The sequence below is a fragment of the Kribbella endophytica genome, assembly GCF_054781295.1.
The window spans coordinates 168,545-222,621 of the sequence record NZ_BAAGUR010000007.1 but is presented as its reverse complement, the minus strand read 5'-3'; the positions used below and the strand labels follow the sequence as shown (position 1 = coordinate 222,621).

57 protein-coding genes (2 of these 57 running past the window's edge) are annotated in these 54,077 nt (G+C 69.3%); 33 read left to right on the top strand and 24 right to left on the bottom strand.

Features of this window, described 5'->3' with window-relative positions; genetic code table 11:
• From leuD to ACYVIO_RS40805, 6 genes are all read left to right on the top strand, one after another.
• Nucleotides 1-190 carry the 3' end of a 3-isopropylmalate dehydratase small subunit gene (leuD, locus tag ACYVIO_RS40830; RefSeq protein WP_460656384.1) on the top strand. It extends 410 nt beyond the left edge of the window, so the window shows 190 of its 600 coding nt (coding positions 411-600); its start codon lies beyond the left edge, outside the window; it ends in the stop codon at nucleotides 188-190.
• Between the two features lie 592 nt (nucleotides 191-782).
• A complete protein-coding gene (locus ACYVIO_RS40825; protein WP_460656383.1) occupies nucleotides 783-1,334 on the top strand; it encodes an NUDIX hydrolase in 552 nt (183 codons plus the stop codon).
• Nucleotides 1,335-1,890: 556 nt separating this feature from the next.
• Nucleotides 1,891-3,063 (top strand): magnesium/cobalt transporter CorA, encoded by a 1,173-nt coding sequence (corA, locus tag ACYVIO_RS40820; RefSeq protein WP_460656382.1) that lies wholly within the window; start codon nucleotides 1,891-1,893, stop codon nucleotides 3,061-3,063.
• A gap of 64 nt (nucleotides 3,064-3,127) precedes the next feature.
• Nucleotides 3,128-3,313 (top strand): hypothetical protein, encoded by a 186-nt coding sequence (locus ACYVIO_RS40815; RefSeq protein ID WP_460656381.1) that lies wholly within the window; start codon nucleotides 3,128-3,130, stop codon nucleotides 3,311-3,313.
• Between the two features lie 224 nt (nucleotides 3,314-3,537).
• Complete coding sequence (locus tag ACYVIO_RS40810; protein ID WP_425840741.1) at nucleotides 3,538-4,128, top strand: HU family DNA-binding protein; 591 nt, start codon at nucleotides 3,538-3,540, stop codon at nucleotides 4,126-4,128.
• Nucleotides 4,129-4,308: 180 nt separating this feature from the next.
• Nucleotides 4,309-4,515, top strand: coding sequence for a hypothetical protein (locus tag ACYVIO_RS40805; RefSeq protein ID WP_344183556.1), 207 nt, complete (start codon nucleotides 4,309-4,311; stop codon nucleotides 4,513-4,515).
• 16 nt (nucleotides 4,516-4,531) lie between these two features.
• On the opposite strand, the gene cofC is transcribed toward ACYVIO_RS40805, so the two are convergent.
• Nucleotides 4,532-5,200 carry a 2-phospho-L-lactate guanylyltransferase gene (gene cofC, locus ACYVIO_RS40800; protein WP_460656380.1) on the bottom strand — a complete coding sequence of 223 codons (669 nt, stop codon included), beginning with the start codon at nucleotides 5,198-5,200 and terminating at the stop codon, nucleotides 4,532-4,534.
• Between the two features lie 16 nt (nucleotides 5,201-5,216).
• On the opposite strand from cofC, the gene ACYVIO_RS40795 reads away from it, so the two are divergent.
• Genes ACYVIO_RS40795 through ACYVIO_RS40785 form a run of 3 tightly spaced genes read left to right on the top strand, consistent with a single transcriptional unit; the run spans nucleotide 5,217 to nucleotide 7,911 of the window.
• Complete coding sequence (locus ACYVIO_RS40795) at nucleotides 5,217-6,002, top strand: lysophospholipid acyltransferase family protein (RefSeq protein WP_460656379.1); 786 nt, start codon at nucleotides 5,217-5,219, stop codon at nucleotides 6,000-6,002.
• The gene (locus ACYVIO_RS40790) at nucleotides 5,999-7,003 is read left to right on the top strand and encodes an NAD(P)H-dependent glycerol-3-phosphate dehydrogenase (protein WP_460656378.1); all 1,005 of its coding nucleotides are present in this window, start codon (nucleotides 5,999-6,001) and stop codon (nucleotides 7,001-7,003) included. The genes ACYVIO_RS40795 and ACYVIO_RS40790 overlap by 4 nt, the downstream gene beginning before the upstream one ends.
• Nucleotides 7,000-7,911 (top strand): aminoglycoside phosphotransferase family protein, encoded by a 912-nt coding sequence (locus ACYVIO_RS40785; protein WP_460656377.1) that lies wholly within the window; start codon nucleotides 7,000-7,002, stop codon nucleotides 7,909-7,911. Before ACYVIO_RS40790 ends, ACYVIO_RS40785 begins: the two co-directional genes overlap by 4 nt.
• Here the strand turns inward: ACYVIO_RS40785 and ACYVIO_RS40780 are convergent.
• Complete coding sequence (locus ACYVIO_RS40780) at nucleotides 7,901-9,046, bottom strand: ROK family protein (RefSeq protein WP_460656376.1); 1,146 nt, start codon at nucleotides 9,044-9,046, stop codon at nucleotides 7,901-7,903. The genes ACYVIO_RS40785 and ACYVIO_RS40780 overlap by 11 nt on opposite strands.
• Nucleotides 9,047-9,123: 77 nt before the next feature.
• On the opposite strand from ACYVIO_RS40780, the gene ACYVIO_RS40775 reads away from it, so the two are divergent.
• A complete protein-coding gene (locus ACYVIO_RS40775) occupies nucleotides 9,124-10,212 on the top strand; it encodes a Gfo/Idh/MocA family protein (RefSeq protein ID WP_460656375.1) in 1,089 nt (362 codons plus the stop codon).
• A 64-nt stretch (nucleotides 10,213-10,276) separates the two neighbouring features.
• Entirely contained in the window at nucleotides 10,277-11,284 is a 1,008-nt protein-coding gene (locus ACYVIO_RS40770) for a sugar phosphate isomerase/epimerase family protein (RefSeq protein WP_460656374.1), read from the top strand.
• 241 nt (nucleotides 11,285-11,525) lie between these two features.
• Here ACYVIO_RS40770 and ACYVIO_RS40765 read toward each other — a convergent pair whose 3' ends face one another.
• Complete coding sequence (locus tag ACYVIO_RS40765) at nucleotides 11,526-12,704, bottom strand: MFS transporter (RefSeq protein WP_460656373.1); 1,179 nt, start codon at nucleotides 12,702-12,704, stop codon at nucleotides 11,526-11,528.
• A 43-nt stretch (nucleotides 12,705-12,747) separates the two neighbouring features.
• Between ACYVIO_RS40765 and ACYVIO_RS40760 the strand changes: the two genes are divergently transcribed.
• Nucleotides 12,748-13,419 (top strand): FadR/GntR family transcriptional regulator, encoded by a 672-nt coding sequence (locus tag ACYVIO_RS40760; RefSeq protein WP_460656372.1) that lies wholly within the window; start codon nucleotides 12,748-12,750, stop codon nucleotides 13,417-13,419.
• A gap of 95 nt (nucleotides 13,420-13,514) precedes the next feature.
• On the opposite strand, the gene ACYVIO_RS40755 is transcribed toward ACYVIO_RS40760, so the two are convergent.
• On the bottom strand, nucleotides 13,515-14,681 hold the full coding sequence (locus tag ACYVIO_RS40755; protein WP_460656371.1) for an MFS transporter: 1,167 nt from the start codon (nucleotides 14,679-14,681) through the stop codon (nucleotides 13,515-13,517).
• A 66-nt stretch (nucleotides 14,682-14,747) separates the two neighbouring features.
• On the opposite strand from ACYVIO_RS40755, the gene ACYVIO_RS40750 reads away from it, so the two are divergent.
• Both ACYVIO_RS40750 and ACYVIO_RS40745 read left to right on the top strand, forming a co-directional pair.
• Nucleotides 14,748-15,524, top strand: a complete 777-nt coding sequence (locus tag ACYVIO_RS40750; protein ID WP_460656370.1) for a DeoR/GlpR family DNA-binding transcription regulator — start codon at nucleotides 14,748-14,750, stop codon at nucleotides 15,522-15,524.
• Nucleotides 15,521-16,678 (top strand): MFS transporter, encoded by a 1,158-nt coding sequence (locus ACYVIO_RS40745; RefSeq protein WP_460656369.1) that lies wholly within the window; start codon nucleotides 15,521-15,523, stop codon nucleotides 16,676-16,678. The genes ACYVIO_RS40750 and ACYVIO_RS40745 overlap by 4 nt, the downstream gene beginning before the upstream one ends.
• 80 nt (nucleotides 16,679-16,758) lie before the next feature.
• Here ACYVIO_RS40745 and ACYVIO_RS40740 read toward each other — a convergent pair whose 3' ends face one another.
• Together ACYVIO_RS40740 and ACYVIO_RS40735 are read right to left on the bottom strand one after the other, a co-directional pair.
• Nucleotides 16,759-17,865, bottom strand: a complete 1,107-nt coding sequence (locus ACYVIO_RS40740) for a trans-sulfuration enzyme family protein (protein WP_460656368.1) — start codon at nucleotides 17,863-17,865, stop codon at nucleotides 16,759-16,761.
• 152 nt (nucleotides 17,866-18,017) lie between these two features.
• On the bottom strand, nucleotides 18,018-18,617 hold the full coding sequence (locus tag ACYVIO_RS40735; RefSeq protein WP_460656367.1) for a TetR/AcrR family transcriptional regulator: 600 nt from the start codon (nucleotides 18,615-18,617) through the stop codon (nucleotides 18,018-18,020).
• Nucleotides 18,618-18,691: 74 nt separating this feature from the next.
• Between ACYVIO_RS40735 and ACYVIO_RS40730 the strand changes: the two genes are divergently transcribed.
• The 4 genes from ACYVIO_RS40730 to ACYVIO_RS40715 are packed head-to-tail and all read left to right on the top strand — an operon-like array spanning nucleotide 18,692 to nucleotide 22,419.
• Nucleotides 18,692-19,894, top strand: coding sequence for a cytochrome P450 (locus ACYVIO_RS40730; protein ID WP_460656366.1), 1,203 nt, complete (start codon nucleotides 18,692-18,694; stop codon nucleotides 19,892-19,894).
• Nucleotides 19,894-20,085, top strand: coding sequence for a ferredoxin (locus ACYVIO_RS40725; protein ID WP_460656365.1), 192 nt, complete (start codon nucleotides 19,894-19,896; stop codon nucleotides 20,083-20,085). The genes ACYVIO_RS40730 and ACYVIO_RS40725 overlap by 1 nt, the downstream gene beginning before the upstream one ends.
• Nucleotides 20,085-21,227 carry an NAD(P)/FAD-dependent oxidoreductase gene (locus ACYVIO_RS40720; protein ID WP_460656364.1) on the top strand — a complete coding sequence of 381 codons (1,143 nt, stop codon included), beginning with the start codon at nucleotides 20,085-20,087 and terminating at the stop codon, nucleotides 21,225-21,227. Before ACYVIO_RS40725 ends, ACYVIO_RS40720 begins: the two co-directional genes overlap by 1 nt.
• A gap of 58 nt (nucleotides 21,228-21,285) precedes the next feature.
• Entirely contained in the window at nucleotides 21,286-22,419 is a 1,134-nt protein-coding gene (locus ACYVIO_RS40715; RefSeq protein WP_460656363.1) for a D-alanine--D-alanine ligase family protein, read from the top strand.
• 51 nt (nucleotides 22,420-22,470) lie between these two features.
• Here the strand turns inward: ACYVIO_RS40715 and ACYVIO_RS40710 are convergent, their stop codons facing one another.
• The 4 genes from ACYVIO_RS40710 to ACYVIO_RS40695 form a co-directional block, all read right to left on the bottom strand.
• Nucleotides 22,471-23,706 (bottom strand): MFS transporter, encoded by a 1,236-nt coding sequence (locus ACYVIO_RS40710; protein WP_460656362.1) that lies wholly within the window; start codon nucleotides 23,704-23,706, stop codon nucleotides 22,471-22,473.
• A complete protein-coding gene (locus tag ACYVIO_RS40705; protein ID WP_460656361.1) occupies nucleotides 23,703-24,230 on the bottom strand; it encodes an ArsR/SmtB family transcription factor in 528 nt (175 codons plus the stop codon). Before ACYVIO_RS40705 ends, ACYVIO_RS40710 begins: the two co-directional genes overlap by 4 nt.
• A gap of 72 nt (nucleotides 24,231-24,302) precedes the next feature.
• Nucleotides 24,303-25,496, bottom strand: coding sequence for an RNA polymerase sigma factor (locus tag ACYVIO_RS40700; protein WP_460656360.1), 1,194 nt, complete (start codon nucleotides 25,494-25,496; stop codon nucleotides 24,303-24,305).
• Nucleotides 25,496-25,912, bottom strand: a complete 417-nt coding sequence (locus tag ACYVIO_RS40695; RefSeq protein ID WP_460656359.1) for a YciI family protein — start codon at nucleotides 25,910-25,912, stop codon at nucleotides 25,496-25,498. The genes ACYVIO_RS40700 and ACYVIO_RS40695 overlap by 1 nt, the downstream gene beginning before the upstream one ends.
• Nucleotides 25,913-26,250: 338 nt before the next feature.
• Here ACYVIO_RS40695 and ACYVIO_RS40690 point away from each other — a divergent pair, with 338 nt between their 5' ends.
• On the top strand, nucleotides 26,251-27,372 hold the full coding sequence (locus ACYVIO_RS40690) for a phosphotransferase (protein WP_460656358.1): 1,122 nt from the start codon (nucleotides 26,251-26,253) through the stop codon (nucleotides 27,370-27,372).
• Nucleotides 27,373-28,580: 1,208 nt separating this feature from the next.
• Here ACYVIO_RS40690 and ACYVIO_RS40685 read toward each other — a convergent pair.
• Both ACYVIO_RS40685 and ACYVIO_RS40680 read right to left on the bottom strand, forming a co-directional pair.
• The gene (locus ACYVIO_RS40685; protein WP_460656465.1) at nucleotides 28,581-29,117 is read right to left on the bottom strand and encodes a DUF3515 domain-containing protein; all 537 of its coding nucleotides are present in this window, start codon (nucleotides 29,115-29,117) and stop codon (nucleotides 28,581-28,583) included.
• A 2-nt stretch (nucleotides 29,118-29,119) separates the two neighbouring features.
• On the bottom strand, nucleotides 29,120-29,356 hold the full coding sequence (locus ACYVIO_RS40680; protein ID WP_184806149.1) for an Lrp/AsnC family transcriptional regulator: 237 nt from the start codon (nucleotides 29,354-29,356) through the stop codon (nucleotides 29,120-29,122).
• 127 nt (nucleotides 29,357-29,483) lie between these two features.
• Here ACYVIO_RS40680 and ACYVIO_RS40675 point away from each other — a divergent pair, with 127 nt between their 5' ends.
• The 3 genes from ACYVIO_RS40675 to ACYVIO_RS40665 all read left to right on the top strand — a co-directional run bounded on the left by ACYVIO_RS40675 (nucleotide 29,484) and on the right by ACYVIO_RS40665 (nucleotide 32,069).
• Entirely contained in the window at nucleotides 29,484-30,446 is a 963-nt protein-coding gene (locus ACYVIO_RS40675) for a thiamine-phosphate kinase (RefSeq protein WP_460656357.1), read from the top strand.
• An 82-nt stretch (nucleotides 30,447-30,528) separates the two neighbouring features.
• Complete coding sequence (thiD, locus tag ACYVIO_RS40670; RefSeq protein ID WP_460656356.1) at nucleotides 30,529-31,341, top strand: bifunctional hydroxymethylpyrimidine kinase/phosphomethylpyrimidine kinase; 813 nt, start codon at nucleotides 30,529-30,531, stop codon at nucleotides 31,339-31,341.
• The gene (locus ACYVIO_RS40665) at nucleotides 31,338-32,069 is read left to right on the top strand and encodes a DinB family protein (protein ID WP_460656355.1); all 732 of its coding nucleotides are present in this window, start codon (nucleotides 31,338-31,340) and stop codon (nucleotides 32,067-32,069) included. The genes thiD and ACYVIO_RS40665 overlap by 4 nt, the downstream gene beginning before the upstream one ends.
• On the opposite strand, the gene ACYVIO_RS40660 is transcribed toward ACYVIO_RS40665, so the two are convergent.
• Both ACYVIO_RS40660 and ACYVIO_RS40655 read right to left on the bottom strand, forming a co-directional pair.
• On the bottom strand, nucleotides 32,070-32,843 hold the full coding sequence (locus tag ACYVIO_RS40660; protein WP_460656354.1) for a hypothetical protein: 774 nt from the start codon (nucleotides 32,841-32,843) through the stop codon (nucleotides 32,070-32,072). It lies immediately after the preceding gene.
• 84 nt (nucleotides 32,844-32,927) lie between these two features.
• Nucleotides 32,928-34,091 carry an ROK family transcriptional regulator gene (locus ACYVIO_RS40655; protein WP_460656353.1) on the bottom strand — a complete coding sequence of 388 codons (1,164 nt, stop codon included), beginning with the start codon at nucleotides 34,089-34,091 and terminating at the stop codon, nucleotides 32,928-32,930.
• Between the two features lie 44 nt (nucleotides 34,092-34,135).
• Between ACYVIO_RS40655 and ACYVIO_RS40650 the strand changes: the two genes are divergently transcribed.
• Nucleotides 34,136-34,744 carry an HAD-IA family hydrolase gene (locus ACYVIO_RS40650; protein WP_460656352.1) on the top strand — a complete coding sequence of 203 codons (609 nt, stop codon included), beginning with the start codon at nucleotides 34,136-34,138 and terminating at the stop codon, nucleotides 34,742-34,744.
• A complete protein-coding gene (locus ACYVIO_RS40645; protein WP_460656351.1) occupies nucleotides 34,741-35,844 on the top strand; it encodes an MFS transporter in 1,104 nt (367 codons plus the stop codon). Before ACYVIO_RS40650 ends, ACYVIO_RS40645 begins: the two co-directional genes overlap by 4 nt.
• Here ACYVIO_RS40645 and ACYVIO_RS40640 read toward each other — a convergent pair.
• Entirely contained in the window at nucleotides 35,773-36,417 is a 645-nt protein-coding gene (locus tag ACYVIO_RS40640) for an HAD family hydrolase (RefSeq protein WP_460656350.1), read from the bottom strand. The genes ACYVIO_RS40645 and ACYVIO_RS40640 overlap by 72 nt on opposite strands.
• Nucleotides 36,418-36,592: 175 nt before the next feature.
• On the opposite strand from ACYVIO_RS40640, the gene ACYVIO_RS40635 reads away from it, so the two are divergent.
• Genes ACYVIO_RS40635 through ACYVIO_RS40620 form a run of 4 tightly spaced genes read left to right on the top strand, consistent with a single transcriptional unit; the run spans nucleotide 36,593 to nucleotide 41,745 of the window.
• A complete protein-coding gene (locus ACYVIO_RS40635; RefSeq protein ID WP_460656349.1) occupies nucleotides 36,593-37,879 on the top strand; it encodes an ABC transporter substrate-binding protein in 1,287 nt (428 codons plus the stop codon).
• A 1-nt stretch (nucleotide 37,880) separates the two neighbouring features.
• Nucleotides 37,881-38,918 carry a carbohydrate ABC transporter permease gene (locus ACYVIO_RS40630; protein ID WP_460656348.1) on the top strand — a complete coding sequence of 346 codons (1,038 nt, stop codon included), beginning with the start codon at nucleotides 37,881-37,883 and terminating at the stop codon, nucleotides 38,916-38,918.
• Nucleotides 38,908-39,735 (top strand): carbohydrate ABC transporter permease, encoded by an 828-nt coding sequence (locus ACYVIO_RS40625; RefSeq protein ID WP_344183628.1) that lies wholly within the window; start codon nucleotides 38,908-38,910, stop codon nucleotides 39,733-39,735. Before ACYVIO_RS40630 ends, ACYVIO_RS40625 begins: the two co-directional genes overlap by 11 nt.
• Nucleotides 39,736-39,759: 24 nt before the next feature.
• Nucleotides 39,760-41,745: an aldo/keto reductase gene (locus ACYVIO_RS40620; protein ID WP_460656347.1), complete on the top strand. Its 1,986-nt coding sequence runs from the start codon at nucleotides 39,760-39,762 to the stop codon at nucleotides 41,743-41,745.
• A gap of 43 nt (nucleotides 41,746-41,788) precedes the next feature.
• On the opposite strand, the gene ACYVIO_RS40615 is transcribed toward ACYVIO_RS40620, so the two are convergent.
• Genes ACYVIO_RS40615 through ACYVIO_RS40580 form a run of 8 tightly spaced genes read right to left on the bottom strand, consistent with a single transcriptional unit; the run spans nucleotide 41,789 to nucleotide 49,304 of the window.
• Nucleotides 41,789-43,297 (bottom strand): ABC transporter substrate-binding protein, encoded by a 1,509-nt coding sequence (locus ACYVIO_RS40615; RefSeq protein WP_460656346.1) that lies wholly within the window; start codon nucleotides 43,295-43,297, stop codon nucleotides 41,789-41,791.
• Nucleotides 43,297-44,088 carry an endonuclease/exonuclease/phosphatase family protein gene (locus ACYVIO_RS40610; RefSeq protein ID WP_460656345.1) on the bottom strand — a complete coding sequence of 264 codons (792 nt, stop codon included), beginning with the start codon at nucleotides 44,086-44,088 and terminating at the stop codon, nucleotides 43,297-43,299. Before ACYVIO_RS40610 ends, ACYVIO_RS40615 begins: the two co-directional genes overlap by 1 nt.
• Nucleotides 44,085-44,753 (bottom strand): histidine phosphatase family protein, encoded by a 669-nt coding sequence (locus ACYVIO_RS40605; RefSeq protein ID WP_460656344.1) that lies wholly within the window; start codon nucleotides 44,751-44,753, stop codon nucleotides 44,085-44,087. Before ACYVIO_RS40605 ends, ACYVIO_RS40610 begins: the two co-directional genes overlap by 4 nt.
• A complete protein-coding gene (locus ACYVIO_RS40600) occupies nucleotides 44,750-45,739 on the bottom strand; it encodes an ABC transporter ATP-binding protein (RefSeq protein WP_460656343.1) in 990 nt (329 codons plus the stop codon). Before ACYVIO_RS40600 ends, ACYVIO_RS40605 begins: the two co-directional genes overlap by 4 nt.
• Nucleotides 45,732-46,745 carry an ABC transporter ATP-binding protein gene (locus tag ACYVIO_RS40595; protein ID WP_460656342.1) on the bottom strand — a complete coding sequence of 338 codons (1,014 nt, stop codon included), beginning with the start codon at nucleotides 46,743-46,745 and terminating at the stop codon, nucleotides 45,732-45,734. The genes ACYVIO_RS40600 and ACYVIO_RS40595 overlap by 8 nt, the downstream gene beginning before the upstream one ends.
• Nucleotides 46,745-47,626 (bottom strand): ABC transporter permease, encoded by an 882-nt coding sequence (locus ACYVIO_RS40590; RefSeq protein WP_460656341.1) that lies wholly within the window; start codon nucleotides 47,624-47,626, stop codon nucleotides 46,745-46,747. The genes ACYVIO_RS40595 and ACYVIO_RS40590 overlap by 1 nt, the downstream gene beginning before the upstream one ends.
• Nucleotides 47,623-48,552 carry a nickel ABC transporter permease gene (nikB, locus tag ACYVIO_RS40585; RefSeq protein ID WP_460656340.1) on the bottom strand — a complete coding sequence of 310 codons (930 nt, stop codon included), beginning with the start codon at nucleotides 48,550-48,552 and terminating at the stop codon, nucleotides 47,623-47,625. Before nikB ends, ACYVIO_RS40590 begins: the two co-directional genes overlap by 4 nt.
• Complete coding sequence (locus ACYVIO_RS40580) at nucleotides 48,552-49,304, bottom strand: helix-turn-helix domain-containing protein (RefSeq protein WP_460656339.1); 753 nt, start codon at nucleotides 49,302-49,304, stop codon at nucleotides 48,552-48,554. Before ACYVIO_RS40580 ends, nikB begins: the two co-directional genes overlap by 1 nt.
• Before the next feature lie 191 nt (nucleotides 49,305-49,495).
• Here ACYVIO_RS40580 and ACYVIO_RS40575 point away from each other — a divergent pair, with 191 nt between their 5' ends.
• The 4 genes from ACYVIO_RS40575 to rpmB all read left to right on the top strand — a co-directional run bounded on the left by ACYVIO_RS40575 (nucleotide 49,496) and on the right by rpmB (nucleotide 52,189).
• Nucleotides 49,496-50,440 (top strand): DUF6772 family protein, encoded by a 945-nt coding sequence (locus tag ACYVIO_RS40575; RefSeq protein ID WP_460656338.1) that lies wholly within the window; start codon nucleotides 49,496-49,498, stop codon nucleotides 50,438-50,440.
• A 9-nt stretch (nucleotides 50,441-50,449) separates the two neighbouring features.
• Nucleotides 50,450-50,767, top strand: a complete 318-nt coding sequence (locus ACYVIO_RS40570) for a hypothetical protein (RefSeq protein WP_460656337.1) — start codon at nucleotides 50,450-50,452, stop codon at nucleotides 50,765-50,767.
• A 36-nt stretch (nucleotides 50,768-50,803) separates the two neighbouring features.
• Nucleotides 50,804-51,847 carry a LacI family DNA-binding transcriptional regulator gene (locus ACYVIO_RS40565; RefSeq protein ID WP_460656336.1) on the top strand — a complete coding sequence of 348 codons (1,044 nt, stop codon included), beginning with the start codon at nucleotides 50,804-50,806 and terminating at the stop codon, nucleotides 51,845-51,847.
• 120 nt (nucleotides 51,848-51,967) lie between these two features.
• Entirely contained in the window at nucleotides 51,968-52,189 is a 222-nt protein-coding gene (rpmB, locus tag ACYVIO_RS40560; protein ID WP_460656335.1) for a 50S ribosomal protein L28, read from the top strand.
• A 93-nt stretch (nucleotides 52,190-52,282) separates the two neighbouring features.
• On the opposite strand, the gene ACYVIO_RS40555 is transcribed toward rpmB, so the two are convergent.
• The gene (locus tag ACYVIO_RS40555) at nucleotides 52,283-53,299 is read right to left on the bottom strand and encodes an SAM-dependent methyltransferase (RefSeq protein WP_460656334.1); all 1,017 of its coding nucleotides are present in this window, start codon (nucleotides 53,297-53,299) and stop codon (nucleotides 52,283-52,285) included.
• 44 nt (nucleotides 53,300-53,343) lie between these two features.
• Here ACYVIO_RS40555 and ACYVIO_RS40550 point away from each other — a divergent pair, with 44 nt between their 5' ends.
• A protein-coding gene (locus ACYVIO_RS40550; RefSeq protein WP_460656333.1) for a DAK2 domain-containing protein crosses the window boundary here: on the top strand, nucleotides 53,344-54,077 show its beginning. Its footprint extends 892 nt past the window's final position; the window shows 734 of its 1,626 coding nt (coding positions 1-734); the start codon lies at nucleotides 53,344-53,346; its stop codon lies off the right edge, out of view.

The following is a 54,077-nucleotide window of genomic DNA, read 5'->3' as shown; positions in this document are numbered from 1 at the left end:
CGACCTCGAGGCGAAGACGATCTCCGCCGGGGCGCTGTCCGCGCCGTTCGAGATCGACGACTACACGAGGTACCGGCTGCTCAACGGGCTGGATGACGTCGGCATCACGCTGTCCCACGCGGATGACATCGAGACGTACGAGGCGACGAGGCCGAGCTTCAAGCCGGCGACGCTGCCTGCCAAGGCTTAGTTTTCCCACGCAGGCTCCTCCGTTCGCTAGCGCTCACTGCGGGGCCTGCTCCCGCCCGCCCTCTTAGAGGTGCGCGTGCTGGCGCCCGCTTCGTGCGGCGCGCTGGCGCGCGCACTTTCCTGTGTGCGCTGGCGCGCTTCGAGTGCGCGTGCTGTCGCCCGCTTGAGTACGCGGTGACGCGCGGTGTGAGTACGCGCTGGTGCGCTTTCTAGTACGCGTGCTGGGCGCCGGACGAGAGCTCGACCATCGTCGCGTACAGCCTGGTTTGCGGGGCGGTCCTCCGCGGGGCTACGCACGCCGCCCCGCTCAGGCGCGCGTGCCGGCGCCGCGCTCAGGTGCATGTGCGCTGCCGGGTTCGGGGACGTGTCAGCTGCGTCCGGTGACCCGGCGACGGCAGTTGGCCGGTGGGCCACTTGCCACGCCTCGACGGTGTCGGGGCCCAACCTTGAGCACGGCTCAGCCACGGTGAAGGCTTCGCGACGGCTGGCCGGTGCACAAAGTGGCGTTGGAACGCGGCGGAGCTTGCGGTGGTGGGCGGGTGCTGTGCAACGCGATGGCCGATGGCAGCGGCGGACGTCGATAGCGTGGGCGCATGCCGGGTGACGAGGTGGGCGAAGCGACCAAGTGGACCATTCATGGTGAGCGGGTTGTTGATGCTTCTCGGCGGTTGACGTTGAGTGTGGCCTCGGTCGAGCTGCTGGATGGGGTCACGTTCGAGCAGTATGTGCTGCGGATCCCGAAGGCTGCGATCGTGGCGGTGCTGGATGGTCGCGGCAGTGTGCTGATGATGCGGCGGCATCGGTTTGTGATTGATCGGTGGGTGTGGGAGTTGCCGGGTGGTTATGTCGATGCCGGCGAGGATCCTGCGGTCACCGCGGCGCGTGAGGTCGAGGAAGAGACTGGGTGGCGGCCGCGCGAGGTGCAGTACTTGATGTCGGCTCAGCCGAACGTTGGGTTGGCTGACGCGGAGAACCTCATCTATGTGGCTCGTGGGGCTGACTATGTGGGTGAGCCGGCGGACATCAACGAGGCTCAGGAGGTTGCGTGGATTCCGCTGGAGTCTGTGCTCGACCGGATCGCGAGCGGGGAGATCATGGGGGCTTCGTCGCAGTTGGCGTTGCTTCGGTTGATGGTCGACGGGTGATCTTGTCTGCGCCGGCTTTCGGTTGCTGAGGACAACGGGCTCGGTGCGGGGCGCGTTCTGGTGCGGGCGCCAGCACGCGCGCTTGAAGCGCGACAGCGCGCACGTAGAGCGCGCCAGCGCGTACTCGCACCGCGCGCCAGCGCGCACTTGAAGCGGGCGCTAGCCCGCGCACCGCGGGCGCCAGCACGCAACTGAACCAAGGGTGGGTGGGAGCAGGCACCGTAGTGAGCGCCAGCGAACGGAGGAGCCCGCGTGGGTGAGAACCTGCACGTGCGCAGCGTCTGTGTAACGGATTGCACGGTTGGGGCGATAACTCTGGTGTTACCCTTGCGGGGTTGTACGAACCGGGCTTGCGAGATCTAGGAGGTGAGGCGCTGATGACCAGTGACCCCTCCAGACATACGGATCTCGCTCGGCCTCGAGGCAACTAACTCCTCTTCCAGGTCAGCCGCCCCTGTGCAGTGCAGCCGGGGGTGTGTTGTGGTGCGCGGCGATCAGCCGCGGGGGTCGGGCAGACGTCGTCGTCTCCCCGTCTGCAACAACCCCTGGAGGACTCATGTCCGACCTGCGCCTGCGCACCCTTCGTGCTTTTGGCCGTACGCCGTCGTTGCGGGCCGCTGCTCGCCGGTACGCCGGAGGGCTGGCCGCGCCCGTCCCGGACGCGATCGAGCCGACTGTCGACCACCCGGTGCACAGCAAGCCCAAGGGGCACAGTGTTGTCGACAGCGCGATCTACTGCGAGGGCAAGCGGGTGGCCTCGCCGGAGTCGTTGGCCGACACCTACCAGGTGCTGCACGAGGCGCCGCGGAGCTTGGCGTGGATCGGGTTGTACCGGCCGGACCGGCGGGAGCTGATGTCGCTGGCGCAGGAGTTCGACCTGCACGAGCTGGCGATCGAGGACGCGATCCAGGCCCATCAGCGGCCGAAGCTCGAGCGGTACGGCGAGACGTTGTTCGTCGTACTGAAGGCCGCGCGGTACCGGGACGCGACCGAGGAGGTCGAGTTCGGCGAGGTGCACGTGTTCGTGGGACCGGACTTCGTGGTGACGGTCCGGCACGCGGAAGCGCCGAACCTGGCCGCCGTACGGCGTCGTGTGGAGCGCGATCCGGAGCTGCTGCGGCAAGGCACCGAAGCGGTTCTGTACGCGATCATGGACAAGGTCGTCGACGGGTACGCGCCGGTGGTCGCGGGGCTGGAGAACGACATCGACGAGATCGAGACCGAGGTGTTCCGCGGCGACCCGAAGGTGTCGCGGCGCATCTACGAGCTGTCGCGCGAGGTGATCGAGTTCCAGCGCGCGACCCGGCCGCTGATCGGGATGCTGGACTCGTTGCGGGCCGGGTTCGACAAGTACGGCGTCGACCAGGAACTGCAGCGCTCGCTGCGCGACGTCGCCGACCACGTCACCCAGGTGGTCGAGCGGGTGGACGGTTTCCGCGAGCTGCTGCGCGACATCCTGACCGTGAACGCGACCCTGGTGGCCCAGCAGCAGAACGAGGAGATGAAGTCCCTCACCGTCGCCAGCAACGCGCAGAACGAAGAGGTGAAGCGAATCTCCGCGTGGGCGGCGATCCTGTTCGCGCCGACGCTGATCGGGACCGTGTACGGGATGAACTTCGACGTGATGCCGGAGCTGCACTGGCAGTGGGGCTACCCGTTCGCGATCGGCCTGATGGCGTTGGTCTGCGGGAGTCTGCACCAGGTCTTCAAGCGCCGCGGCTGGCTCTGACACATCCCGGCGGTTTCTGTCGCGGGCACTAGTCTTCGAGACACCTGAGACCTTGGAGGCAAAGATGTGGCTGTTCCTGCGCCGGCGGCTGATCATGTGGGCCGTGCTGGCGATCGCCGTACCGCTGGTGGAGTGGTTGCTGGGCAAGATCAGCCAGACCCTGCGCCAGCGCAAGGGCGACAGCGCGGTCACCCGAGGGCTCGACACGGCCCAGTCGGGGCTGCGATCAGTGCGCGGAAAGCGCCGCTGAGCACCCTCGAACGGGGTGTGGCCGGGGTCACCGTTGGTCGCCGGATCGTTGCTCAGAAGGGAATCCAAGACCCCGTTAGGGGCGTTTGGAGGCCAAATCGGGGGCAAATCGCCCAAAACAAGGCCGAATTGCCGCGTTGGTGTTTGTGAACGGCGTGTTGAGTCCATAACGTTCACGTGAGATCGAGCGCTGTGCTCGACGCCATCGTTCACGGAGGGAAGACAGTGAACAAGAGCCAGTTGGTCGAAGCGCTCGCAGTGCACTTCGACGGAAATCGCCGTTCGGCCCAGCACGCCCTGGAGTCGGTCATCGACACCGTCCAGCGCGAGCTGACCAAGAAGGGCGGCAAGGTCGCCATCACCGGGTTCGGTGCCTTCGAGGCCATCGAGCGCGGTGCCCGCATGGTTCGCAACCCGCGGACCGGCGAGACCAAGCGTGCCAAGAAGACCGTGGTTCCGAAGTTCCGTGCGGGTGCGGAGCTGAAGGCCGTTGTCTCCGGTGCGAAGAAGCTGCCGAAGCTGGTGGCCCCGAAGCCGGCCGCGACCGCCACCAAGGCAGCCGCTCCGGCCAAGAAGGCCGCGCCGGCCAAGAAGGCTCCGGCCAAGGCCGTTGCGACCAAGACCGCCGCCAAGAAGGCGCCGGCCAAGGCCGCTGCCACCAAGACGGTCGCCAAGAAGGCTCCGGCGAAGAAGGCCCCGGCCAAGACCGTTGCCAAGAAGGCGGCCCCGGTCAAGAAGGCCACCGTTGCCAAGAAGGCGCCGGCCAAGAAGGCCCCCGCCAAGAAGGCTCCGGCCAAGCGCGCCTCGGCTCGCTGACCTTCAGCACTGCAGCACCGAAACACCAGCGAAGGCCGGTCTCCCCACTCCAGGGGCGACCGGCCTTCGCCGTGTCTGCCGTACGCCGGAACGATGTCGTCGGCAACCTCTGAGGGATCGGCCGGAACGCGAGGACGACGCCGGGACGCGGGATCGCGCCGGATGGCCTAGCGTGGTGCCATGCAGGCGACCGTGAGCCGTTACGACGACGCGTCCAGGTCCGGTGCGGTCTTGACCGACACCGGCGTCGAGCTGCCGTTCAGCGCCGACGAGCTGGCCGGTACGCCGGTGCGCTTCCTCCGCGTCGGTCAGCGGGTCCGCGTCGAGACCAGTGGCTCAGGCCACGGGATCGCGATCACCGCGGTCCACTTCATCACGCTGCACTAAGCAGGATCACGCTGCACTAGCAGGCGAGGCCCTCGGAGCCGATCACGGCGCCGAGCACGATCGACATCACCTCGGCTGTGCGTGGACCGACGCCCAGCTGTACGGCGTCCGCGAGATCCGCCGCGGTGTCGACGTCCCGGCGTACGGAAGGAATCGCGAGATCCAGCGGTACGGCGCCTGAGGCCTGGTGGGCCAGAGCGGATCCGACGCCGAAGCGGGGATCGAGGGCGATGCCGGGCGCGGCCGCGAGCATCGTCGTACCGGTGCCGGGCTGGTCGATGACGAAGCTGCGATCGGCGACGCAGGCGGCGAGAGCAGCGGTCAGTTCGTCGGGACGCAGGGTCGGAAGATCGGCGGACAGTGCCGCGATGCCGGCCCCGGGGAACTCGACGGCAGCGACGGCAGCTCCGTGCTCAAGGGCTTCGTTCAGGCCCACCGCCGGCAGATCCGGTACGACGCGAGCGCCGACCGCGGTGACGTCCGCGGCGACCTGCGGGTCGTCGGTGATGACCAGGACGGTCCGCACCAGCGGCGAGACCAGAGCGGCCTCGACCGTGTCGGCCGCGAAGGCGCGCGCGAGCTCCGGACGGTGCTGGGGGTAGGCCGCAGCGAGCCGGCTCTTCGCAATCGCCGTACGCTTCACCGGGACCACCAAGATCCAGGGAGCGACCTGTACGTCTTCCATCAGGCAGGATTCTCCCATGACGTACGGCGACGACCAGCAGGAGGCAGCAGTGAACAGCCCGGAACACGATCCCCGCCCACCGCGCGGGTTCTGGTTCGGGCTGGTGGTGGCGCTGGTCAAGCCGTTCATGCTCGTGTTCACCAAGCCTGATTTCCAGGGCCGGGAGAACATGCCGCGCCAGGGCGGGGTGGTGTTCGTGACGAACCACATCTCGCACTTCGACCCGTTCGTGCTCGGCTTCTACACCTGGGAGTGCCGGCGGATCCCGCGGCTGCTCGGCAAGGCGTCGCTGTTCAAGCTGCCGATCGCCGGGCGGATCATCACCGCGGCCGGGCAGATCCCGGTCTACCGCGAATCCGCGCAGGCCTCCGACGCGTTCCGCGACGCCGTGGCCGCGGTCGAGCGGGGTGAGTGCGTGGGCGTGTACCCCGAGGGCACGATCACGCGGGACCCGGAGATGTGGCCGATGACCGGCAAGACCGGCGCCGCCCGGATCGCGCTGATGACCGGCTGCCCGGTGATCCCGATCGCGAACTGGGGCGCCCAGGAGGTCTTCCACTCGTACGGCAAGAAGCTCCGGATCGGGCTGCTGCCGCGCAAGACGATGCGGGTGAAGGCCGGTCCGCCGGTCGACCTCGACGCGTTCCGCGGGCAGCCGATCACCAACGAGCTGTTGCACGAGGCAACCGAGGTGATCATGCGGACGGTCGCTGCCGGGCTCGGCGAGCTGCGCGGGCAGACCCCGCCGAAGGAACTGTTCGACCTGCGCAAGGCCAAGGCCGAGGACGAGGAGAACAAATGACCAAAGTAGCGGTGTTCGGGGCCGGGTCCTGGGGTACGGCGTTCGCGACCGTGCTCGCCCAGGCGGGCAACCAGGTGTCGGTGTGGGGCCGGCGGGAGTCGTTGTGCGAGGCGATCAACAGCCGGCACGAGAACCCGGACTACCTGCCCGGGCTGCTGTTGCCCGAGGCGATCACCGCTACGCACGACCCGGCCGCCGCGGCCGACGGCGCCGAGGCGATCGTGCTCGCCGTACCGAGCCAGTCGTTGCGGGACAACCTGCGCGACTGGGCCGGCGTACTGCCTCCTGCCGTGCCGCTGGTCAGCTTGATGAAGGGCGTCGAGGTCGGTACGACGAAGCGCATGTCCGAGGTGATCGCCGAGCTGACCGGCGCCGGGCCGGAGCGGATCGCGGTCGTCTCCGGGCCGAACCTCGCGCGCGAGATCGCCGAGGGCCAGCCCGCCGCCGCGGTTGTCGCGTGCGCGGACGAGGGGACGGCGACGCGGTTGCAGAAGCTGTGCCACTCGCCGGTGTTCCGCCCGTACACGAACAACGATGTCGTCGGGTGCGAGCTCGGTGGCGCGACGAAGAACGTGATCGCGCTGGCGGTCGGGATGGCTGTCGGTCTTGGTTTTGGTGACAACGCGCGGGCCTCGGTCATCACGCGAGGGCTCGCGGAGACGGCGCGGCTCGGTGCGGCGCTGGGTGCGGACGAGCACACGTTCTCCGGGCTGGCTGGCCTCGGCGATCTGGTCGCTACCTGCTCGTCGCCGCTGTCGCGCAACCGCACGTTTGGCGAGAAGCTCGGCCAGGGGATGACGGTCGCCGAGATCGCCGGCGCGACGCGTCAGGTCGCGGAGGGCGTGAAGTCCTGCTCGTCGATCTCCGAGCTGGCGCACCAACACGACGTGGAGATGCCGATCGCCGAGCACGTCACCAAGGTCGTCGCCGGCGAGATGACGCCGAAGGACATGTTGTTCAGCCTGGTGTCCCGCTCGGCGAAGTCGGAGCGCTGGGGGTGATCCCGGCCGGTCTCACCCGCTCGACGATCGATCGCGAGGGAGAGGCAGGCGAAGCCTGGCTGGGCGAACTGCCGGCGATCGTCGACGAGCTGCTGACCCGCTGGAACTGCGAGCCCGACGGCGAGAGCATGCACGGCGAGGTCGGTCTGATCGTTCCCGTACGACGTACCGCTGGTCCTGCGGTGCTCAAGGTGTCCTTTCCCCATCCGGCTAACGCGCACGAGCCGGATGCGTTCGCGGCGTGGGGTGGGAAGGGCGCAGTGCTGCTGCACGAGCGTGACGACTCGCGGTTTGCGATGCTGCTCGAGCGGGCGGGTCCTGCGCGGCTTGCGGATCTCGAGGACGGTGACGAGATCGCTGCGGCGGCCGGGCGGTTGTGCCGTCGGCTGGCTGTTCCTGGTCCGGCGAGGATGCCGCGGTTGCGGGACCAGGCCGACCGCTGGGTCGACGAGCTTCTGGCCGGCTCGAAGGACTTCCCGGAGGTGTTGCCGAGGTCGGTGGTGGATGCGGCGCTGGCGGTCGTGGATGAGTTGGGGCGGCATCAGCCGGAGTTCGTGGTGCACGGGGATCTGCATCCGCGGAACGTCCTGCGGGGTGAGCGGGAGGACTGGCTCGCGATCGATCCGAAGGGATGGGTGGGCGATCCGGCGTACGACGCCGGGCGGTTGGTCGGGCCGCGGGCGCGGGCGTTGATGACGGCCGATGATCCGGTGAAGGTGCTGCGGCGCGAGTTGGACGTGTTCGCCGAGGCGGCCGAGGTCGACGCTGAGCGCGTTCGGCGATGGGCGCAGCTGCGGTTGGTGCTGGCGGTCTACTGGAGTCGCCGGCACGGGTTCGGCTTCGCGCGGGGAGGGCCGGCGCTCGAGCGGGCGATGGCCTTCGTGGACGAGCTGGCCGTCAGCTGGTGAGAGTGTGCTGCAGGACGAGGGCGGCGGCGCCGTGGAGGGCGCCTTGGGTGCCGGTCTGCGACGGTACGACGCGGAGCTCGGTGGTGGCCAGGGGCAACGACCTGGCGTAGATGGTCTCGCGGATGCCGGCCAGGAGGCTGTCGCCGGCCAGCGAGAGGGAACCACCGACGACGATGACCGACGGGTTGAGCAGGCTGACGGCGGTCGCGAGCACGGAGCCGATTTCCCGACCGGCTTGGCGGACCAGTTGAGTAGCTGTGGGATTGCCGGAGCGGACCAGGTCGACGACGTCCCGACTTGAAGTTGCTGGAATGTCTGACGAGGTCAACGCCGCGGCGATTGCTGTGCCGGAGGCTACGGCTTCCAGACAGCCGTGGTTGCCGCAGCGGCAGAGGTCGGTACGGCCGGGGGTTTGCACGTGGCCGATGTCGCCGGCTGCGCCCTGGGCGCCGCGGTGCAGACGGCCGCCGCTGATGACGCCGGCGCCGATGCCGGTGGCGACCTTCACGAACAGCAGGTGCTCGACGTCGGCGTACGCCGTGCTGTGTTCGCCGAGCGCCATGATGTTCACGTCGTTGTCGACGAGGACCGGTCCGGGGAGGTCGGCGCTGAGGCGCGCGACCACGTCGTACGAGTCCCAGCCGGGCATGATCGGCGGGTGGTTCGGGCGGCCGGTGCGGTGCTCGACCGGGCCGGGCAGGCCGACGCCGGTGCCGGCCAGGTCGGCGGGGGAGCGGCCGGCCGCAGTCAACAACGCCCGGCCGGTCTGGATAATCGCGCCCAGTACGGTCTCGGGTCCCTCGGCGATGTTGAGCGGCAGCGTCTGACTGCCGATCAGCGTTCCGGTCAGGTCGGTCAACGCGACCGAGAGATGCGTCGCGCCGACGTCCGCGGCGAGGACGAGTCGCGCTGACGGGTTGAAGCGGAAGCGCGCCGGCGGGCGACCACCGGTCGATGCGGCTTCGCCCGACGGTACGACGAGCCCGCTGGCGAGCAGCGCCTCGATCCGCCCGGTGACGGTCGACCGGGCGAGGCCGCTCAGGTCGATCAGTTCGGCGCGCGTGCGCGGCTGACCGTCGAGCAGCAACCGCAGCAGCGGACCCGCCTCGGCGGCGCTGGTGCTGAGGTCGCTCATCGGCGTACGCACTTTCGTCGGGTGGTCGGCGGACTTTTGCTTGACAGGGTTCAAAAGTGTCACATAGCGTCCCGAGCGTGTCCACAGACAAGATCAGGGTCGGAATCATCGGTGGCGGCTTCATGGGCCGGGTGCATGGCCGATCAGCGCTGGTCGGTGGTGCGCGGATCGTCGGCGCGATCGGCTCCAGCCCGGAGCGCGCGAAGGCCGCGGCCGAGGCGACTGGAGCCGAGCAGGGCTTCGAGACCCTCGACGACCTGCTGGCCGCCGACATCGATCTCGTCCACGTCTGTACGCCGAACAGCACGCACCTCCCGGTCACGCTGAAGGCGCTGGAAGCCGGCAAGCACGTCGTCTGCGAGAAGCCCCTGGCCACGAGCGCGCAGGACGCCGCCGGGCTCGTCGCGGCCGCGCAGGAGGCCGGGCTGGTCGCCACCGTGCCGTTCGTCTACCGCTACCACCCGATGGTCCGCGAGCTGCGGACCCGGATCGCGGCCGGTGACGCCGGGATGGTCACCAGCCTGCACGGCAGCTACCTGCAGGACTGGCTGGCCGGAGCGGACGACGACAACTGGCGTGTGGACGACGCAGCCGGCGGCCCGTCGCGGACCTTCGCCGACATCGGCTCGCACTGGTGCGACCTGACCGAGTTCGTCACCGGCGACCGGATCGCCGCGGTCAGCGCGCAGACCCGGACTGTCCGGTCGCAGCGTGGGGGAGTGGACGTCAAGACCGAGGACCTGGCGACGGCGCAGTTCCGCACCGAGGCCGGAGTGGTCGGCACGGTCGTGGTCAGCCAGGTCGCGGCCGGTCGCAAGAACCGCCTGTACCTGGAGGTCTCCGGCACCGAGTCGAGCTACGGCTTCGACCAGGAGGACCCGGACCGCCTGTGGGTCGGCCACCGCGCCGCCAGCCAGTTGCTCACCCGCGATCCCGACACGTTGAGCCCGCCGGCGGCCCGCGTGAACCGGCTGCCCGCCGGTCACGCCCAGGGCTACCAGGACGCGTTCGACTCGTTCGTCGCGGACACCTACGCGGCCGTGCGCGGTGGCGACCGTCCGGACGGACTTCCGGACTTCGCCGCCGGCGCACGGTCTGCCCGCTTGGTCGACGCCGTCCTGCGCTCGGCCGCCACCGACTCCGCGTGGGTCGAGGTCGAGGACTAGGCAGTACGTCGTACCGGATCATCCCCAATGGAAGACAACACCGTTACTTTGAGGAGCACCGCGGATGCCACGCCCGATCACCCTGTTCACCGGCCAGTGGGCCGACCTGCCGTTCGAAGAGGTCTGCGAGTTCGCCTCGTCGGCGGGCTACGACGGCGTCGAGATCGCCTGCTCCGGTGACCACTTCGACGTCCAGCAGGCGATCGACGACCCGAACTACGTCCAGACCCGCAAGGACATCCTGGACAAGTACAACCTGAAGGTCTGGGCGATCTCGAACCACCTGGTCGGCCAGGCGGTCTGCGACGACCCGATCGACTTCCGGCACCAGGCGATCGTGCCCGGCCGGGTCTGGGGCGACGGTGACGCCGAGGGCGTGCGGCAGCGTGCGGCCGACGACCTGAAGAACACCGCGCGAGCAGCCGCCAAGCTCGGCGTCGACACGGTGATCGGCTTCACCGGGTCGTCGATCTGGCAGTACGTCGCGATGTTCCCGCCGGTACCGGCCGATCGGATCGACGCCGGCTACCAGGACTTCGCCGACCGGTGGAACCCGATCCTCGACGTGTTCGACGCCGAGGGCGTGCGGTTCGCGCACGAGGTGCACCCGTCGGAGATCGCGTACGACTACTGGACCACGACGCTGGCGCTCGAGGCGATCGGGCACCGCGAGGCGTTCGGGCTGAACTGGGACCCGTCGCACATGGTGTGGCAGGACATCGACCCGGTCGCGTTCCTGTGGGACTTCAAGGACCGGATCTACCACGTGGACTGCAAGGACACCCGGATGCGGACCGGTGGCGGGCGCAACGGCCGGCTCGGCTCGCACCTGCCGTGGGGCGACCCGCGGCGCGGCTGGGACTTCTACTCCACCGGCCACGGTGACGTGAACTGGGAGGACTGCTTCCGCGTACTCAACTCGATCGGGTACGCCGGTCCGATCTCGGTCGAGTGGGAGGACGCGGGGATGGAGCGCAAGGTCGGCGCTGCGGAGGCTGTGAACGTGATCCGCAACTTGGCCTTCGACAAGCCGGAGGCTGCGTTCGACGCGGCCTTCTCGACGGACAAGTAACAGACCAAGTAGTCGCGGCGCCTACAGCTACTTGTAGGTGGGCGCCGCGACGGCTAGTAGCTGCGGCGGGCGGACTACTTGTAGGTGCGGCTGAGGCTGGGCCTGCAAGTGGTTGTAGGTGGGCGCCGCGACGGCTAGTAGCTGCGGCGGGCGGACTACTTGTAGGTGCGGCTGAGGCTGGGCTTGCAAGTAGTTGGCGCCGATTGCTGCTCTTGCCGGGTGGTGGCGCGGGCGACGAGTCTCAGCGGGAGTCGCGGCCGGCGGCGAAGCCGAGCGTGAGTTGGATTGCCGCCAGGGCTGCGAACACGATCAGTGTGGTGTCCCAGCCGCCGGTGTGTTCTGCGATGAGGCCGGCGGCGACCGGACCGCCGGCGGCCAGCAAGTAGCCGACGGCTTGGGCCATGCCGGACAACTGAGTCGTCTCGTGGTGGCTGCGGCCTCGGATGCTGATCAGCGAGAGTGCTGCGACCAGGGCGGCACCTTGGCCGAGGCCGGCGAGCACGACCCAGAGCAGCGCGAGCTGGGGGAGCAGCAGGAGGCCGAGCAGCGCGACGAGGATCGGCAGGCTTGCGGTGATCGTCCCCGGGCGCTGGTTGGTCGGGTGTTTCATCAGCCAGGGGATGCTCAGGCCCCCGATCAGGCCGAAGACCTGGAACAGGAAGATGTGCACGCCGGCCGTCCGTTCGGAGACGCCGGTTGAGATCTCGATCGTCGGCAGCCAGTTCACGAGCAGGTAGAAGCTCGTCGACTGCAGGCCCATGTAGAACGTGACCAGCCAGGCCATCGGCTGCCGCCACACGCTGACCGGCGGTGCTTCGTCGGTCGTCGGCGCTGCTGGGACCGGAGCCGGTGAGATCGTCCGCGGAAGCCACACCAGAGCGACCAGTACGGCGAGACCGCCCCAGATCGCGAGCGCGAGCCGCCAGCCCGCGGCATTGGCGATCGGTACGGCGACGAGCGACGCGATCGCGGCGCCGCCGGTGATGAACGCGGTGTAGACGCCGGTCGCGCGGGACACGTTGGCGGCGTAGTCGCGCTTGAGGATCACCGGGACGAGCACGTTGCCGACGGCGATCGCGGCGCCGACCACCACCGTGCCGATCCACAGGCCGGCCAGGCCGGTGTACGGGCGGGCCGCCGTACCGACGGCGAGGACGAGCAGGGAGACGAAGACCGTCCGTTCCATCCCGAAGCGGCGGGAGAGGAGATGGACGAGGGGCGAGGCGAACGCGAAGGCCAGCAGCGGGAGCGTGCCGAGCAGGCCGAGCATGCCTTCGCCGAGGTGCAGGTCGACGCCGATTCTCGGGAGCACGGGCCCAACGGCGGTCAGCGCCGGGCGGAGGCTGAGCGCGACGACGAAAGCGGTCGCGGTGACCAGTGGTGAGTACTGCCGAGCGACCGGTTCGGCTGACAGAGCCACTGGTGCTTCCCTCTCTCGTGAAGATGTCCTACATTTACAGACTATGTCATTGAATGGGCCGGTGCGGCAGGTGCCCTTGGTGCAACAGGTCGCGGATCAGTTCCGGGCGTTGATCGAGTCCGGGGAGTGGCCGCGGGACACGCGGATTCCCGGGGAGAATCAGCTCGCGGCGGAGCTTGGAGTCAGCCGGGGGACCGTGCGCGAGGCGCTGCGGTCGTTGAGCCTGACCGGACTGCTGGAACCGCGCGTTGGCGACGGCACGTACGTTCGCGCGACCGACGAGATCAGCGGCGTGCTCCTGAGGGACGACCTGTCGTCGCTCGACCAGGTCTTCGACGCCCGCGCGGGGATCGAGGCGGCGGCTGCCCGACTGGCTGCGCAGCGGCCGAGTGCCGACCGGCTCAAGGGCCTGATCGCGGCTGTCGAGGCGCGCGATGTCGCTCACGACGCGAGTGACCTGGAGGCGTTCGTCGTCGCCGACACCGCGTTTCACCGTGGCGTCGTCGAGGCCTCCGGCAACCCGATCCTGCTCCGCTTGTACGACGCGATGGCCGGGCTCCTGGTCGAGTCCATCGAGCAGTCCGCGAGCTTCCCCGAGCACCCGCAGTTGCGCGCGGCGCACCTCGACGTGTTCGAAGCGATCGCGGCCGGCGACCCGGACGCCGCCGCGCGAGCGTCGTACGCGCTGATCGAGACCGTCCGGCAGGGCCAGTAGGTCGTCGGGGTCGATCTCCACCACTGTCCAACCTCCCGATTCCGCCGGTTTCGCGGAGGGCGTGAGCGTGAATCGGTGTGGCTCGGCCTCGTTGGTCAGTGGTGGGCGTCGGGGGTGCGAGTGGAGCGGCGAGGTGCGAGGACCGGGGCGAAGAATGCCAGCCCGGTCGCGAGGACGGTGACGACGATGAACGACAGCGTCAGGCTGCTGGCCTGGGCGATGCCGCCGATGATCGACGGCGCGACCAGGCCGGACGCGTAGGTGACCGTGGCGACGCCAGCGATGGCCTGGCTGGGGTTGGGTCCGGCCTTGCCCGCCGCGGCGAAGGCCAGCGGAACCACGACGGCGATGCCGAGGCCGAGCAGGCCGAAGCCGGCCATGGCGACCGCCGGATGCGGAGCCAGTACGACGAGTACGCCGCCGACCGTGGCGATCACTCCGCTGACGCGAACCGTCCGGACCGCGCCGAACCGATCGACCACCGCATCGCCGACGAGCCGCGCGATCGCCATCGTCAACGCGAAGCCCGTGGTCGCACCGGCGGCGACGCCGGCCGAGGTGGTGAGCACGTCCTCCAGGTACACGGCCGACCAGTCCAGGCTCGCGCCCTCGGCGAAGACCGCGCAGAACCCGACGGCGCCGATCAGCAGCGCGGACTTCGGCGGCAGCGCGAAGTGCGGCGGCGCTTCCTCCTCCTCGGTCGGGTGGAGGTTGAGCACGTACTGGCAGGCGATCGCGCCGAGCACGGTCAGGACGACGGCCATCACCAGGTGGTGCAGTTGCGCGCTGATCTCGAGGTGCGCGGCGACCGTCCCGATCCCGGAGCCGATCAGGGCGCCGACGCTCCACATCCCGTGCAGCCCGGACATGATCGACTTCCCCATCCGGTGCTCGACCTCGACGCCGATCGCGTTCATCACGACGTCGGCCATCCCGGCGGTCGCGCCGTACACGAACAGGGCGCCGCACAGAGCGACCAGGTTCGGCGCGAGCGACGGCAGGATCAGCGCGAGCGTCCAGAGCGCGAGCAGCCCGCGCAACGCCGTACGGGATCCGAAGCGGTGACTGACCCGGGCAGCCAGCGGCATCGCGATCGCCGCCCCGAGCGCCGGGAACGCGAGCGCCAGGCCGAGCTGGCCAGGACTCACTCCGGCGTGGTCCTGGATCCAGGGCACGCGGGTCGCGAACGACCCGGTCACCGCGCCGTGCACGCAGAACACGACAGCCACCGCGATGCGGGCGCGCCGAACCTCGTCGATCATCAAGGGGAGTCCATATCAACAGGTGGAATGTTTGAACGCACAGACAGAAATGTTAGATTCGATGCCGTGAAGAGTGCCGAGCGTCAGCGTGTCATCGTAGAACGGCTGCAGGGCGCGCCCCGGATCGCGGTGGCCGAACTGGTCGAGCTGACCGGCGCCTCGGACATGACCGTGCGCCGCGACCTCGACTACCTGGCCGCGCAGGGCGTGCTCAAGCGCGTCCACGGCGGTGCCGTCTCGTCGATGCCGGCCGGTGTCGAGCCGCCGTTCGCTGCGCGTTCGACAGCCGCGATCGAGGCCAAGCAGGCGATCGCCGCGGCGGCTGTGGACCAGCTCCGCGACGGCGACTCGATCATTCTCGACAGCGGTACGACGGCGCTCGAGGTCGCCCGCCAGTTGCGCGGCCGGACGATGACCGTGATGCCGTTGTCGCTGCAGATCGCCCAGGAGCTCGTCGACAACCCGGGCATCCGGCTGCTGCTGCCCGGCGGCGAGCCGCGCAAGGGCGAGCAGGCGCTGGTCGGGCCGTTGACGCTCGCCTCGCTGCGCGCGCTGCGCTTCGACGTCGCCGTACTGAGTCCGTGCGCGTTCAGCCTGGAGAGCGGGCTGACCGCCTTCGACCTGGGCGACGCCGAGGTCAAGCTGCAGGCGCTCGCCGTCGCCACTCGTTCGATCGCGCTCGTCGACGGCGCGAAGTGGGACCGGGCGGCCTTGGCCTACGTCTGCCCGGCTGACCGACCCGACCTGATCATCACCGACCCGTCGGCCCCGATGGACGAGAGGGCCGCGCTCGCCGAGCGTGGCGTCATCGTCCAGGTGGCCGGAGAGGACCAGAACTCTTGAGCACGCTCGTCGCCGCCCCACCGCGGGCGGCCCGGATCGCGACCTGGGTGTACTTCGGCGTCAACGGCTTCGCCATCGGCCTGTGGGTCGTGCACATCCCGAACATCGAGCACGCGACGGGGATCACCCACAGCACGCTCGGGCTCCTGCTGCTCGTCCTCGGTGGGGCCGCGTTTCTCGGCATGCAGGTGGCCGGGCCGCTGGCCGACCGAGTGGGACAGCGGCGGCTGGTGCCGGCGTCTGGGGTGCTGCTCGGGCTGTCGCTGTTCGGGCCTGGACTGACGCATTCGTGGTGGTCGCTCGGGCTCACGTTGATGGTGCTCGGGTTCGCCAACGGGTCGCTCGACGTCGGGATGAACGCGCACGCGGTGGTGGTCGAACGCGCCTATCCGCGGCCGATCATGGCGGCGTTCCACGCGATGTGGTCGATCGGCGGCGCGATCGCGGCGTTGATCGGGGCGATGACGTTGCGCGCCGACGTACCGACCGAGGTGACGTTGGGCGCGTGCGGGGTTCTGCTCGTCGTGGTGTCGCTGGCGGCAAGCCGGTTCCTGATCGAGGCGGACGTGCCGGAGGAGCACGAGGAGCTGTCGTCGAGCAAGCCGCCGGCGAAGTTGGTGTGGGCCCTTGGTGGGTTGGCGTTCGGGCTGATGCTGGCCGAGGGCGTGGCGAACGACTGGGCGGCGCTGCAGTTCCGCGACGTGCTGGGGACTTCGACCAGTACGGCGGCCTACGCGTACGGCGCGTTCGCCGTCGCGATGACGATCGGGCGCTTCGCGACGGATCGGGTGGCCGCGGTGATCGGGGCGATGGCGATCGTCCGGTACGGCGCTGCGCTGGCCGCGGTCGGACTGACGATCGTGATCGTCAGCCCGTGGGTCGCGGTCGGGCTGGTCGGCTGGGCGTTGTTCGGGCTCGGGCTGGCCGGCGGCGTGCCGCAGTTGTTCACGGCGGCGGGGAACTTGGATCCGCGGGCTTCGGGTGCGTTGATGGCTCGGGTCGTGGGGCTCGGGTACGTCGGGTTGCTGGCCGGACCGGCGCTGATCGGTGGGCTGGCGCACTGGATGCCGTTGAACGTGGCGTTCGTGCTGCCGGTGGTGCTGTGCGTGGTGACGGTGATCGGTGCGCCGGTCCTGCGGAAGCCGAAGCCCTAGGCGGTCGGCGTACCGGGCCTAGGCGGGCGTCGTACGGGTTGGGCGGTCGTCGTACGGGACCCAGGCGGGCGTCGTACGGGTCAGCCCTTGAGGGCCTGGTCGAGGTCGGCCCAGAGGTCGTCCGGGTGCTCGATGCCGACGGACAGGCGGATCAGGTCGGCCGGGATCGTGGGGACCTCGGCGGGCCAGCGGCGGCGGCGTTCGAGCATGGACTCGACGCCGCCGAGGCTCGTCGCGTGGACCCAGAGCTTGGTGGACTCGCAGACGCGCTGGGCGCCGTCGGCGTCGCCGCCGAGCTCGATGGCGAGGATGGCGCCGAAGCCGGACATCTGGGCCTTGGCGCGCTCGTGGCCCGGGTCGTCGGCGAGACCGGGGTAGCGGACTCGGCTGACGCGCGGGTGCTCGAGCAGGCGCTCGGCGAGGAAGGCGGCGTTCGACTGGGCGCGCTCCAGGCGGAGAGCGAGAGTGCGGAGGCCGCGCAGGCCGAGCCAGGCCTCCATCGGACCGGGGATCGCGCCGAGGTTGCGGCGCTTGGACTCGAGGGTGGTCCACAGGTCGTCGTTCGCGGTGATGATCGCGCCGAGCAGGACGTCGGAGTGGCCGGCGATGAACTTGGTCGCCGAGTGCATGACCAGGTCGGCGCCGAAGGTCAGCGGGCGCTGCAGCAGGGGAGTGGCGAAGGTGTTGTCGACCACGATCAGCGCGCCGGCCGCGCGGCCTGCCGCGCAGAGGGCGGGGAGGTCGGCGACCTCCATCGCGGGGTTGGTGGGCGACTCGATCCAGAGGAGGTCGGCGCTCTCGACTGCTGCTGAGACCTCGTCGGTGTTGGCGATGTCGACGCGCTGGAGGTTCAGTCGGCCGGTCGCTGCCTGCTGGTCGAGCAGACCCAGTACGCCGCTGTAGGCGTGCTGCGGCGCGACCACCAGACCGCCGACCGGGACGAGGTCCATCACCGCTGCCGCGGCGGCCATGCCGGAGGCGAAGGTCAGGCCCCGACCACCTTCGAGCTCGCCGAGGGTCTCCTCGAGCGCGGCCCAGGCGTCGTTGTCGAACCGCCCGTAGCCGCGGTCACCGCCGGCGATGTACGTCGAGCTGAACACGGGTGACCCGCCGAGCGGCGCGTTCGGCACCCGCTCGGGACGTCCGGCATGCACGACAACGGTCGACGGATCCAGATCAGAGGTCATGCGGGGATTGTGCCAACAGTCGGCGCGTGATCGGAGGAGGGTTCGCCGGCCGGACATCCCCCGCCCTCCGGGCGGGGGAGAAAGGGGGAGGGGGAGGGGCGGGCGCGCCCGGGGCCCACGCTTCGCGGGGCTCTGGTGGAGGCGGGCGGGGGTTAGTGAGGAGCCCGGGGGAGGGGGATCGCGTTGTCGCGGAAGAGGTGGAGGGTTTCTTCGGCGAGCTGTTTGACCGTGGGGCCTTCGGGGTGGTCGACCCAGGTTTCGACGACGATCTCGATGATGTTCATCGTGGTGCCGGCGGCGAGTTTGGCGGTCAGGGGAGTGCCGTCGCCGGCTTCTCGGCGTACGAGCTCGACGGTGAGTTCCTTGCGCCAGCGCCAGATCGCGTCGGTCAGGTGGGCGCTCAGTGAAGGCGTCTGGCCGGCCAGCTCGTAGACGGCGCGGACGCGCTCGGGATTGCTCTCGATCTGGTCGAGGACCCGTGCGATGACCTGCTCCAGGGCGTCCGGCACGTCCAGGTCGGCGGGCTGCTCGCGGAACCAGTCGAGCGCGCCGAACAGGCTGTTCTCGACGAACTCGAGAACGAGCGTCTCCTTCGTCGGGAAGTAGCGGTAGAGCGTGCTCGGCCCGACCTCGGCCGCCGCGGCGATCTGCTCCACCGTGGTCCGGCCGAAGCCGTGATCGGTGAACAGCTCGAAAGCCTTGTCCGAGATCAGCCGGCGGGTTCGTTCCCGCTTCAGCTCACGAAGCCCCATCGCCCTAACGTACTTCCTTTTGAAAAGCAGTACTTACGGTCATATGGTAGTCACTGTCAGATTATGGAGGTTCGATGACTGCCTTTCCTCACATCCGGCCGACCGGGTGCCCGTTCGACCCCGCCACTGGCTACACCGACCTGCTGGCCGGCGAGCAGCCCACCAAGGTGTCCACCCCGCTAGGTGTCGACGCCTGGGTCGTCAGCCGGTACGACGAAGTGCGCGAGGTGCTCAGCAACCCGAACCTGAGCTCCCGCTCCGCTCCCTCGGCCCACATGTCCCCGCACGCGGACCTGCAGCGCGAGGTCGACTCCGGCTCGATCCTGCAGAACGACGGCGAGCGCCACGCGCACCTGCGCCGCCTGCTGACCGCCGAGTTCACCGTGAAGCGCGTGCAGGCCCTACGGCCGCGGATCGTCGACCTGGTCGAGCAGCACCTCGACCAGATGCTCGCTGCCGGCGGTCCGGTCGACCTGGTCGAGCAGTTCGCGCTGCCGATCCCGTCCCTGGTCATCTGCGAGCTGCTCGGCGTCCCGTACGACGACCGCGACCAGTTCCAGCACTGGTCGGCGCTGCTGCTCTCGGTGAAGCGGACCCAGCAGGAGCAGTTGGAGACCAGCGAGGAGCTCCAGCAGTACATGGCCAGGCTGGTCATGTCGAAGCAGGAGGACCGTTCGGCGGACGACCTGCTGAGCCGGCTGATCACCCGGGCCGAGGACCAGGGCACACCGCTGACCGTGCCCGAGCTGGTGTCGATCGGCATCACGCTGCTGATCGCCGGCCACGAGACGACGGCCAACATGATCGGCCTGAGCACGCTGGCCCTGCTGCGCAACCCGGAGCAGCTGGAGCAACTGCGCGAGCACCCGGAGATCGCGCCGGCCGCGGTCGAGGAGATGCTGCGCTACCTGACCGTCGTGCAGTTCGGACTGTTCCGGCACGTGCTCGACGACATCCCGATCGGCGACGAGACGCTCAAGGCGGGCGAGTACCTGATCGCCGCGATCACCGCCGGGAACCGCGACACCAGCGTCTTCCCGGACCCGGACCGGATCGACCTGACCCGCAAGGCGTCCGCGCACCTGGCCTTCGGGTTCGGACCGCATCAGTGCCTCGGGCAACAACTGGCGCGGGTCGAGCTGATCGAGGTCTACACCCGGCTGTTCCGGCGGATCCCGACGCTGCGGCTGGCGGTCCCGTTCGAGGAGATCCGCTTCAAGCACGACGCGCTGGTCTACGGGCTGGCCGAGCTGCCGGTGACCTGGGAGGCGAACTGATGAACGTCGAGATCGACCAAGAGGGCTGCGTCGCGGCCGGTCAGTGCGTGCTGGCCGCGCCGGAGGTGTTCGACCAGCGCGACGAGGACGGCGTCGCCGTACTGCTGCGTGAGCCGTCGGCCGACGAGTACGACGCGACCCGCGAGGCCGCGCTGCTCTGTCCGGCCCGGGCGATCGCACTGAGCGAGTGATGGAGCGGGTAGTCGTCGTCGGAGCTTCAGCCGCGGGCTCCACGACCGCACAGACGCTGCGCCGGGAGGGCTTCGCCGGACCGATCACGGTGATCGGCGACGAGCCGCACCTCCCGTACGACCGCCCGCCGCTGTCGAAACAGGTCCTGCTCGGCAGCTGGCCGGCCGAACGCACCAGCTTCGGACCCGGTACGACGTACGCCGAGCAGGGCATCGACCTGCGGCTCGGGTCGCGTGCTGCCGGGCTGGACCTCTCGCGACGAGTCGTCGAGCTGGCGACAGGGGAGGAGGTCGGCTGGGACCACCTGGTCGTGGCTACCGGCGTGCAGCCCCTGCGGCTTCGGGAGGGCCATCACCTGGACGGCGTCCACGTGCTGCGGACGCTGGACGACGCGGTGGCGCTGCGGAAGTCGTTGGTCGACGCCTCGTCGGTAGTGGTTGTCGGAGCTGGCTTCCTGGGGTCGGAGACGGCCGCTGCGGCTCGGCAGCTCGGGTGCGAGGTGACGCTGGTCGACCTGGCTCCCGCTCCGATGGCTGTGCAGCTGGGTGCCGAGCTGGGCTGGATGATCGCCGAGCTGCACGCGGCCAACGGCGTACGAGTGCTTGGTGGGTCTGGTGTGACGCGGCTGCTCGGCGAGTCGGCTGTGGAGGGTGTCGAGCTGGCTGACGGGTCCGTCGTCAAGGCGGACGCCGTACTGGTGGCCGTAGGCTCTCGCCCGGCAACCGACTGGTTGGTTACATCTGGGTTGCCGTGCGAGGACGGCGTGCTGTGCGAAGAGGCGCCTGCTGGAGTGCACGCGGCGGGGGACGTGGCGCGGTGGACGAGCGCGCGGTTCGGGATGTCGCTGCGGCTGGAGCACCGGTTCAACGCGACCGAGCAGGCGGTCTGCGCGGCGCGCCGGATCGCCGGGCAGGAGATCGGGTTCGATCCGGTGCCGTACTTCTGGACGGATCAGTACGACGCGCGCATCCAGGTCTACGGCGTCGTCCCGCCGGACGCGCGACTGGTCGTCGTACAAGGCGATCCGGGCGCGCGGAAGTTTCTCGCGCACTACGTTTCCGGCGGTCGCGTGAGCGCCGTACTGGGCTGGAACATGCCCCGCGAGCTGCGGTCCGAACGGGCGCTACTGACAGCAATCTGAAGGGATCTTTACCAAACCCCGGTCAGGATCGGTCGGCGGTGACGCTATCGTCGAGCCGGTGAGTGAGTTCTCGAGGGACGAAAAAAGCAAGCCCCGCGTTGCCGTCGTTTTCGGTGGCCGGTCGAGCGAGCACGCCATTTCCTGCGTCACCGCGGCCAACGTGCTGCAGGCGATCGACCGGGACAAGTACGACGTGGTCCCGGTCGGGATCACGACGTCGGGACACTGGGTGCTGGAGAGCGGCGACCCGGACCGGCTGTCGATCACCGACGGCAAGCTCCCGGAGGTGGACGTGACAGCGGCGCCGGTGCTGTTCGGCGCCGATCGTGAGCTGGTCGTCACCGAGCCCGACCAGGTACCGAGCACGCTCGGCGAGGTCGACGTGGTCTTCCCGCTGCTGCACGGACCCTGGGGTGAGGACGGCACGCTGCAGGGTCTGCTGGAGATGTCGGACATCCGGTACGTCGGGTCCGGCGTACTGTCCAGCGCGGTCGGGATGGACAAGCACTACATGAAGGTCGTCTTCGCTGCGGCCGGGCTCGAGGTCGGTCCGTACGTCGTGATCCGCGACCGCGACTGGCTGCGTGACCCCTCGGCCTGCCGGGCGGCGGTCGAGGAGCTGGGCTTCCCGGTGTTCGTGAAGCCGGCCCGTGGCGGGTCGAGCCTGGGGATCAGCAAGGTGTCGTCCGTCGACGAGCTGGACGCGGCGATCGCCGAGGCCCGCGCGCACGACCCGAAGGTGATCGTCGAGGCGTCGGTGAAGAACCCGCGCGAGATCGAGGTCGGCGTACTCGGTGGGCTGAACGGTGGTCTGCCCGAGGCGAGTGTCTGCGGCGAGATCTCGATCTCCGGTGGTGGACACGACTTCTACGACTTCGAGACCAAGTACCTGCCGGAGGGCGAGGAGTACACGGCGCTGTCGGTGCCGGCCGAGCTTCCGGACGAGGTCGTGGCGGAGATCCGGGCGAAGGCGCTGACCGCGTTCGACGCGATCGAGGCCGAGGGGCTGGCGCGGGTCGACTTCTTCCTCGACGGCGACGGCCGGGTCGTCATCAACGAGATCAACACGATGCCGGGGTTCACTCCGACGAGCATGTTCCCGCGGCTGTGGGCGGCGTCCGGGCTGGACTACCCGGCCCTGGTCGACCGGCTGCTGACACTGGCCCAGACCCGGCCGACCGGTTTGCGCTGATCCGAGCTGAGCGGGCCCCGCTGACCGGGGCCCGCCTTCGGGTCGGTCTCGTCAACTGACTGTTTCGCCCGCCGGGGTTGTCGCGCGGGGGAGGTTGCGGACCGAGCGTGACGCCAGCGGGACCAGTGCGATGACGATGTACGCGAAGCCGGCGACGATCATCACCGGCTGGATGCCGACGGCCAGGCCCAGCGGGCCGAACGCCAGCTGGCCGAGCGGGATCGCCACGAACGAGCCGAGCATGTCGTACGAATAGGTCCGCGACAGCATCTCCTCCGGCACGTGCTCCTGCATCGCCAGGTCCCAGCCCAGGTTGAAGATCTGGCTGCCGATCCCGGCGACGAACGTCGCGACCATCGCCGTCACGAGCATGGGCTCGAACCCGAGCACGAGCAGCGGTACGCCCGACAGGGATACCGCGAGCATTCCCCAGCGCAGCGGCCGGCGGAACGCGAGCCGGATCAGGATCAGCGAGCACACCAGGTACCCGACCGCCTGGGCCGACCGGATCAGACCCCAGCCGGCCTCGCCGATGTCGGTCTGCGTGGCGAGCACCGGGCCGAGGGTGCTGAACGCACCGCTGGTGATCGCGTTGAGCAGGGAGAACGAGGCGACCACTGCCCAGAGCCAGGTCGTCGTACGGAAGTAGGTCCAGCCTTCGCGCAGATCGGCGACGAAGCCTTTGCTCGCGTGTCCTTCGGCCGGGCGCGGGATGCGGACCCGGGTCAGGATCAGTGTGGCCAGCAGGTACGTCGCACCGTCGACCGCGAGGGCCCAGCCCGGTCCGACCACGACGACCAGGACGCCGCTCAGGGCCGGACCGAGCACCATCAGGGCGTTCTCGGGGACGGCGACCACGAGGTTCGCCGCCTTCAACTGGTCGCGCGGGACGAGCTGGGGGAGCACGCCGACGAGCGCCGGCATTCCGGCCGCGGTGGCGGTGCCGTTGATCGCGCTCAGCACCACGAGGTACCAGATCTCGGCGGTGCCGGAGATCACCAGGCCGGCGATCGCCAGCTGGCTGAGGCCGGAAACGATGTTGGTCGTCTGGATCACCCGGGTCCGGCCGAACCGGTCGGCGATCACGCCGCCCGCCAGCAAGAAGATGACCATCGGGATGCTGTGAGCGGCCAGCACCGTGCCGAGGGCGCCGGGCGAGTCGCTGACGTGGAGCACCGCGAACGCGAGCGCGACGCCGGCCATCGTCGTACCGGCCCGGTCGACCAGGCGAGCCATCCAGTAGTAACGGAAGTTCGCCTCGCGGAGCGGGGCGAGGGCGCCGCTCATGATCGCGCCCTGCGGGTCATCTCGAAGATCCAGGTGGAGGCGCTGACGTGCGCTGTTCCCGGCGTACGGGGTGGTTGGTTGTTGTCGTGCAACAACGCGGAGGCCTCCATCAGTAGGGCGTGGGCGCGTTCGTGGACCTCGGGCGGGACCCAGGCCTCGATGTCGCTGAAGTGGTTGCGGCCGGTCCGTTTGCGCAGGGGCAGGCGCCGCTCGATCTCGCGGGCCAGGGCGCGCAGTTCGGGGATCCGGCTCTTCGTGACCGTGTGCTTGGGGGTCTTGCCGCGGTTCTCGTGCGGGTAGCGGTAGCGCTTGGCGATGCCGCCGCGGATGCGTTCCTCGCCGGCCTCGACCAGCGAGCCCGACTCGTGCAGGAGGCGGAGGTGGTACGACGCGTTCGCGTGGGTCAGGTCGAGCTCGCGGGCGACCTCGGCGGCGCTCATCGCCGTACCGGTGAGCAGGGACAGGATGCGCAGCCGGACCGGATGGGCCACGGCGCGCAGGTCCTTGAGGTCTTCTTCGGTCATTCTCACTCCCCAACAAGTCTTGGGGGGAATGATGCTCTGCCGCAGCTCGACTGTCAAAGAGTTATTGGGGAGTCAGAGGTTGGCGAGCTTCTTGTTGAGGTAGCGCTGCTGCGGGAGGCTCGTGGCCAGTTCGGCGGCACGCTCGTAGGCGGCGCGGGCGTCGGCGGGATTGCCGGACATCTCCAGGAGGTGCCCGCGTACGGCGTACAGGCGGTGGTCGCTGGTCAGCCGCGGATCGGTGTCGATGGTGGCGAGGAGTTCGAGACCGGCGGCTGGGGTCTGGGCCATGGCTACGGCGACCACGTGGTTGAGGGCGGTCATGGGGTTGTCGGTGAGTTGCAGGAGTACGCCGTACAGGGCGGCGATCTGCGGCCAGTCCGTCTCGGCAGCGGTGGGCGCCTCGTCGTGGACGGCGGCGATGGCGGCCTGGAGCTGGTACGGGCCGAGGGGGCCTTTCGGAAGGGCGGCTGTGATCAGGGCGATGCCTTCGTCGATCGCCGGGCGGATCCAGAGAGTGCGGTCCTGTTCGTCCATCGGGATCAGTTCGCCGGACGGGCCGGTGCGAGCGGGGCGACGGGCATCGGTGAGGAGCATGAGGGCGAGCAGGCCGATGACCTCGGCGTCGTCGGGGAGCAGGCCGTGCAGCATGCGGGCGAGGCGGATCGCTTCGGCGGTGAGCTCGACGCGATGCAGATCCGGGCCGGTCGTGCTCGCGTAGCCCTCGGTGAAGATGAGGTAGACGACCTTCAGTACGGCGCTGAGGCGGTCCGCGTGATCGGGCGGCAGCGAGAAGCGCGCGCCGCTGGACTTCACCGTCTGCTTGGCGCGGGTGATCCGGCGCGTCATCGTCGCTTCGGTGGTGAGGAACGCGCGGGCGATCTCGGTGGTCGTGAGACCGCCGACCGCGCGCAGGGTCAGCGCGATCTGCGACGACGGCGACAGTTCCTGGTGGCAGCAGAGGAACAGGAGGATGAGGGTGTCGTCGGAGTCGGTGACGGGCTCTTGGGGGATTGTCGTCCACTGCTCCTCCCGGCGTTGCCGTGCTTGCTCGGCTCGAAGGAGGTCGGTGAGCCGGCGCGAGGCGACGGTGATCAGCCAGGCGCGGGGGTTGTCCGGTCGCCCCTCTTGCGGCCACTGCTTCGCGGCCGCGAGCAGGGCTTCCTGGACGGCGTCCTCGGCGGTGTCGAAGTGGCCGTACCGGCGTACGAGCGCCCCGAGGACCCGCGGCGCAAGCTCACGCAGCAGGTCCTCGATCGGTTGCTCCATCAGCCGATCAGGTCGTCGCGTCCCTCGACGACCGGGCGGATGTCGGCGTACGCGGTCGCACGGACGAACTCGGGCGCCGGCGTGTCACCCAGCCGCGAGGCGATCTCGACCGCCCGGTCGAACGAGTCGCACTCGACGATCCAGTACCCGGCGAGCACCTCCTGCGTCTCGGCGTATGGGCCATCGGTGACGACCGACTCGCCGTCCTTCGACCCGATCCGCCGAGTCAGCACCGGCGCCGCGAGCGCGCGGGTCTCCACCAGCTCACCGGACTCGGCCAGGTCGGCGTTGAACTTCTCCATGAACGCCCCCATCGCCATGAAGTCCGCCTCGGTCCACGCCGGCTTCCCGGTGTCCTTCCCCGCCATCCCGTCGTAGTCCTGCTGCGACGCGTAGCTCAGGATCATGTACTTCATGCTCGTCTCCTCGGTCAGCGAGTGACACCACTGTGGCGCCTCTCACCCCCTAGGTCGACGCCCCCACGCGGAACCGGACATGCTTCGCGGGAGGAAAGAAGGAGCTGCCGCATCCAGCCGTGCAGCAACTACCCGGGCACCCCTGCGTTCTAGAGCGGAGCTGCCGCATCCAGCCGTGCAACAGCTTCCGGGGCCAGCCCTGCGTTCGAGAGCGGAGCTGCCGCATCCATCTGTGCAACAGCTTCCGGGTTCACCCGGCGTCCGAGTGCCGCGCTGCCGCATTCGTCGTACGACTGCTCCCAGCAGACCGCGCCTCCGCTCGCCTGAGCCGCGCGGCGATGGACCGCCTGCTTGGCCTCGACCCCCTGGTGCTGCACGGGCACCGCCCGACCGGGGCTGGAACGCCCTCGTCGTCGCGGCCGTTGAACCAGGCGACGATGCTCATCGCCTGCGCCGATCGTGGAGGACAGTTGCACACGCCGACTCCTGAGGAAATCGCGGTGGCGTTCGAGCTGGGGTCCCCGATCGGCGCCCTCGTTCATGTCAGGCGTGGGGACACCGATGCCTGGCGGCTCGACACCACAACAGGACGCTATTTCGTCAAGGGGTACTTCCCGACGACGGGTGGTCAGTTCAACGGCGAGCACTTGATCGACCAGCTGGCTGTCGCGATGGAGTTCGAGCGTCGGGCACTCGAGGCAGGTGTGGACATGCCGGAGCCGATCACGCCTGTCGATCCGCTCCTGGGGCTGGTGACCCGCATAGGAGGCCGGTTGTTCAGAGTCCACCGATGGATCGAGCACCAGACGTCTCAGTCCGACATCTCGGCGTGGCTCGGCCGGACCATGCTGCAGGTCCATCAGCTGCAGCCACTCGGTCGGCTCGGCTTACCTCAGTGGTGGCGGGGAGCGCTCCACTCGCCGGCGACCTGGGAGGGCTGGCTCGCCGAGGCCCGCAAGCGTGACGCCTCATGGGTGGGCCTGTACGGCGACAGCCTGCCGCACATCCTCGCGGTCACCGAACGGATCACGGAGCTGTGCGACGTCGTCCCGGACCTCGTGACAACCCATGGAGATTTCAAGACCCACAACATCGTCCCCTCTGCCTCGGGGCCCGTGCTGGTGGACTGGGACAGCGTCCGGACCGACAGCGCAGCCCTCGAAGCAGGTCGGGTCGCGTACATCTTCGGAGCCGGCGAGCCCGAGCGGGTCAAGAGAATCCTCACCGCGTACGTCGAGGCCGGCGGCGATCTCGCCTGGGCGGGGCCCGATCTCTATCTGAGCGTGTCCAGAAACCAGATCCAGGTCCTCGGCGAACAGATCCGCGTCTCCCTCGGTGAGGCCCCCGCGGCTCGATGGATGGGAGACCGCGCGACAATCGACGCTGCCATCGGCGAGACGCTCCGAGGTCTCCCCGGCAAGCTCGACGAGTTGCGCCACCTCGCGACGATGACTGGCTAACCTCCGCCGGGGGTTAACCAGGTGGAAATGCCGCCGTTTGGAATCTGCATTCGAGCGGCGTGCTTGTGCCCGCCGGGCCCGTCGGGCACCGGGCACACCGGGCGGTGCAGCTACGGCGGGGTCGAACGTGCACCACCGGCGATCGCCAGCCGGCGGCCGTCCATTTCGCGAGCCGGCCCGGCCAGACTGCCCGGGTCGGCGCGCTCGGCGAGCCGGGAGCGGAGGTCGATCGTGGGGCGGTCAGCGGTCAGCGGTCAGCGGTCAGCGGTGGCGGTCGGTAGGCACGACGTCGCGGCGACGGACGTGCGGCACTCACCAAGTGGTGTGGACGGCATTGGCCACCTCAGCGAGGCGGCGGGACGGAGACATCCACGGGGGGTGAGGGGTGGAGGTCCGCTGGCCCGACGTGCGCCACTGACTAAGCGACGGTTTCGGCCGGCGGCTGCGCTCGGTGGGGCGTGCGCGGAGGTAGAGCGCGGAGGTTAGTCAGTGGTGGCGGTCGGCAGGCACGACGTCGCGGCGTCGGACGTGCAGTACTCACCAGGTGGTGCTCGACGACATTGGCCACGCTCAGCGAGCCGAGAGATGGAGGCATCCACCGGGGTGGGTGAGGGGTGGAGGTCCGCTGGCCCGACGGGCACCACTGACCAAGCGGCGGTTTCGGCCGGCGGCTGCGCTCGGTGGGGCGTGCGCGGACGTTGATCGCTGAGGTTAATCAGTGGTGGCGGTTGATAGGTCCGGCTTGTGGCGGTGGACGGACGCCCACTGATCTGGCGGCGCTGGCCGACGGTTGCCGCGCTCGGCTTGGCGGGGTGGTTCGGCGGTGGAGTGTGGCGCGAGTTGGATGACGGGCTCAGAGTTGATGACCGGTGTGTTGTCGCGGCAGTCGTCCAGCAAGGAGGCAGTTGGAGGCCAGGGACGGTCCGGCTGGTGGGTTGTTGCGGGGGATGTGGTGCTCGACAGCCGGCTGGGAGCGAGGGGCGGCTGGGGATGGCTCTGCGGGAAGCTGTCGCGCGCACCGGATGCGAAGCTCCGCCTTCGGATGTAGGGCCGACCCGGATAGCTGCTTCACGGCTGGATGCGGAAGCTCCGATTTGGACGCAGGGCTGGCCCGGGAAAGTTGGTGCACGGCTAGATGCGGAAGGTCCGCTTTCGGACGCAGGGCTGGCCCGGGTAGTTGGTGCACGGCTGGATGCGGAAGCTCCGTTTTACGTGCAGGGGGTGATGAGGCGGTTGTGGGCTTTGACGGCGTCGGAGACGTCGGTCAGGGCGTTGGCCTCGGGGGTGTAGGTCTTGGGGACTGCTATCTCGACGTACAGCTGGCGGCCGATGGTGGTGAAGATGACGCCGTTGGCGGCTTCCTTGGCGAACCAGCCGACGCCGTTGACTTCGAAGCACTGGGACTGCGCCTGGGCCATGCCGGCTGGGGGTGAGACGCCGCAGGTGACCTCGATGGGTGGGTCGCCGTAGGCCGCTGTGAGGGGGCTGACCGGATCGGTGTCGCGGTGGTCGGTGTCGAGGATCTTGGGGGGAAACGCCTTGATGAGGGTGGTGCAGGCGTTTATTACCTCGGGGGCCGGGTCTGGGACGGCGACCGGTACGGGGTCGGAGCCGCAGGCGGTGAGGACAGCCAGCAGCGTGCAGCCAACGGCGAGCGCGCGTCCGCGAGGGACGCGCGCTGCGTGGTGAACCGTGCGGGCGTGTGCCGGTGGAAGACCAGCGCGCGCGGGGACTGACCGGTTGATGGTCAGATGTGGACGACGGGGCAGGTCAGCGTGCGGGTGATGCCGGGGACGTTCTGGACCCGGGCGACGACCAGTTTGCCGAGTTCGTCGACGTTGCGGGCTTCGGCGCGGACGATCACGTCGTACGGGCCGGTGACGTCCTCGGCCAGGGTGACGCCCTGGACCTCGGCGATCTGCGCTGCGACGTCGGCGGCCTTGCCGACCTCGGTCTGGATCAGGATGTAGGCCTGGACCACCACGTCGTTCTCCACTCAGTCGTCCTCAGCGGGCACCGGCCACAGTACTGCAGAGCGGCCGGGCGTACTCGTCGTTGCCTGGTCACCGTACCGCCTAGACTCCAGTCGGCGATATGGGAGGTCTACTGACGTGACAGAGACGTTGGGCACTACCGGGGAGTTCGGGCTGATCGCGGCCGTCACCCGGGGGTTGTCCACAAGTGAGGACGTCCTGGTCGGTCCGGGGGACGACGCGGCCGTGGTGGCGGTGCCGGACGGGCGGATGGTGATCACCACCGACCTGCTCGTCGAGGGCCGGCACTTCCGGCAGGACTGGTCGTCGGCGTACGACGTGGGCCGCAAGGCCGCCGCGCAGAACTTGGCCGACGTGGTCGCGATGGGTGCCCGCCCGACGGCGCTCGTGGTCGGCTTCGGCGGGCCCGCGGACCTGCCGACGGCGTGGGCGGTCGAGCTCAACCAGGGGCTGGCCGACGAGGCCGAACTGGTCGGCGCGAGCATCGTCGGCGGCGACACCGTGCAGTCCGACAAGATCATCGTGTCGGTCACCGCGTTCGGTTCGCTCGACGGCCGCCGTCCCGTACTGCGGTCCGGCGCTCGCCCGGGAGACGAGCTCGCGTTCGCGGGCCGGCTCGGTTGGGCCGAGGCCGGGTACGCCGTACTGACGCGCGGCTTCCGCTCGCCGCGCACGGTCGTTGACGCGCACCGCCGTCCACAACCCCCGTACGCCGAAGGGCCGCGCGCCGCACTCGCCGGTGCCTCGTCGATGTGTGACGTGAGCGACGGCCTGATCGCGGATCTGCGGCACATCGCCGAGGCGAGCGAGGTGGTGATCGACGTCCGGACCCCGGCGCTGGCCATCGCGGAGCCGCTGCAGGCGGTCGCCGCGGCGACCGGGCTCGACGCGTTGACGTTCGTGCTGACCGGGGGTGAGGACCACGCGCTGGTCGGCACCTTCGAGCCGGCCGACGTCCCGGACGGCTGGACCGTCATCGGAACGGTTGCTGAGGGCAATGAAAGTCGCCCGGCCGGGACGGTCACGGTGGACGGCGAGCTGTTCGAGGCGCTGGCCGGGCACGCCCACTTCACCAGCTGACGGGCGAGCGCGGGATGATCGAACCAGCTGGTCCGGCGAGCCCGGCGACGCACGAACGAACCGACCGAGGAGCTGCAGCAAGATGACGTCCGCCCCGCCCAGAGTGCTCACCGTCGCCGGGTCTGACTCCGGTGGTGGCGCCGGGATCCAGGCCGACCTGAAAGCGATGCTGGCCAACGGCGTGCACGGGATGAGCGTGCTCACGGCGATCACCGCGCAGAACAGTCTGGGCGTCCAGGGCGCCTGGGAGCTGCCGGCCGAGCAGGTGGAGGCCCAGTTCCGCAGTGTGGTCGACGACATCGGCGTGGATGCGGTGAAGACCGGCATGCTCGCTTCGGCGGACATGGTCCGGGTCGTGGCCGCTCTGCTGCGCACGCTGCCGCCGGAGGTGCCCGTGGTGGTCGACCCGGTCGCGGTGTCGAAGCACGGCGACGCGCTGCTCGGTGCTGAGGCTATGGAGGCAGTCCGCTCCGAGGTGGTCCCGCTGGCGACTGTGCTGACGCCCAACCTCACCGAGCTCGGTCCGGTCGCGGGGGTGGAGCTGCGGACGCTCGACGACCGGGAGTTGGCCGCCAAGATCCTGCTGGACGCCGGTGCGTCCTGGGTACTGGTCAAGGGCGGTCATGACGACGGTGACCTGGCGGTCGACGTACTGCACGGCCCTGGCACCCGGCAGGAGTTCAGTGCGCCGCGGGCGGACAACCGGCACACCCACGGGACCGGCTGCACGTTGGCCAGCACCATCGCGTCGTACTTGGCGCGCGGGTACGACGTACCGTCGGCAGTGGGGGCGGCGAAGGAGTACATCAGCGGTGCGGTCGCCAACGGGTTCGCCCTGGGTGGGGGGATCGGGCCGGTGGATCACGCATGGCACTTCAGAGGGAGTGGTCAGTGAGCAAGCAGCAGCCGCCGGTCGACGGGCTGTGTGAGCAGTGCGGCTTCAACTACGGCACCGGTGACCTGCAGGGCACGGTGACGTTGCTGGTCCGCCAGGCGGCCGAGTCGGCGATGGCGCTGACCAAGGCGGCCGCCGGGCCGGACCCGGACGTCGTACGGCTGCGGCCGGAGCCGGAGGTGTGGTCCGCGATCGAGTACGCGTGCCACATCCGCGACGTGCTCGAGGTGCAGCGGCTGCGGATCGCGCAGTGCCTGGCCGAGGACCGGCCGGTGTACGCGCCGATGGACCGGACCGGCCGGGTCAAGCAGGAGAAGTACGAGTTCCAGAACCCGGTCGAGGTCGGCGCGGCGGTGATGAAGTTCGCGCGCGAGTTCGGCGCGGCCGCGAAGGTGCTGACGCCGCCGGAGCTCGCGCGGCTCGGGCTCTACAACTACCCGGTCCGCGCGCCGCGCTCGCTGAGCTGGATCGTGCGGCACACCGCGCACGAGATCCAGCACCACCGGCACGACATCATCGAGATCCTCGCCAAGGTCGAACCGCCGATCGTCCCGGCCCCGAAGCCGGTCGTGGAGGAGACCACGGAGGACGGCGACGAGACCGGGACGACGGACGAGAGCGAGGCGATCGGGAGCGTGCCGGAGACGACCGCCCCGGACGAGCCGGCGCCGGACGCGGAGGCGTCGGATCAGCCGGCGCCTGCCGACGAGGACGTCAGCACGCGCTGACTAGGCGACGACGCCCAGGTACTGCCACTGGTTCGCCACGCTCGGCAGCTTCGAGTAGTACGCGACCCGCACCGCGGAGCCCTTCAGCCCGGCCGTGCTCAGGTACGCCGCGAAGTTGCCGAGCTGGTTGCTGGTCATCGTCACCTTCGTGACGTAGTCCGACGCCCCCGGCTTGCGGACCTGGACCAGCACCTGCTGCTTCTGCACGTTGACGGTCCGGCCGGTCGGGTGCCAGGCCTTGAGGTTCCCGGCCACGAGGATCCGGCCGCCCGACGGCACCAGCTTGCCCTTCGGTCCGGCGTTGATCACCGACTGGAATCGCAGGTTCAGCACCCGCGGCGTGGTCGCCGAGGTGAAGGTCTTCACCGCGAGCTTGCCGGTGGTGTCCTTGACCGCGATCTGCCGGATCATCCACGCGCCCTGGCCGCTGCTGGTGAACTTGAACGTCGAGGAGAAGTGGTCGAGCCGGGTCGCGGACTCGATCCGCGGCGCGTTCTGGTTGCGGAACCCGGTCGTGTCGAGCCGGCTGATCCCGAGCGACACCGACATCCCCTTGCAGCCCGCCTCGGACTGCGGCCACTGCGGGTAGAAGGTGAGCTGCCCGCGGTTGGTCAGCGTCTCGTCGTACCCCCAGCTGTTCTTCGGGATCAGTTGCTGAAGGCAAGTGTTCGCGGTCGACGCCGAGGCCGGCTGGGCGAGCGCGACGGTGCCTCCGAGAGCGGCGGCGGCGGTCGCCAGCGTGACGACGAGACGAGCGGCAATGGTCTTACGCATAATCGAAATCCCCCTGGTTGTGATGCGGTCTGCACTAGAAGACGAGGTGGCGCGGCCAGGAGTTGAGTGAAGAATCGGTAACGCTCAAACGGAGTGCGCGCTCTCCCATGCGGTCAGCGAGGTCTCGCTGGTCAGGTGGTCGAGCCCCAGAGCTCCGGCTCCACGCAGTACGCCGTCGGTCGGGTGGGCGGCGTCGAGGACCGGCGGGGGAGCGGTCCGGTGGAACGTCATCAGGTTGTCCTCGTACGCCGAAGCGAACGCGCCCGGTGCCGCCGCGCGCAGGGGAACGGCCAGCCCGCCGAGCGTGATGACCGCAGGATCGTGGGCGTTGACGAGACCGGCGATCCCCGCGCCGAGCGCTTCGGCAACCCGTTCCACAGCCCGCTGGACACGGGACGACTGCGCTCCCCGCAGCAGCTCGTCGGCGTAGGCATAGGGATCGTCCGGCGCGGGCTCACCCAGGTGCCGAGCCAGAGCCCGCCCGTCGATCTCCAGGTCCCAGCACCCACGCGCACCGCACGGGCAGCGCACACTGCGATCGCCGTACGGCGTGTGCCCGTACTCCCCGGCAGTTCCACTCGCCCCACCCGCCGGTACGCCGTCCAGCAGCAGCGTGCCACCGATGCCCACCTCGACGATCAGGTGCAGCGCCGTACCGGCTCCAGCGGCCGCGCCGGTCCGCGCCTCGGCCACTCCGGCGAGCGTGGCGTCGTTGCCCACGAGCAGGAACAGCCCGGTGCCCTCGACGACCGGCGAGAGGTCCACGTCGTTCCAGGACAGCGTCGACGCCTGCAGCAGCTCCAGCCCACGCACAGTGCCCGGTACGGCGAGGGCGACGGCCTGCAGACGGTCGCCGTACTGCTCAGCCACCCCGACGACCACCTCACGCAGCGCTCCTAGGACGCTCGCCGGACTACCGCCTCGGTGCCGCCGTGCGGGGAGCTGCTCGAGCGATCCGTCCAGCGAGACCACACCGCTGCGCCAACCGCCCTGCCGGAGCTCCAGCGCCAGCACGACCGGTCCGAGCGGATGCGCGGCCAGCACCGTGGTGGGCCGTCCACGCCCTTGGATCGGCGCTGGGGACTCGCTGAGCAGCTGAAGATCGCGCAGCCGAGCAGTGACCTCGGTGGCCGAGCCCGTGCTGAGCTGCAGCGCCCGCGCCACCGCCGCCCGGGTGATGCCCGGCTGGCGGCTCAGCAACCCCAGCACCTCGGCAGCGGTCTGCCAGCGTCCTCTTCTGTTCACCATCAGCTCCAGGTTATCCTCGGAGAACGAGCTTAATGGAGGCGGTTGTGAATCCACGGGACATCCACGCGGTGCTGTTCGACATGGACGGCACTCTGGTCGACTCCGATGCCGCGGTCGAGCGCGCCTGGACGACCTGGGCGGCCGAGTACGGCGTCGACGCGGCGGAGGTGCTCGCCATCGCGCACGGAAGCCCGGCCGAGTCGGTGGTCGCGCGCGTCCTGCCCGGGCTCGACCCCACGATCCGGACGATCGCCGCGGGCCGTCAGCACGAGCTGCAGTACGACGACCTGTCGGACGTCGTACCGACTCCTGGTGCGCACGAGCTGCTCGCCCTGCTGGAGAAGCGGGGTCTGCCCTGGGCCGTCGTCACCAGTGCGGACCGGCGGCTCGCCGAGGCCAGGCTGGGAGCCACCGGGATCGAGCCGAAGGTGCTGGTCACCATCGAGGACATCGCCCACGGGAAGCCCGATCCGGAGGGCTACCTGCGCGGCGCCGAGCTGCTCGGCGTACCGGCAACGCAGTGCTTGGTCGTCGAGGACGCCGAGGTCGGCCTGCAAGCCGGCAAGGCAGCGGGTGCCTACACCGCTGGCCTCAAAGGACTCGCCGGGGACCTGAAGCTCGCTGACCTGCACCAGCTCGCAGCACTGCTATGAGCCGCGTCGAGCTGCGGATCGGCCTGGCGCTCGCGGCCCTGGGCTTCCTGCTGGCAGGGCTCGGTGCCTCGATCGCCGTGCTGGCCAGGGACCTCGACAAGTCGACCGACGAGCTGGCGATCCTGTCGTCCGCGTTCGCCGTCGGCCTGCTGATCATCGCGGTCACCGGTCCGTACCTGCTCCGCACACTCCACATCGGGACGGTCCTCAGGGCAGGCTCCCTCATCTGTGCGGTGGGCGCCGCAGCCCTCGCGCTCGCACAGGGCTTCGCGCTGGCCGTCGTCGGTGGTCTGCTGATCGGACTGGGCGGCGCGCTGCTCGTCCTCGTCGCGCCACTGCTCCTGCACGGTCCGACGGCGGCAGCCCGCCTCACGCGAGTCAACGCCGTCTCCAGCGCCACGGGCATCCTGGCGCCGCTGGCGATCGGTGGCGTCGACGCGCTCGGTACCACCGGCCGGATCGCTCTGCTGGCCGCAGTGCCGCCGCTGCTCGTGCTGGCCGCGCTGTCAGGCCCTGGTGAGGCGCCGAGTCATGAGGAGGCTCAGGGCGCTCCAAAGACTCATGTGCTCAAAGGCTGGCTGCGCGTCGTACTGGCTGTCGCCGTGGAGTTCTGCTTCGTCGTCTGGGCTGTTGCGCGGCTCGCAGCGACCGGCGTACCGATGTCGACTGCAGCGCTGCTCGGCAGCGCCTTCCCGATCGGCATGGCAGTCGGTCGAGCCATCGGCCCGCTGCACTGGCGTGGCTTGTCCCCACTGGTTCCGGCCGCGCTGCTGGCGACCACAGGCACCCTGCTGGTCTGCCTGTTCAACCAGCCGGCCGCTGTGACCGCCGGACTGGCACTGGCAGGCCTAGGCGTGGCGCCGCTCTACCCGCTCACCATCGCCGCGCTTGTCGCTATCCCAGGCATCAACCCGGCCCGGCTGGCAGCACTCGGCGCACTGGCGTCCGGTACGGCGATCCTGCTGGCCCCGACCTTCCTGGCCGCGCTGGCAGGCTGGCTGGACCTGCGGACCGCCTTCCTGATCCCGCTACCCCTGCTGGCGCTGCTCTGGGCCGTCAGTCGCGATCGGCAGCCCGTACCCGTGAAGGAGCTCGCGTAGTACCGGTACGCCCTTGGACAGGTGGAACTGCTCGGCGTGCAGTCCGGCCTCCCGTGCTCCCTCGACGTTGTCCGGGTTGTCGTCGATGAACAGGACCGAGGTCGGCGGCAGGTCGAGCGCGGTGAGGATCGTCTTGAAGTACGCCGGCTGCGGCTTCGCCACGCCCAGGTCGCACGAGTAGAACGACCGGTCGAACCACTGCCCGTAGTTGCGGCGGTCGTTCATGATCTCCCGCCGGTACGACTGCTGGTTGGTCGCCAGATGGCAGGGCGCACCGGCCGCCCGCAGTTCCTGTACGACGTCGATCGCCTCCGGTACGACGGCGAAGTGCTCCCACAGCGACAGCACCTCGTCGACCGGGGTGCTGACCTCCCAGCGCTGCAGCACCGCGGCCATCGTCGTCCGGAAATCGCCCTTGCCGGCCAGCGACGGCCCTTCCGCGTCCATCAGGTCGAACACGAAATCGTCGGTGGACTGGTCCTGGCGCAGGAAGGCCGACAGACTGGCCCGCCAGTCGACGGTCGGGGCCTGGATCACGCCGTCGGCGTCGAACAGCACCGCTTCGATGGTCATACCTGCCATCCAACCAGGCGGCCTGTCCAGCCGCCCGGACAGGCCGTTTGGCCGATTCAGGCGGAGGGGACCTGAACCCTTGACCGGTTCAGTTGGTATGCGCTTACCTTGAGGCCATCTGAACACTTGTGAACAACTTCTGGCGCAATCGAACACAGAGAGCCCGGTGAGGCGCATGACTCTGACCAGACGGAAGTTCCTGGCCCTGACCGCGGGTGGCGCTGCCGCCGCGACCACGGGCCTCACCGGGTGCGGCTCCCGAAGTTCGCTCGGCGCCGCCGACGAACTGAGCCTCTGGGCGTGGACCGGGTCGGTGAACGACGACCTGATCGCCCAGGCCTCGAAAGGGATCCCCGGCGCCCCCGGCAAGAAGATCGCCCTGACCCGGATCGGCGGTGACTACAAGACCAAGCTGCTGACCTCGCTGGCCGGCAAGTCGATGGTCCCCGACATCGTCGGCCTGAACGACGACGTGGCCACCTACTTCCCGAACGCCGACCAGTTCGTCGACCTGCACGAACTGGGTGCGGACAAGGTCAAGGACGACTTCCTGGAGTGGAAGTGGAAGCTGGGCATCACGCCGGAGAACCGGATGATGGCCTTCCCGATGGACACCGGCCCGACGGCGCTGTTCTACCGCCGCGACATCTTCGCCAAGGCGGGCCTGCCGACCGAGCCAGGTGACGTCGCTGCCGCAGCGCCCGACTGGAACACCTACATCGAGCTCGGCAAGAAGCTCAAGCAGGCTGTTCCCGGTGCGGCGATCACCGACAACATCACCTCGATCTACGCCTACGCGCTGGCCCAGCTGCCGAAGCGCTACATGACCGTCGACGGTCAGTACATCGGGAACGGCGACCACATCAGGCAGGCCTGGGACCTGTCGGTGCGGGTGGTCAAGGAAGGGCTGTCGGCCAACGCGCAGAGCGGCAGCACTGACGCCAACGCCGTCATCACCAACGGTCGGCTGGCCGCCTTCGTCGGCGCGGTCTGGTGGGCCCAGCTCGGCCCGAAGAACGCCGCCCCCGACAGCAAGGGCCAGTGGCGGGTGACCCCGGCGCCTGGTGGACCGGGCAACCGCGGCGGCTCGTTCCTCGCGATCACGAAGTACTGCAAGGACCCCGCGGCCGCGTTCGCGTTCATCACCTGGCTCGAGTCGGCCCAGAACCAGGCCCAGTCGTTCCTCGACCCGGTGCTGTTCCCGTCCACCCCGGCCAGCTACACCGACTCCAAGATGACCGGTGAGGACCCGTTCTTCGGCGGTCAGCGGATCGTCGACGTGTTCGCCGAGTCGGCCAAGAAGTACCCGGGCACCTACTTCAGCCCGTACGACTCGATCATCAACAAGCCGATCACGGCCGAGCTCGTCAACGTCGAGATCGGCGCCAAGAGCTCGGACCAGGCCTGGCGCGACGCCCAGCACCTGGTGGACCGGGAACTGACCAGGGTGGGGGCGATCTGAGATGGCCGTCAGCGACGCACTCCGATCCCCGGCCGCCGTCCGGACGACCGACGACGACGGCCCGAGCAAGCCGCCGAACAAGTTCAAGCAGGCCTTTCCGCAGTACGTCGCGGTGTCGCCGTTCTTCGTGCTGTTCGCGATCTTCGGCGCCTTCCCGGTGTTCTTCTCGATCTGGCTGTCGTTCCACTCCTGGGACGGCATCGGCCAGATGAAGTGGGTCGGGCTCGAGCAGTACAGCTACCTGCTCACCGACCCGACGTTCTGGAAGTCGATCACCAACACGCTCATCATCTGGGTGCTCTCGACCGTCCCGATGCTGCTGCTGGCGCTGCTGATCGCGAACTCGCTGCACAACGCGACGCGGTTCCGCAGCTTCTACCGGATCGCCTACTTCATCCCCAACATCACCTCGGTGGTCGCGGTGACGATGGTGTTCGGCTCGGTGTTCAGCAACAACTTCGGTCTGCTGAACGCGTTCCTGACCTCGATCGGGCTGGACAAGATCGAGTGGCTCAGCCAGCCGTGGGGGATCAAGGTCGCGATCGCGACCATCGTGGCGTGGCGCTGGACCGGCTACAACGCGATCATCTTCCTGGCCGGCCTGCAGGCGATCTCGTCGGACATCTACGAGGCCGCCAAGGTCGACGGCGCGTCGTCGCGGCAGCAGTTCTGGCAGATCACCGTGCCGCTGCTGCGCCCGGTGATCCTGTTCACCGCGGTCACCTCGACGATCGGCGGGCTGCAGATCTTCACCGAGTCGCAGGTGCTGTTCGGCGCCAGCGGCTCGATCGGCGGGCCGGGCGACGGCGGTCTGACCATCGTGTCCTACCTGTACGACAACGCCTTCGGCGCCAACCAGTTCGGGTACGGCGCGGCGATCGGCTGGGCGCTGTTCATCCTGATCGTGCTGTTCTCGATCATCAACTGGCGACTCATCGGCGGTCGCGACGACGAACGGATCACCAAGCGGGTCGCCCGCCGGGCGCAGCGCAAGATCGCTGCCGAGCGGGCCGGGAAGGAGTACACCGATGCGCACTGAACGAGTTCGTGAGGTGACCAGCCACGTCGTGCTGATGCTCGGGGTGCTGGTCTCGCTCTTCCCGTTCTACTGGATGCTGGTGATGGCCTCGAACACCACGCCGGACATCTTCGCCTACCCGCCGAAGCTGCTGGTCGGTTCGCACCTGCTGGAGAACATGCGCAACGTGCTGAGCAACATCGACTTCTTCGGCGCGATGCTGCTCACGCTGATCGCGTCGCTCGGCGTCACCGTGCTGGTGCTGTTCTTCGACTCGCTGGCGGCCTTCGCCTTCGCCAAGTACGAGTTCCCCGGCCGGAACCTGCTGTTCGGGATCCTGCTGGTCACCTTCATGATCCCGTCCCAGCTCGCGCTGGTGCCGCAGTTCGTCACGCTGGCGGAGTTCGGCTGGATCGGGTCGCTGAAGGCACTGATCATCCCGGGCGCGGCGAACGCGTTCGGGATCTTCTGGATGCGCCAGTACGCCAAGGGCGCGATCCCCGACGAACTGATCTCGGCCGCCAAGGTCGACGGCGCCGGCTTCTTCCGGCAGTACCTCACCGTCGGCCTGCCGGTGCTGCGGCCCGGTCTGGCCTTTCTCGGCATCTTCACCTTCATCAACGTCTGGAACGACTACCTCTGGCCGCTGATCGTGATGACGGATCCCAACCGGCTCACGCTCCAGGTCGCCCTCCAGCAGCTGAACGGTGTGTACGGCACCGACTACAGCATGGTGATGGCGGGCGCCCTGATGAGCGTGATCCCCTTGATCGGGGTCTTCATCATCGGCGGCCGCCACTTCATCGCCGACATCGCCGCCGGCGCCATGAAATTCTGATCGACCACTTCCCAAGGGGCATACGTGCAACTCGACAAGATTCGCTGGGGAATCCTGGGGACCGGCAACATCGCCTCCCGCTTCGCCAGCCAGCTCCCGTCCTCGTCCACCGGTGTCCTGGCCGCGGTCGGCAGCCGCAGCCAGGACTCGGCCGACGCGTTCGGGGACAAGTACTCGATCCCGAACCGGCACGCGTCGTACGAGGATCTGCTCGCCGACGACACCGTTGACGCCGTCTACATCGCCACCCCGCACCCGCTGCACCCGGAGTGGGCGATCAAGACGGCCGAGGCGGGCAAGCACGTGCTGTGCGAGAAGCCGCTCGCGATCAACCGGTCCTGGGCCGCGGCCATGATCGAGGCCGCCGTCCGCAACGACGTCCTCCTGATGGAGGCGTACATGTACCGGTGCCTGCCGCAGACGAAGCTGGTCGCCCAGCTGGTCCGTGACGGCGAGATCGGGACCGTGCACCAGATCCAGGCGTCGTTCGCGTTCCAGGCGCAGTTCCGGGCCGAGAGCCGGATCTTCGCCGACGAGCTGGCCGGCGGCGGCATCCTGGACGTCGGCGGGTACCCGGTCTCGTACGCCCGGCTGATCGCCGGTGCCGCGATCGGGCAGCCGTTCGCCAACCCGGCCGCTGTCACCGCCGCGGGCAAGGTCGGTGAGACCGGCGCCGACGAGTGGGCGGTCGCGACGCTGTTCTTCGACAGCGGGCTGACCGCGCAGGTGCAGACCGGCGTACGGCTGAAGGACGAGCCGTCGGTCAAGATCCTCGGCAGCGACGGGTTCCTGGTCGTCGAGGACCCGTGGTTCGGCGGCGACGGCAAGCCGACCCACGTCACCGTGCACAAGATCGGGCAGGAGCCGCGGGACATCTCCGCGGAGCCGGCCTTCATCTACGCCGCCGAGGCCGACGCGGTCGCCGCCGCGATCGAGCAGCGGCAGGCCCCGGAGATGTCCTGGGCCGACACGCTCGGCAACCTGGAGGTCCAGGACGAGTGGCGCAAGCTGATCGGGCAGCAGTACGCGAGCGAGCGCGACGACGCGGCGGTCCCGACCGCCACCGGCCGTCCGCTGGCCAAGCGCGACGACGCCCCGATGACCTACGGCACCGTGCCCGGCCTGGACAAGCAGGTGTCGCGGCTGGTGATGGGCGTCGACAACCAGAACACGTTGACGCACGCCGCGACGATCTTCGACGACTTCGTCGAGCGCGGCGGTACGACGTTCGACACGGCGTACATCTACGGCGGCGGGCGCGGCGAGAAGCTGCTCGGGCAGTGGATGAAGACCCGCGGCAACCGCAACGACGTCGTGGTCATCGGGAAGGGTGCGCACACGCCGCACTGCAACCCGGAGTCGATCGCCCGGCAGCTCAACGAGAGCCTCGAGCGGCTGCAGACCGACCACGTCGACCTGTACCTGATGCACCGCGACAACGAGGAGATCCCGGTCGGGGAGTTCGTCGACGCGATGGACGAGCAGTTCCGGGCGGGCCGGTTCAAGGCGTTCGGCGGGTCGAACTGGACCACCGCGCGCTTCGACGAGGCCAACGAGTACGCCGTTGCCAACGGCAAGCAGCCGCTGACCTTGCTGAGCAACCACCTCAGCCTGGCCCGCGCGTACGACGTACCGTGGAAGGGCTGCCGGCACGTCAGCGACGACGAGTCGCAGGTGTGGCTGCGGGAGCGGCAGGTCGCGCTGTTCCCGTGGTCGAGCCAGGCGCGCGGGTTCTTCACCGGGCGGGCCAAGCCGGAGGACACGTCGGACGAGGAGCTCGTGCGCTGCTTCTACTCCGACGAGAATTTCCAGCGCCTCGACCGGGCCCGGGAGCTGGCTTCGGCCAAGGGAGTGGAGCCGACCGCGATCGCGCTGGCCTGGCTGCTGCACCAGCCGTACCCGGTCTTCCCGCTGATCGGGCCGCGCCAGATCTCCGAGACCCGCACGTCCGTGCCGGGCCTCTCGGTGACCCTGAGCGGTGACGAGGTCGCCTACCTGACCGCGAACTGACGACTGGGCCGGCCTGCTCTCCGCAGGCCGGCCCAGTTTCCCTCTAGTTGCTCGATACCGTCACCTTCGCGAACAGCGGGCGGCCGCTCGGCGGCATCACGAAGTTCCGCACCCGCTCGCGATGCGCGCTGTTGCTGGCCAGGTCGGCCGGGAAGATGCCGACGGCATCGTTCCAGATGGTCTGCCCGGCCTCGGTGTAGAGCTTGGCCCGAGCGCCCTGGTCGATCGACGTCCGGGCATCGAGCAGCAGCTTGTCCAGCGCCGGGTTGCAGTACCCGTTGCGCTTGGCCGAGCAGACGTAGAGCCGCGCCAGCGTGTAGTCGGCGTCACCAGTGCCACTCACGTTGGTCTGCAGGTTCATGTCCCAGTTCAGCTTGCCGAAGTCCTCCAGCCACTGGGCCCGCTCCTTCTCCAGCGGCTGCACCTTGACGCCGATCTTGGCCCAGTCCGAGATCATCGCCTGCGCCAGCGCGCGGATGTTCGGACCGCCTTCGAGCGGCCACTGCATCGACGTACTGAAGCCGTTCGGGAGGCCTGCCTGGGCGAGCAACTGCTTCGCCTTCGTCGGGTCGTACGCGTACGGCGCGAGCTTGGGCGCACCGATCACGCCCTGCGCCAGCGGTGCCTGCGCGACCGTCGCCAGATCGCCGAACAGGTCCTTGACCAGGCCCTCCAGGTTCAGCGCGTGCCACATCGCCTGCCGCACCCGCGGGTCGTTGAACGGCTTGCGGTTGTGGTTGAACCAGTCGAAGTAGTACGTCCAGCTCGGCGTCGTCGCGTAGGTGATGCCCTGGCTGTCCTTCACCGACGCGACCTGGTCCGGCGGGATCTGCGTGAGCACGTCGACCTCGCCGTTCTCCAGCCCGGTGATCCGCCCGGCCACCTCGGGGATGTTGACGAACTCGAGCTTCGACAGCTGCGGAGCACCGTCCCAGTACGACGGGTTGGCGGCCAGCTCGAGCTTCTCGTCGGGCTGGAACTGGCTGACCGTGAACGGTCCCGTCCCGATCGGCTTGTTGAAGAACCCGTCGGCGTCGACCTTGCCGGCCGGGCCGATGAACAGCAGCGTCAACGAACTGAGCAGCGTGCCGAGCGGCTTGCTCGTCTTCACCGTGAGCGTGGTGTCGTCGGTCGCCTCGAACGACTTCACGCTCGCGTAGAGCGGGACCAGCGGGCCGTCGAGCTTCTGGTGCCGCTGGTACGACGCGACGACGTCCTTGGCGGTGAACGGCGTACCGTCGCTGAACTTGACGCCCTCGCGCAGCTTGAACACCCACGTGTTCGGGTCCGGGTTCTGCCAGGACGCGGCCAGGACCGGGACGATCTTGCCGCCGTCGACGCGGACCAGCGGCTCCATGATCTGCTGGATCGCGGTCTGGACCGCCTCCTCCCCGGCGTACTTGTGGGTGTCCAGCGAGACCGGGAACATCGCCGGCGCGTAGCGCAGCACCTGGTCGCCCGCGCCCGGTTCGCTCGCCGGCGAGCAGGCGCTCAGCCCGGTCGCCAGCGTCGTCACGGCGACCAGCGCGGCCACCACCAGCTTTCGCTTCATCAGTCGTTCTCCTCTTGGCGGGTGTACGTGTAGGTGGCGGCGACCGGGTAGTGGTCGGACGGCGCGCGGCCGGCCTGGAAGTACTCGACGACCTCGCTGGTGCGGACGGCGAGCGGGCCGCGGGAGAAGATCCAGTCGATCGCCTTCGGCGGCGAGGCGAGCGGCGAGAGCTTGGTGCCGATCGGGCCGGGCGCGACGGTCGGGATGACCGGGTGCGTGGCGGGGGAGTGCCGGCCGAGTGCAGTGAAGCTGTCGAGGAAGCCGGCGTTGCCGAGTTCCCACTGGGGTGGGCCGATGTCGTTGATGTCGACGGTGAACAGGCACGCGCCGTCGCCGGCGAGGCGTTCGAGCTCCTCGGCGATCTTGCGGGCCTGGGTGACGCGGCGGTTGACGTGGTCGGTGCGTTCGTCGGGGTGGCCGGGCCAGGTGAGGTGCGCCGTACTGAAGAGCAGGTCGGGGCCTTCGATGGGTCGGAGGCGGACCCAGAAGAGCTTGGCGTCTTGGGAGAGGATGCCGACGTCTTCGGCGCCGTACTCGATCGGTTCGAAGAGGTCGCGGCGCCACCAGAGGTTGCTCTGGGTCTCCCAGCCCTCTGCTTCGTGGACCCGGTCGTGCATGCTCAGGGTCTTGTCGAGGAGGTCTCTCGTCACGCCTCTGAGTTCCTGTACGGCGAGGAGGTCGGGTGGACGGGTCTCGAACAGGCTGGCGATGGCGTCGCGGCGGGCCTCCAGGTGGAAGTCGGCCCAGAGGTTGTAGGTCATCGCGACGAAGCTGAACGTGCTGAGGCTCATGCCGGCTGCTCCTCGGCGGAATCGGTGAGGACGGAGGTCGGCGTGTTGTACGCCGTGAGACTGGTCGCGGTGAGCTGCTCGTCCACCCGGAGGGTCGTGAGCGAGCAGTTGACCGGGGGATCGAGGAGGACCTGGTCGCCGGGTGGGAGCCGGAGCGCGGACGCGGCGGCGACGCGGATCGGGCCGCCGTGCGTGCCGACGAGGACTCGGCGGGCGCCGCTGGCCGCGATCTCTTGAACTGCTTCCCACACGCGGGTGCGGAGTTGGGCGAAGGTCTCGCCGCCGCCTCGGGCGACGTCTTCGCCTCGGGCGAAGGCGGCTACTACCTCGGGTTCTTCGGCGAGGACTTCGGTGAAGGTGCGGCCGCCCCAGGTGCCGACATCGATCTCGCGCCAGCGGGGATCGATCCGCACACGTGGGACCGGGCTGGGCTCCCCGCCGGGCAGCGGGCTGATGGCGTCCAGGTAGGGGCGCAGGGTTTCGGTGACGCGTTGGAGGTCGCTGACGACGATCGCGTCGAACGGCGTACCGGCTAGGTACTCGGCGGCGCGTTTGGCCTGGTCGTGGCCCAGTGGGCTGAGGCCGGTGCCCTGCTGGCCCTGGTAGCGGTCTTCGGCGTTCCAGAGGGACTCGCCGTGGCGGAGGAGGACTAGTTCTACGGTCATGTGGGGGCTCCGGCGAAGTGGCAGGCGGCGGGGTGCTGGGCGAGGCGGATCTCCAGCGCGGGGTCGGCGGTCGTGCAGGTGTCCTCGGCCTTCCAGCAGCGTGTGCGGAAGCGGCAGCCGGACGGCGGGTCGGCGGGGGACGGGACGTCGCCGCCGATGATGATCTGCTCGCGTGGTGGACGGGTCCACGGTTTCGGATCCGGTACGGCGGACAGCAGCGCCTGCGTGTACGGATGGATCGGGCCGGTGAACAGTTCGTCCTGCGGCGCGGTCTCGACGATCCGGCCGAGGTACATCACCGCGACCTGGTCGGAGATGTGCCGGACGACGGACAGGTCGTGCGCGATGAACAGGTACGCGAGGCCGAGGTCGCTGCGCAGGTCCGCGAGCAGGTTGAGGACCTGGGCCTGGACCGACACGTCGAGCGCGGAGACGGCTTCGTCGCAGATCACCAGCTTCGGGCGGAGCGCGAGGGCGCGGGCGATGCCGATCCGCTGGCGCTGGCCGCCGGAGAACTGGTGCGGGTAGCGGCGGGCGTGGTCGGGGTTGAGGCCGACGCGTTCGAGCAGGTCGCGGGCCTCGGTGTGGTGCTTGCTGCGCGGTACGACGTCGGGGTGGATCTCCCAGGCCTCGGAGATGATCTGCTCGACGGTGGCGCGCGGGTTCAGGGAGGCGTACGGGTCCTGGAAGATCATCTGGAGCTGGCGGCGTACTCGGCGCATTGATGCCTTGGGCAACGAGGTGAGCTCTTCGCCCTCGAACTGGATGCTGCCGGAGGTGGCCTTCTCCAGGCCGACGATCGTGCGGGCCACGGTGGACTTGCCGGAGCCGGACTCGCCGACCAGTCCGAGGGTGCCGCCGGGCATGACGTCGAAGGAGACGCCGGCGACGGCCTGGATCTGGCCGACGGTCCGACGGAGAACCGAAGAGCGCATGGGAAAGGACGTGTGCAGGTCTCGGACGGAAAGAAGAGGGGAGTCAGGCATCGCGCAGAGCTCCGTGGGGCTGGGGCAGGATCTGGTCGGTGTGGTGGCAGGCCGACTGGTGGGGGAGGGACCCGGTGGGGGCGGGGGCCGGGCGGAGTGCTGGTTCCTGCTCGGCGCAGAGCTGATCGGCCAACTGGCAGCGGGGGCGGAAGGAGCAGCCGGAGGGGAGGTGGAGGAGATCCGGCGGGGAGCCCTGGATCGGGGTGAGGCGTTGGCGGGGGCCGTCGATGACCGGCACCGACGCCATCAGGCCGGCGGTGTACGGGTGCGCGCTGTGGTCGTAGACCTCGCGGATCGGGCCGGTCTCGACCACGCGGCCGGCGTACATCATCACGACGCGGTCGGCGACGTCCGCGACGACGCCGAGGTCGTGGGTGATCAGGACCAGCGACATGCCTTCCTCGGCCTGCAGGCGGGCGAGCAGCTGCATGATCTGGGCCTGGACGGTGACGTCGAGCGCGGTCGTCGGTTCGTCGGCGATCAGCAGCTTCGGCGACAGCGCGAGGGCCATCGCGATCATCACGCGCTGCCGCATCCCGCCGGAGAACTGGTGCGGGTAGTCGTCCAGCCGCTTCTCGGCCGCGGGGATGCCGACCCGACGCATCAGGTCGAGCGCCTCGGCGCGGGCCTGCTTGCGGGACGCGCCGCGGTGTTTGCGGAACATCTCGCCGATCTGCGCGCCGACCCGGAAGACCGGGTTGAGCGAGCTGAGCGGGTCCTGGAAGACCATCGCGATCTCCCGGCCGCGCAGGCTGCCCGCCGTACCGGGAGCGAGCAGGTCGCGGCCGTCGTACGAGATGCTGCCGCCGGTGACCTTGCCCGCGGGCTTGGGCACGATGCCGAGCACAGCCTGCGCGGTGACGCTCTTGCCGCTGCCGGACTCGCCGAGCAGCGCGACGGTCTCACCAGGCTGTACGTCGAACGACGCGCCGTCGACCGCCTTCACCGTGCCGGCCGAGGTGGAGAACTCGACGCGGAGATCTTTGACGCTCAGCAGGGCCGTCATCAGAGGCTCCTCAGTCGCGGGTCGTAGCGGTCGCGGAGGGCGTCTCCGAGAACGCCGAGGGAGACGACCAGGAAGGCGAGCGCGATGCCGGGCACGGTGGAGATCCACCAGGCGTCGGCCAGGTAGTTGCGGCCGTTGGCGATCGTGACGCCCCAGCTCGGTGTACTGGCCGGGGTGCCGAGACCGAGGAAGCTGAGCGATGCTTCGGCGAGGATCACGTGACCGATCTCGACCGTCGCGACGACGAGGACCGGTGCTACCGAGGCCGGGAGGATGCAGCGGCGGATCAGGCGCCAGGTGCCGGCGCCGAGGGTTCGCGACGCGTCGACGAACTCGCGGCGTCGAGTCGCCAGGGCTTGGCCGCGGGCGACCCGGGCGAACGTGACCCAGTTGGAGACCGCGAGCACGATCACCACGTTGACGACGCTCGGCCCGAGCAGGGCGGCGATGAAGATGGCCAGCAGGATCGAGGGAAACGCCAGCTGGATGTCGGCCAGGCGCATCAGTACGCCGTCCAGCCAGCCGCCGAAGTAACCGGCCGCGATGCCGACGGTGACGCCGATCGTCCCGGCGAGCAGCAACGTGGCCAGGCCGACCGCGATCGAGATCCTTGCCCCCTGCAACATCTGGGCGAGCAGGTCCTGGCCGACCTGGTCGGTGCCGAAGATGGCCAGCGAACCGTCGGACAGGCGGCTGCCGGGTGGTTTCAGGCGGTCCGCCGTACGGGTGGCGACGGAGTCGAAGCCGATCAGGAACGGGCCGGCGACGGCGGCCACGATGTAGACGGCGATCACGATCAGGCCGAACCGGATGCGGGCGTTGCCCGCCCTTGTTTTGCGGGCGGTTCGGACAGTGGGGAGGGCGAGTTCAGCGGACGTCATCGGTCACCAGCCAGGCGGACGCGGGGGTCCAGGAAGCCGTAGAGCAGGTCCACGAGCAGGTTGATCAGGACGAAAATGGTCGCCACCAGGAGGATGGCGGCCTGCACGACGCCGTAGTCGCGCTTGCTGATCGAGTCGATCAGCAGCCGGCCGACACCGGGCCAGGCGAAGACGGTCTCGACGATCACCGTGCCGCCGAGCAGCGCGCCGAACTGGAGACCGACGACGGTGACGATCGGGATCAGCGCGTTGCGCAGGGCGTGGACGAGGATCACGCCGCCTTCGGCGAGGCCTTTGGCTCTTGCCGTTTGGACGTAGCCCTCGTGCACGACCTCGAGCAGGCCGCTGCGGGTGAGGCGGACGAGGATCGCGAGGAACGGCAGAGCGAGGGTGACGGTCGGGAGGACCAGGTGCGCCCAGCTGCCGGAGCCGGAGCTCGGGAGGACCTGGAGGTTGCGGGCGAAGACCAGGATCATCACGATGCCGAGCCAGAACGACGGGGTGGACTGGCCGAGCAGGGAGAACACGGAGATCGTGCGGTCGAGCCAGGTGTTGGCCTTGAGCGCGGCGATCACGCCGAGCGGCAGGCCGATCAGGAGGGAGAGCAGGAGCGCCGTACTGGCCAGCTGGATGGTGGCGGGGACTCGTTGCATCACCAGGGTCATCGAGTCGGTGCTGAGCCGGAAGGACTGGCCGAAGTCGAGGTGCACGACGTTGGTCAGGTAGGTCGCGTACTGCTGGGCGAGGGAGTGGTCGAGGCCAAGTTGGGCTCTGAGTGCGTCGACCTGCGCCTGGTCGGCGTCGGGGCCGAGCATGATGTACGCCGGGTCGCCGGGGACGAGGCGGAGTACGACGAAGATGATCGTCACCGCACCCCAGAGCACGAAGATCGAGAAGAAGAGGCGCCGGACGACGTACGAGCCCATCAGGCGCCCCGCCTCAGAAGTGCATCAGTCAGGGTGGGACCGAGCTGGGCCGCTGTGCGGTGCAGGGCGGGGAGCGAGCGGCGGATGTCGGCGAGGGATGCCGGGTGAGGGAGTTCGGCGCCGAGAGCACCGACACAGTGGCCGCTGTCAGGGACAGGGACAGCCACCATCCGAGGCAACGACGCCACCTGTCGACCGTTGTGGGCAAAGCCGAGTTCACGGACCCGCTGGAGGACGGTGAGCAGGTCGGGGCCGGCTTCTACCTGGTCCGGGGGAAGAGCAGCTAAGTAGGCCCGCCCGAGGGCGCTCGACCGGAGAGGCACCGCGTCGCCGGAGCAGACTTGATCAGCGGATTGGGGGCGGGCTACCGCCGCGGACCACCTCGCTCCGCCGGCGCCCAAAGGGCGCTCGGCCTGCGGCGGCTGGGCTACTGCCGCTACCTCCAGCACGACTCCGGCGGTGCGGGGGAGTGGTCTGGCGAGGACGACCAGGCAGTTGAGGTGGGTGGCTGCTTCGGTGAGCAGGTCGGGCTGCGGGGTGGTGGTCCGGCGTAGTGACGACAGGCCGTCCGTGGCGCAGTAGAGGTGGTCGTCGACCCGGCGGGCCAGGCCGTGGGTGCAGAAGGTCGCGAGGATGCGGTGGACCGTGCTCTTGTGCAGGCCGATCGTGACGGCCAGCTCGGTCACGCCGTACGGGCGGTCCTGGCGGTTCAGTTCGGCGAGCACGGTGAGAGCTCGGCTCAGCGACTGCATGGCGACCTCGATTCGGGCAGAGGAGAGGATCGCTACATGAACGTTAACGGTAGCGTTAATGCACCGTAGAAGCGTGATATTTGAGTGTCAAGAGACCAGTGTTCCGGAGGGCGCAACGGTCGATTGACGGCAAATTCCCGTGAACGTTAACTTCAGGAGCCCTTCACCCCAACCTCCTGAGGAGGCTCCGCGTGACCACATCCGACATCCGGTCCGCCCTGCTGGCTGCGGATCCCCGGCTGTCCAAGTTCAAGCCGCTGCCCCGGATCCTGGCCTTCGACGAGTTCGACAGCGGCACGCACGGCTGGTGCGAGCTGCTCGGCAACTACAACGGCCGCGGCGACCTGAGCACGGTCGACGCCCACATGCGTGACTTCCGGCCGCCGCAGCTGTCGGCCTGCAACTTCTTCGACATCGGCACTCACGGAGCGATGAGCGGCACGTACGCGCTCAAGCTCGCCACCCGCCCGTACAAGGGCCACACGGCGGTCGCGATCCGCCGGCTCACGATGAGCGGCCGCGGCCTGGTCCAGCTGGAGACCTACTTCGCGTTCAAGTCCGAGGCGACGCTCGGCGGTGGCGACGAGCTCGACACCTTCGGCGACGTCCAGTGGGACGGCAACACGCACCCGTCCGAGGCGCAGTTCGGTGCGTTCACCGTCGCGACCGACCTGTGCGGCGACGGCGGCCTGCGCTACCACACCGTCGCGCGCTACCAGAACACCGATCTGGACAACCACTTCACCCGGCGCTGGATGGCACCGACCGTGCCCGAACCGACGCCGCGCGAGCACTTCGAGGGCAAGGTGAAGCTCGAGTACGCCGCCGACTTCACCGCGCCGAACCCCGAGGACTGGCAGGCCTTCGGCGACCCGCAGGAGCTCTGCTACAACGAGGTCCCGACCAAGGTGAACTGGCACTACCTGCGCTGGCTGGTCGACACCGACGCGCGCAAGAACGTCGAGCTGCAGGTCAACGACCGGGTGATGGACATGCGCGACGTCCCCGTTCCGCCGTACGAGGAACGCTACGAGACGCTGGAGAACCTGCTGAACTTCTACTTCTCGGTGCGCACCCACTCGAACGTGCGCAACTTCCTGTTCCTCGACTCCGTGCTCATCTCGGTGGATTGGTAGGTCACGGCCATGCGACAGTCCATGACGGCGGTCCTCGAACGCGACACCGAGTTCGCGAAGGACTTCGACACCGAGCCGTACGAGGTGGCCTGGGCCGGTGAGGCGCGCTGGTTCGTCCAGCACGTCGACGGCGACGGTACGGCGCGCTACGTCACGCAGGTCTCGCCCGACGGCATCACCTGGTGCGACCTGGACGGCACCGAGCACGCGGTCGAGCCGGGTGCGCTGGTGTCCTGGCCGGCCAGCGGCTTCGGTCACTGGCTCCGCCTGCGCGCAATCGTCGACGGCACGGTGCGCGTCCGGATCCACTTGGCGATCAAGGCTTAGTCTTCTCAGCCTGATGGGGTGGGACGGGGAGGTGCGATGACGGAGGCTCGGCGGGCGACGCTGCGCGACATCGCCGGTGCGCTGGGGCTGTCGGTCAACACGGTGTCCCGCGCGCTGGCCGACAAGGACAGCGTCAGCGCGGCCACGCGCGCCGCCGTACGGGCCGAGGCCGCGCGGATCGGTTACGTGCCGAACTCGCTGGCCCGGTCGCTCGTGCTCGGCTCGGCGATGACGCTCGGCCTGGTCATCACCAACCCGTCCAACCCGTTCTATGCCCAGCTGATCAGCAGCATCGAGCTCGGCGCCCGCGCGCAGGGGTACTCGTTGCTGCTGCTGGTCACCGACGAGAGCGCGGAGAACGAGCAGCGCGCGACGGATGCGCTGCTGCGGTCCGCGGTCGACGGCGCGATCGTCGTACCGGTGCAGGACGAGTGGGACCACTGGCGGCGGGTTCGCGACTCCGGGATCCCGATGGTGTTCGTCAACCGCGACGTGCCCGAGGTCGACTGCGACATGGTCGGGGTCGACAACGAGCGTGGCGGGTACGAGGCGACCGCACACCTGATCGCCGGGGGCGCGCGCCGGCTGCTGGTGCTGGAGGAGGATCTGCCGATCACCACGACGGCCGATCGGGTGGCCGGGTTCCGGCGGGCGATGGCCGATGCGGGGCTGGAGGTGTCGGACGGCAGCGTGCGCGCCGTACCGACGAAGCGGTACGACTCGCTGGCCTTGCCGTGGCAGCCGGAGGAGGCGTACCGGGTCGCGTCGGCCGTGCTGGCCTCGGGTGAGCGGCCTGACGGGATCGTCACCGGGAACGACTACTTCGCGCTCGGACTGCTGCGGGCGCTGGCGGAACTCGGCCTCGACGTACCCGGTGATGTGGCGGTCACCGGGTACGGCGATCACCCGTACGCCGGCTACCTGCAGACCCCGTTGACGACGGTCCGGCTACCGGCCGCGGAGGTCGGGACGACGGCCGTCGAACTGCTGTTGCGGAGGATCCGTGAGCGGAGTTCGGATCGACCGCGTAAGATCCTCATCAGGCCCGAGCTCGTGGTACGAGCTTCGACGGCGAACTGATCCTTGTGGCCCAGATCACGGGGCCCCCGGACCCACCAGACCGAATTGGTCGGGCCCACAGACGCTGTGTAACATGGTCTGTCGGCGTACGACCCTGAACACCCTTGACCACGGAGAATCATGTCTAAGAAGTGCGATGTTTGCGGCAAGCAGCCGACGTTCGGCAACAGTGTTGCCCGGCTGGGTAAGGGCGCGATGATCCGCCGGGTCAAGGCGCGTACGCCGCGGCGGTTCAACCCCAACATTCAGCCGTTCCTGGCGGTCATCAAGGGCACCCCGACCAAGATGAAGGTCTGCACCTCCTGCATCAAGGCAGGCAAGGTTCAGCGCGTCGTCGGCTAGTACTCTTCCGGCTCCCCGATGAGCCGGTCTCCGTGCAGGGCCTCGTAGGCGTCCGGGATGTCCCGGGCGCCTACTGCTGTTGTACGACGCAGGTCAGCGGGCGCGCGCGACGACGGTGATCTCGCGGCGGTTGTGGTGCAGCTGGCGGGCGTGCAGGACGTCGTACTCCTTGCTCAGGACATCCATTCCGCGTCGCGCGGTGTCGAGCGGGTTGCGGCCGCCGCCCTTGAGCGTGACGACGGCCAGTGCGCCGCGGCGCAGGTGCGGTACGGCGTCGAGCATGACGCGGGCGCTCATCACCGGGTCCATCCGCATGTCGTTGACGACCACGTCGAATCCGAGGTCGTTGCGGCGGAAGAACTCGCCGGCCGTCGTCGCGATGTGGTGGATGCGGCGGTCGGAGTCGAGGCGCGGGTCGAGAGCGCCGGGGTCGACGGACCAGACCTCCTGGTCGTACTGCCGCAGGATGCGCGTCCAGCCGCCCGGGCTGGCGCCGAGGTCGAGGCCCTTGCCGCCGGGCTTCAGATCGAGGTGGAAGGTCCGGATCGCCTCCTCGAGCTTGAACTCCGAACGCGAGACGCGCTCGTCGGACCGCGCCAGGCGCATCCGGCCGCCGGGCCAGTCCGCGAGGCTGTCGTCGAGCCGGTTGAGGCCGATCAGGACCGCGCGGTCGGAGACGAAGCAGGAGACGACGACGTCCTGCTCCGAGCGGGTGACCTCGATCCCGCGGGCGCCGAGGGCCTCGTCGAGCAGGTGGTAGTAGGTGCCGCCCGTCCCGGCGCCGTCGGTCCAGGTCTGGACGGCCAGCGCCTTCGGGTGCTTGGGGAGCTCGGCCAGGACCAGGTCGGCCAGCTCGTGCGGCGGCGGTACGTCGTACGGCGGGAAGCTCGCGATCTCGACGGTCAGGTGCCGGACGAAGATGATCCGGCCCTCGTCGCAGGCTCTGGCCAGCTCGTCGACCGGAGGGACGTCGCTGGTGATCCGCCCGAGGTCGCCGCTGACGCGCTCGACCCCGACCTGCGGGCCGAACTCCTCCCGGATCTCCCGCACGGCCAGGTCGTAGCTGTCGGGCGAGACGGAAAACAGGATCGGAGCAGTCGAGGCAGGCACAACACATAGTAAGTGCCTGGTCAGTACCGGATAACCTTCCCGGCGTGGAAGAGCTGACGGTCGGGGTGCTGCGGAGCTGGGCCCGTACGGCGCTCGTGGAGCTGGGACGGGCACGGACCGAGATCGACGATCTCAACGTGTACCCGGTCCCGGACGGCGACACGGGCACCAACCTGTACCTGACCTGGGAGGCCGCGTGTGAGGCGCTGCCTGAGGGTGAGCTGACGTTCGCGGAGGCGGTGCAGGCGTTCGGGCGGGGGGCTTTGCTGGGTGCACGGGGCAACTCCGGGGTGATCACCTCGCAGCTGGTCCGGGCTTGTGGTCTGCGGCTGGCGGAGAACTTGCCGATTCAGCAGGGGAGTAAAGGGCGACTTGCTGATCCTCGGATGAGTGAGCCGGTGGCCTTTGCCGATGCGCTGGTGTTTGCTGCTGACGCCGCGTACGGCGCTGTTGCTCAGCCGGTGGAAGGCACCATGCTCACCGTTGCCCGAGCCGCCGCCGACGCGGCACTCAGCGCTGCCAACGAGGGTAAGAACCTGGCCGAGGTCTGCTTGTGCTCCGTTGCTGCTGCGCGGGTTGCTCTGACGAAGACGACCGAGCAGTTGGATGTGCTCAGGCGGGCGGGAGTGGTCGACGCGGGTGGAGCGGGCCTGGTGGTGATCCTGGGCGCGATGGAGCAGGTGCTCTCCGGGCGCGGGCCGGCGCAGACCACCGGCGTACCGCATCGCGTCGTACCGGAGCAGGAGTCCGCTGACGAGCTCGGGCCTGACGGCCCGGC

Bases quoted from the DNA above. Each gene is read 5' to 3' on its own strand.
- ACYVIO_RS40825 (WP_460656383.1), top strand. From the start codon at position 783: ATGCCGGGTGACGAGGTGGGCGAAGCGACCAAGTGGACCATTCATGGT.
- corA (WP_460656382.1), top strand. From the start codon at position 1,891: ATGTCCGACCTGCGCCTGCGCACCCTTCGTGCTTTTGGCCGTACGCCG.
- ACYVIO_RS40815 (WP_460656381.1), top strand. From the start codon at position 3,128: ATGTGGCTGTTCCTGCGCCGGCGGCTGATCATGTGGGCCGTGCTGGCG.
- ACYVIO_RS40805 (WP_344183556.1), top strand. From the start codon at position 4,309: ATGCAGGCGACCGTGAGCCGTTACGACGACGCGTCCAGGTCCGGTGCG.
- cofC (WP_460656380.1), bottom strand. From the start codon at position 5,200: ATGGAAGACGTACAGGTCGCTCCCTGGATCTTGGTGGTCCCGGTGAAG.
- ACYVIO_RS40795 (WP_460656379.1), top strand. From the start codon at position 5,217: ATGACGTACGGCGACGACCAGCAGGAGGCAGCAGTGAACAGCCCGGAA.
- ACYVIO_RS40790 (WP_460656378.1), top strand. From the start codon at position 5,999: ATGACCAAAGTAGCGGTGTTCGGGGCCGGGTCCTGGGGTACGGCGTTC.
- ACYVIO_RS40780 (WP_460656376.1), bottom strand. From the start codon at position 9,046: ATGAGCGACCTCAGCACCAGCGCCGCCGAGGCGGGTCCGCTGCTGCGG.
- ACYVIO_RS40770 (WP_460656374.1), top strand. From the start codon at position 10,277: ATGCCACGCCCGATCACCCTGTTCACCGGCCAGTGGGCCGACCTGCCG.
- ACYVIO_RS40760 (WP_460656372.1), top strand. From the start codon at position 12,748: ATGTCATTGAATGGGCCGGTGCGGCAGGTGCCCTTGGTGCAACAGGTC.
- ACYVIO_RS40755 (WP_460656371.1), bottom strand. From the start codon at position 14,681: ATGATCGACGAGGTTCGGCGCGCCCGCATCGCGGTGGCTGTCGTGTTC.
- ACYVIO_RS40740 (WP_460656368.1), bottom strand. From the start codon at position 17,865: ATGACCTCTGATCTGGATCCGTCGACCGTTGTCGTGCATGCCGGACGT.
- ACYVIO_RS40735 (WP_460656367.1), bottom strand. From the start codon at position 18,617: ATGGGGCTTCGTGAGCTGAAGCGGGAACGAACCCGCCGGCTGATCTCG.
- ACYVIO_RS40730 (WP_460656366.1), top strand. From the start codon at position 18,692: ATGACTGCCTTTCCTCACATCCGGCCGACCGGGTGCCCGTTCGACCCC.
- ACYVIO_RS40725 (WP_460656365.1), top strand. From the start codon at position 19,894: ATGAACGTCGAGATCGACCAAGAGGGCTGCGTCGCGGCCGGTCAGTGC.
- ACYVIO_RS40720 (WP_460656364.1), top strand. From the start codon at position 20,085: ATGGAGCGGGTAGTCGTCGTCGGAGCTTCAGCCGCGGGCTCCACGACC.
- ACYVIO_RS40710 (WP_460656362.1), bottom strand. From the start codon at position 23,706: ATGAGCGGCGCCCTCGCCCCGCTCCGCGAGGCGAACTTCCGTTACTAC.
- ACYVIO_RS40705 (WP_460656361.1), bottom strand. From the start codon at position 24,230: ATGACCGAAGAAGACCTCAAGGACCTGCGCGCCGTGGCCCATCCGGTC.
- ACYVIO_RS40700 (WP_460656360.1), bottom strand. From the start codon at position 25,496: ATGGAGCAACCGATCGAGGACCTGCTGCGTGAGCTTGCGCCGCGGGTC.
- ACYVIO_RS40695 (WP_460656359.1), bottom strand. From the start codon at position 25,912: ATGAAGTACATGATCCTGAGCTACGCGTCGCAGCAGGACTACGACGGG.
- ACYVIO_RS40690 (WP_460656358.1), top strand. From the start codon at position 26,251: ATGGACCGCCTGCTTGGCCTCGACCCCCTGGTGCTGCACGGGCACCGC.
- thiD (WP_460656356.1), top strand. From the start codon at position 30,529: ATGACGTCCGCCCCGCCCAGAGTGCTCACCGTCGCCGGGTCTGACTCC.
- ACYVIO_RS40660 (WP_460656354.1), bottom strand. From the start codon at position 32,843: ATGCGTAAGACCATTGCCGCTCGTCTCGTCGTCACGCTGGCGACCGCC.
- ACYVIO_RS40655 (WP_460656353.1), bottom strand. From the start codon at position 34,091: ATGGTGAACAGAAGAGGACGCTGGCAGACCGCTGCCGAGGTGCTGGGG.
- ACYVIO_RS40645 (WP_460656351.1), top strand. From the start codon at position 34,741: ATGAGCCGCGTCGAGCTGCGGATCGGCCTGGCGCTCGCGGCCCTGGGC.
- ACYVIO_RS40640 (WP_460656350.1), bottom strand. From the start codon at position 36,417: ATGACCATCGAAGCGGTGCTGTTCGACGCCGACGGCGTGATCCAGGCC.
- ACYVIO_RS40635 (WP_460656349.1), top strand. From the start codon at position 36,593: ATGACTCTGACCAGACGGAAGTTCCTGGCCCTGACCGCGGGTGGCGCT.
- ACYVIO_RS40630 (WP_460656348.1), top strand. From the start codon at position 37,881: ATGGCCGTCAGCGACGCACTCCGATCCCCGGCCGCCGTCCGGACGACC.
- ACYVIO_RS40625 (WP_344183628.1), top strand. From the start codon at position 38,908: ATGCGCACTGAACGAGTTCGTGAGGTGACCAGCCACGTCGTGCTGATG.
- ACYVIO_RS40615 (WP_460656346.1), bottom strand. From the start codon at position 43,297: ATGAAGCGAAAGCTGGTGGTGGCCGCGCTGGTCGCCGTGACGACGCTG.
- ACYVIO_RS40610 (WP_460656345.1), bottom strand. From the start codon at position 44,088: ATGAGCCTCAGCACGTTCAGCTTCGTCGCGATGACCTACAACCTCTGG.
- ACYVIO_RS40605 (WP_460656344.1), bottom strand. From the start codon at position 44,753: ATGACCGTAGAACTAGTCCTCCTCCGCCACGGCGAGTCCCTCTGGAAC.
- ACYVIO_RS40600 (WP_460656343.1), bottom strand. From the start codon at position 45,739: ATGCCTGACTCCCCTCTTCTTTCCGTCCGAGACCTGCACACGTCCTTT.
- ACYVIO_RS40595 (WP_460656342.1), bottom strand. From the start codon at position 46,745: ATGACGGCCCTGCTGAGCGTCAAAGATCTCCGCGTCGAGTTCTCCACC.
- ACYVIO_RS40590 (WP_460656341.1), bottom strand. From the start codon at position 47,626: ATGACGTCCGCTGAACTCGCCCTCCCCACTGTCCGAACCGCCCGCAAA.
- nikB (WP_460656340.1), bottom strand. From the start codon at position 48,552: ATGGGCTCGTACGTCGTCCGGCGCCTCTTCTTCTCGATCTTCGTGCTC.
- ACYVIO_RS40580 (WP_460656339.1), bottom strand. From the start codon at position 49,304: ATGCAGTCGCTGAGCCGAGCTCTCACCGTGCTCGCCGAACTGAACCGC.
- ACYVIO_RS40570 (WP_460656337.1), top strand. From the start codon at position 50,450: ATGCGACAGTCCATGACGGCGGTCCTCGAACGCGACACCGAGTTCGCG.
- ACYVIO_RS40565 (WP_460656336.1), top strand. From the start codon at position 50,804: ATGACGGAGGCTCGGCGGGCGACGCTGCGCGACATCGCCGGTGCGCTG.
- rpmB (WP_460656335.1), top strand. From the start codon at position 51,968: ATGTCTAAGAAGTGCGATGTTTGCGGCAAGCAGCCGACGTTCGGCAAC.